58 protein-coding genes and 1 riboswitch (1 of these 59 cut by a window edge) are annotated in these 56,713 nt (G+C 53.0%); of the genes, 24 read left to right on the forward strand and 34 right to left on the reverse strand.

Annotated features, from left to right (window positions below):
• Both KZZ06_RS18880 and KZZ06_RS18885 read right to left on the reverse strand, forming a co-directional pair.
• The coding region (locus KZZ06_RS18880; RefSeq protein WP_368858724.1) for an adenine-specific methyltransferase EcoRI family protein at positions 1-174 on the reverse strand (174 nt) is incomplete at its 3' end.
• A gap of 140 nt (positions 175-314) precedes the next feature.
• A complete protein-coding gene (locus KZZ06_RS18885; protein WP_219581568.1) occupies positions 315-2,408 on the reverse strand; it encodes an AAA family ATPase in 2,094 nt (697 codons plus the stop codon).
• A 350-nt stretch (positions 2,409-2,758) separates the two neighbouring features.
• Between KZZ06_RS18885 and KZZ06_RS18890 the strand changes: the two genes are divergently transcribed.
• Both KZZ06_RS18890 and repC read left to right on the forward strand, forming a co-directional pair.
• Entirely contained in the window at positions 2,759-3,517 is a 759-nt protein-coding gene (locus KZZ06_RS18890; protein ID WP_219581569.1) for a hypothetical protein, read from the forward strand.
• Positions 3,518-4,123: 606 nt separating this feature from the next.
• Positions 4,124-5,362: a replication initiation protein RepC gene (gene repC, locus KZZ06_RS18895; RefSeq protein WP_219581570.1), complete on the forward strand. Its 1,239-nt coding sequence runs from the start codon at positions 4,124-4,126 to the stop codon at positions 5,360-5,362.
• 680 nt (positions 5,363-6,042) lie between these two features.
• Here repC and KZZ06_RS18900 read toward each other — a convergent pair.
• The gene (locus tag KZZ06_RS18900; RefSeq protein ID WP_219581571.1) at positions 6,043-6,474 is read right to left on the reverse strand and encodes a hypothetical protein; all 432 of its coding nucleotides are present in this window, start codon (positions 6,472-6,474) and stop codon (positions 6,043-6,045) included.
• Positions 6,475-6,908: 434 nt separating this feature from the next.
• On the opposite strand from KZZ06_RS18900, the gene KZZ06_RS18905 reads away from it, so the two are divergent.
• The 7 genes from KZZ06_RS18905 to KZZ06_RS18935 all read left to right on the forward strand — a co-directional run bounded on the left by KZZ06_RS18905 (position 6,909) and on the right by KZZ06_RS18935 (position 11,520).
• The gene (locus tag KZZ06_RS18905) at positions 6,909-7,307 is read left to right on the forward strand and encodes a DUF3768 domain-containing protein (protein ID WP_257884479.1); all 399 of its coding nucleotides are present in this window, start codon (positions 6,909-6,911) and stop codon (positions 7,305-7,307) included.
• A gap of 61 nt (positions 7,308-7,368) precedes the next feature.
• Positions 7,369-9,207 (forward strand): ParB/RepB/Spo0J family partition protein, encoded by a 1,839-nt coding sequence (locus tag KZZ06_RS18910; RefSeq protein WP_219581572.1) that lies wholly within the window; start codon positions 7,369-7,371, stop codon positions 9,205-9,207.
• A 119-nt stretch (positions 9,208-9,326) separates the two neighbouring features.
• Complete coding sequence (locus KZZ06_RS18915) at positions 9,327-9,911, forward strand: DUF882 domain-containing protein (protein WP_219581573.1); 585 nt, start codon at positions 9,327-9,329, stop codon at positions 9,909-9,911.
• Between the two features lie 11 nt (positions 9,912-9,922).
• Entirely contained in the window at positions 9,923-10,198 is a 276-nt protein-coding gene (locus KZZ06_RS18920) for a hypothetical protein (protein ID WP_219581574.1), read from the forward strand.
• 135 nt (positions 10,199-10,333) lie between these two features.
• Positions 10,334-10,723, forward strand: coding sequence for a type II toxin-antitoxin system RelE/ParE family toxin (locus KZZ06_RS18925; RefSeq protein WP_121028175.1), 390 nt, complete (start codon positions 10,334-10,336; stop codon positions 10,721-10,723).
• A complete protein-coding gene (nadS, locus tag KZZ06_RS18930) occupies positions 10,720-11,007 on the forward strand; it encodes a NadS family protein (protein WP_219581575.1) in 288 nt (95 codons plus the stop codon). Before KZZ06_RS18925 ends, nadS begins: the two co-directional genes overlap by 4 nt.
• A gap of 141 nt (positions 11,008-11,148) precedes the next feature.
• Positions 11,149-11,520, forward strand: coding sequence for a hypothetical protein (locus KZZ06_RS18935; RefSeq protein ID WP_219581576.1), 372 nt, complete (start codon positions 11,149-11,151; stop codon positions 11,518-11,520).
• A gap of 261 nt (positions 11,521-11,781) precedes the next feature.
• Here KZZ06_RS18935 and KZZ06_RS18940 read toward each other — a convergent pair whose 3' ends face one another.
• Positions 11,782-12,432 carry a thermonuclease family protein gene (locus tag KZZ06_RS18940; RefSeq protein WP_219581577.1) on the reverse strand — a complete coding sequence of 217 codons (651 nt, stop codon included), beginning with the start codon at positions 12,430-12,432 and terminating at the stop codon, positions 11,782-11,784.
• 289 nt (positions 12,433-12,721) lie between these two features.
• Here KZZ06_RS18940 and KZZ06_RS18945 point away from each other — a divergent pair, with 289 nt between their 5' ends.
• Positions 12,722-13,075, forward strand: coding sequence for a single-stranded DNA-binding protein (locus KZZ06_RS18945; protein ID WP_121028165.1), 354 nt, complete (start codon positions 12,722-12,724; stop codon positions 13,073-13,075).
• 231 nt (positions 13,076-13,306) lie between these two features.
• Here the strand turns inward: KZZ06_RS18945 and KZZ06_RS18950 are convergent, their stop codons facing one another.
• The 5 genes from KZZ06_RS18950 to KZZ06_RS18970 form a co-directional block, all read right to left on the reverse strand.
• Positions 13,307-14,767, reverse strand: coding sequence for a hypothetical protein (locus KZZ06_RS18950; RefSeq protein ID WP_121028163.1), 1,461 nt, complete (start codon positions 14,765-14,767; stop codon positions 13,307-13,309).
• Complete coding sequence (locus tag KZZ06_RS18955; RefSeq protein WP_219581578.1) at positions 14,764-16,104, reverse strand: DUF4365 domain-containing protein; 1,341 nt, start codon at positions 16,102-16,104, stop codon at positions 14,764-14,766. Before KZZ06_RS18955 ends, KZZ06_RS18950 begins: the two co-directional genes overlap by 4 nt.
• 20 nt (positions 16,105-16,124) lie before the next feature.
• Entirely contained in the window at positions 16,125-17,180 is a 1,056-nt protein-coding gene (locus KZZ06_RS18960) for a replication initiator protein A (protein ID WP_257884480.1), read from the reverse strand.
• Between the two features lie 546 nt (positions 17,181-17,726).
• Entirely contained in the window at positions 17,727-18,998 is a 1,272-nt protein-coding gene (locus KZZ06_RS18965) for a Y-family DNA polymerase (RefSeq protein WP_219581579.1), read from the reverse strand.
• Positions 18,995-19,429, reverse strand: coding sequence for a LexA family transcriptional regulator (locus KZZ06_RS18970; protein WP_219581580.1), 435 nt, complete (start codon positions 19,427-19,429; stop codon positions 18,995-18,997). Before KZZ06_RS18970 ends, KZZ06_RS18965 begins: the two co-directional genes overlap by 4 nt.
• A 270-nt stretch (positions 19,430-19,699) precedes the next feature.
• Between KZZ06_RS18970 and KZZ06_RS18975 the strand changes: the two genes are divergently transcribed.
• Positions 19,700-20,032: a hypothetical protein gene (locus KZZ06_RS18975; RefSeq protein WP_219581641.1), complete on the forward strand. Its 333-nt coding sequence runs from the start codon at positions 19,700-19,702 to the stop codon at positions 20,030-20,032.
• Positions 20,033-20,672: 640 nt separating this feature from the next.
• Here KZZ06_RS18975 and KZZ06_RS18980 read toward each other — a convergent pair.
• The gene (locus KZZ06_RS18980; RefSeq protein WP_219581581.1) at positions 20,673-22,268 is read right to left on the reverse strand and encodes a hypothetical protein; all 1,596 of its coding nucleotides are present in this window, start codon (positions 22,266-22,268) and stop codon (positions 20,673-20,675) included.
• 566 nt (positions 22,269-22,834) lie between these two features.
• Between KZZ06_RS18980 and KZZ06_RS18985 the strand changes: the two genes are divergently transcribed.
• On the forward strand, positions 22,835-23,743 hold the full coding sequence (locus KZZ06_RS18985; protein WP_219581582.1) for an ArdC family protein: 909 nt from the start codon (positions 22,835-22,837) through the stop codon (positions 23,741-23,743).
• Positions 23,744-23,911: 168 nt separating this feature from the next.
• Here KZZ06_RS18985 and KZZ06_RS18990 read toward each other — a convergent pair whose 3' ends face one another.
• The 4 genes from KZZ06_RS18990 to KZZ06_RS19005 all read right to left on the reverse strand — a co-directional run bounded on the left by KZZ06_RS18990 (position 23,912) and on the right by KZZ06_RS19005 (position 26,317).
• Positions 23,912-24,328: a hypothetical protein gene (locus tag KZZ06_RS18990; RefSeq protein WP_219581583.1), complete on the reverse strand. Its 417-nt coding sequence runs from the start codon at positions 24,326-24,328 to the stop codon at positions 23,912-23,914.
• 53 nt (positions 24,329-24,381) lie between these two features.
• The gene (locus KZZ06_RS18995) at positions 24,382-24,591 is read right to left on the reverse strand and encodes a hypothetical protein (protein WP_219581584.1); all 210 of its coding nucleotides are present in this window, start codon (positions 24,589-24,591) and stop codon (positions 24,382-24,384) included.
• 410 nt (positions 24,592-25,001) lie between these two features.
• Positions 25,002-25,604, reverse strand: coding sequence for a hypothetical protein (locus KZZ06_RS19000; RefSeq protein ID WP_219581585.1), 603 nt, complete (start codon positions 25,602-25,604; stop codon positions 25,002-25,004).
• Positions 25,604-26,317 carry a ParA family protein gene (locus tag KZZ06_RS19005; protein ID WP_219581586.1) on the reverse strand — a complete coding sequence of 238 codons (714 nt, stop codon included), beginning with the start codon at positions 26,315-26,317 and terminating at the stop codon, positions 25,604-25,606. Before KZZ06_RS19005 ends, KZZ06_RS19000 begins: the two co-directional genes overlap by 1 nt.
• A 717-nt stretch (positions 26,318-27,034) precedes the next feature.
• Here KZZ06_RS19005 and KZZ06_RS19010 point away from each other — a divergent pair.
• The 3 genes from KZZ06_RS19010 to KZZ06_RS19020 are packed head-to-tail and all read left to right on the forward strand — an operon-like array spanning position 27,035 to position 32,457.
• The gene (locus tag KZZ06_RS19010) at positions 27,035-27,610 is read left to right on the forward strand and encodes a helix-turn-helix domain-containing protein (protein ID WP_219581587.1); all 576 of its coding nucleotides are present in this window, start codon (positions 27,035-27,037) and stop codon (positions 27,608-27,610) included.
• On the forward strand, positions 27,597-30,326 hold the full coding sequence (locus KZZ06_RS19015) for a relaxase/mobilization nuclease domain-containing protein (protein ID WP_219581588.1): 2,730 nt from the start codon (positions 27,597-27,599) through the stop codon (positions 30,324-30,326). Before KZZ06_RS19010 ends, KZZ06_RS19015 begins: the two co-directional genes overlap by 14 nt.
• Complete coding sequence (locus KZZ06_RS19020) at positions 30,319-32,457, forward strand: type IV secretory system conjugative DNA transfer family protein (protein ID WP_219581589.1); 2,139 nt, start codon at positions 30,319-30,321, stop codon at positions 32,455-32,457. The genes KZZ06_RS19015 and KZZ06_RS19020 overlap by 8 nt, the downstream gene beginning before the upstream one ends.
• Positions 32,458-32,513: 56 nt before the next feature.
• Here the strand turns inward: KZZ06_RS19020 and KZZ06_RS19025 are convergent, their stop codons facing one another.
• The 15 genes from KZZ06_RS19025 to KZZ06_RS19095 are packed head-to-tail and all read right to left on the reverse strand — an operon-like array spanning position 32,514 to position 44,153.
• Positions 32,514-33,590, reverse strand: a complete 1,077-nt coding sequence (locus tag KZZ06_RS19025) for a type IV secretion system protein (protein ID WP_219581590.1) — start codon at positions 33,588-33,590, stop codon at positions 32,514-32,516.
• Positions 33,591-33,600: 10 nt separating this feature from the next.
• Positions 33,601-34,002, reverse strand: coding sequence for a hypothetical protein (locus KZZ06_RS19030; protein ID WP_219581591.1), 402 nt, complete (start codon positions 34,000-34,002; stop codon positions 33,601-33,603).
• Between the two features lies 1 nt (position 34,003).
• Positions 34,004-34,204 (reverse strand): hypothetical protein, encoded by a 201-nt coding sequence (locus KZZ06_RS19035; protein WP_219581592.1) that lies wholly within the window; start codon positions 34,202-34,204, stop codon positions 34,004-34,006.
• Positions 34,201-35,187: an ATPase, T2SS/T4P/T4SS family gene (locus KZZ06_RS19040; protein WP_219581593.1), complete on the reverse strand. Its 987-nt coding sequence runs from the start codon at positions 35,185-35,187 to the stop codon at positions 34,201-34,203. The genes KZZ06_RS19035 and KZZ06_RS19040 overlap by 4 nt, the downstream gene beginning before the upstream one ends.
• Positions 35,188-36,573, reverse strand: a complete 1,386-nt coding sequence (locus tag KZZ06_RS19045; RefSeq protein WP_219581594.1) for a TrbI/VirB10 family protein — start codon at positions 36,571-36,573, stop codon at positions 35,188-35,190. It lies immediately after the preceding gene.
• Entirely contained in the window at positions 36,570-37,271 is a 702-nt protein-coding gene (locus KZZ06_RS19050; protein ID WP_219581595.1) for a TrbG/VirB9 family P-type conjugative transfer protein, read from the reverse strand. Before KZZ06_RS19050 ends, KZZ06_RS19045 begins: the two co-directional genes overlap by 4 nt.
• Before the next feature lies 1 nt (position 37,272).
• Entirely contained in the window at positions 37,273-37,926 is a 654-nt protein-coding gene (locus KZZ06_RS19055; RefSeq protein ID WP_219581596.1) for a virB8 family protein, read from the reverse strand.
• Positions 37,927-37,939: 13 nt separating this feature from the next.
• Positions 37,940-38,728 (reverse strand): type IV secretion system protein, encoded by a 789-nt coding sequence (locus KZZ06_RS19060; protein WP_219581632.1) that lies wholly within the window; start codon positions 38,726-38,728, stop codon positions 37,940-37,942.
• A gap of 53 nt (positions 38,729-38,781) precedes the next feature.
• Positions 38,782-39,927, reverse strand: coding sequence for a lytic transglycosylase domain-containing protein (locus KZZ06_RS19065; RefSeq protein ID WP_219581597.1), 1,146 nt, complete (start codon positions 39,925-39,927; stop codon positions 38,782-38,784).
• Positions 39,927-40,178, reverse strand: coding sequence for a hypothetical protein (locus tag KZZ06_RS19070; RefSeq protein ID WP_219581598.1), 252 nt, complete (start codon positions 40,176-40,178; stop codon positions 39,927-39,929). Before KZZ06_RS19070 ends, KZZ06_RS19065 begins: the two co-directional genes overlap by 1 nt.
• Positions 40,175-42,538 (reverse strand): type IV secretion system protein B4, encoded by a 2,364-nt coding sequence (locus KZZ06_RS19075; protein ID WP_219581599.1) that lies wholly within the window; start codon positions 42,536-42,538, stop codon positions 40,175-40,177. Before KZZ06_RS19075 ends, KZZ06_RS19070 begins: the two co-directional genes overlap by 4 nt.
• Positions 42,528-42,806: a type IV secretion system protein VirB3 gene (locus tag KZZ06_RS19080; protein WP_219581600.1), complete on the reverse strand. Its 279-nt coding sequence runs from the start codon at positions 42,804-42,806 to the stop codon at positions 42,528-42,530. Before KZZ06_RS19080 ends, KZZ06_RS19075 begins: the two co-directional genes overlap by 11 nt.
• 12 nt (positions 42,807-42,818) lie before the next feature.
• Positions 42,819-43,109 (reverse strand): TrbC/VirB2 family protein, encoded by a 291-nt coding sequence (locus KZZ06_RS19085; RefSeq protein ID WP_121028229.1) that lies wholly within the window; start codon positions 43,107-43,109, stop codon positions 42,819-42,821.
• Positions 43,106-43,738, reverse strand: a complete 633-nt coding sequence (locus KZZ06_RS19090; protein WP_219581601.1) for a lytic transglycosylase domain-containing protein — start codon at positions 43,736-43,738, stop codon at positions 43,106-43,108. The genes KZZ06_RS19085 and KZZ06_RS19090 overlap by 4 nt, the downstream gene beginning before the upstream one ends.
• Before the next feature lie 46 nt (positions 43,739-43,784).
• The gene (locus tag KZZ06_RS19095; RefSeq protein ID WP_121028225.1) at positions 43,785-44,153 is read right to left on the reverse strand and encodes a hypothetical protein; all 369 of its coding nucleotides are present in this window, start codon (positions 44,151-44,153) and stop codon (positions 43,785-43,787) included.
• A gap of 172 nt (positions 44,154-44,325) precedes the next feature.
• On the opposite strand from KZZ06_RS19095, the gene KZZ06_RS19100 reads away from it, so the two are divergent.
• Both KZZ06_RS19100 and KZZ06_RS19105 read left to right on the forward strand, forming a co-directional pair.
• Positions 44,326-44,610, forward strand: a complete 285-nt coding sequence (locus KZZ06_RS19100; RefSeq protein ID WP_257884481.1) for a hypothetical protein — start codon at positions 44,326-44,328, stop codon at positions 44,608-44,610.
• A 226-nt stretch (positions 44,611-44,836) separates the two neighbouring features.
• Positions 44,837-45,142 carry a hypothetical protein gene (locus tag KZZ06_RS19105; protein WP_219581602.1) on the forward strand — a complete coding sequence of 102 codons (306 nt, stop codon included), beginning with the start codon at positions 44,837-44,839 and terminating at the stop codon, positions 45,140-45,142.
• A 32-nt stretch (positions 45,143-45,174) separates the two neighbouring features.
• Here the strand turns inward: KZZ06_RS19105 and mntR are convergent, their stop codons facing one another.
• Positions 45,175-45,639 (reverse strand): manganese-binding transcriptional regulator MntR, encoded by a 465-nt coding sequence (mntR, locus tag KZZ06_RS19110; protein WP_219581634.1) that lies wholly within the window; start codon positions 45,637-45,639, stop codon positions 45,175-45,177.
• A 101-nt stretch (positions 45,640-45,740) separates the two neighbouring features.
• Between mntR and KZZ06_RS19115 the strand changes: the two genes are divergently transcribed.
• The 4 genes from KZZ06_RS19115 to phnE are packed head-to-tail and all read left to right on the forward strand — an operon-like array spanning position 45,741 to position 50,054.
• Complete coding sequence (locus tag KZZ06_RS19115; RefSeq protein ID WP_219581603.1) at positions 45,741-47,636, forward strand: cytochrome c peroxidase; 1,896 nt, start codon at positions 45,741-45,743, stop codon at positions 47,634-47,636.
• On the forward strand, positions 47,636-48,517 hold the full coding sequence (locus KZZ06_RS19120) for a phosphate/phosphite/phosphonate ABC transporter substrate-binding protein (protein WP_219581604.1): 882 nt from the start codon (positions 47,636-47,638) through the stop codon (positions 48,515-48,517). Before KZZ06_RS19115 ends, KZZ06_RS19120 begins: the two co-directional genes overlap by 1 nt.
• Positions 48,514-49,296, forward strand: coding sequence for a phosphonate ABC transporter ATP-binding protein (locus KZZ06_RS19125; RefSeq protein ID WP_219581605.1), 783 nt, complete (start codon positions 48,514-48,516; stop codon positions 49,294-49,296). Before KZZ06_RS19120 ends, KZZ06_RS19125 begins: the two co-directional genes overlap by 4 nt.
• Positions 49,296-50,054 carry a phosphonate ABC transporter, permease protein PhnE gene (gene phnE, locus KZZ06_RS19130; RefSeq protein ID WP_219581606.1) on the forward strand — a complete coding sequence of 253 codons (759 nt, stop codon included), beginning with the start codon at positions 49,296-49,298 and terminating at the stop codon, positions 50,052-50,054. Before KZZ06_RS19125 ends, phnE begins: the two co-directional genes overlap by 1 nt.
• Before the next feature lie 179 nt (positions 50,055-50,233).
• Here the strand turns inward: phnE and KZZ06_RS19135 are convergent, their stop codons facing one another.
• The 4 genes from KZZ06_RS19135 to KZZ06_RS19150 are packed head-to-tail and all read right to left on the reverse strand — an operon-like array spanning position 50,234 to position 53,429.
• Positions 50,234-51,286, reverse strand: coding sequence for an iron ABC transporter permease (locus tag KZZ06_RS19135; protein WP_219581607.1), 1,053 nt, complete (start codon positions 51,284-51,286; stop codon positions 50,234-50,236).
• 6 nt (positions 51,287-51,292) lie between these two features.
• Entirely contained in the window at positions 51,293-52,228 is a 936-nt protein-coding gene (locus KZZ06_RS19140; RefSeq protein ID WP_219581608.1) for an ABC transporter substrate-binding protein, read from the reverse strand.
• A 14-nt stretch (positions 52,229-52,242) separates the two neighbouring features.
• Complete coding sequence (locus KZZ06_RS19145; protein WP_219581609.1) at positions 52,243-53,025, reverse strand: ABC transporter ATP-binding protein; 783 nt, start codon at positions 53,023-53,025, stop codon at positions 52,243-52,245.
• Positions 53,022-53,429, reverse strand: a complete 408-nt coding sequence (locus KZZ06_RS19150; RefSeq protein ID WP_219581610.1) for a DUF1636 domain-containing protein — start codon at positions 53,427-53,429, stop codon at positions 53,022-53,024. Before KZZ06_RS19150 ends, KZZ06_RS19145 begins: the two co-directional genes overlap by 4 nt.
• 120 nt (positions 53,430-53,549) lie before the next feature.
• Positions 53,550-53,767, reverse strand: a riboswitch (cobalamin riboswitch).
• Between the two features lie 612 nt (positions 53,768-54,379).
• On the opposite strand from KZZ06_RS19150, the gene KZZ06_RS19155 reads away from it, so the two are divergent.
• The 3 genes from KZZ06_RS19155 to KZZ06_RS19165 all read left to right on the forward strand — a co-directional run.
• Positions 54,380-55,714 (forward strand): sensor histidine kinase, encoded by a 1,335-nt coding sequence (locus tag KZZ06_RS19155; protein WP_257884482.1) that lies wholly within the window; start codon positions 54,380-54,382, stop codon positions 55,712-55,714.
• The gene (locus KZZ06_RS19160) at positions 55,711-56,316 is read left to right on the forward strand and encodes a response regulator transcription factor (protein WP_219581612.1); all 606 of its coding nucleotides are present in this window, start codon (positions 55,711-55,713) and stop codon (positions 56,314-56,316) included. Before KZZ06_RS19155 ends, KZZ06_RS19160 begins: the two co-directional genes overlap by 4 nt.
• 106 nt (positions 56,317-56,422) lie before the next feature.
• Positions 56,423-56,713: the 5' portion of a heme-binding protein gene (locus tag KZZ06_RS19165; protein WP_219581613.1), read on the forward strand. Its footprint extends 192 nt past the window's final position; only the first 291 of its 483 coding nucleotides appear in the window; it begins with the start codon at positions 56,423-56,425; its stop codon lies beyond the right edge, outside the window.

Here is a 56,713-nt window from a genome sequence, read left to right on the forward strand (position 1 = left end):
GTCGTCGCAGTTGCAATATACGACCTTTCCCTTGAAGTGTTTTCGGTAGTGCTTCAGTTCCTGTTCTACGTCTTCGCGCTGCGTATAGAACTCGTCTTCCTTGGCACCTTTCGCCCGATGTAAGCTGGCGTTTTGCGTCTCTACAATCATTTTTCTGTTCCTTTTATCCGGCATTGTAGATCAGACAAATCCACTTCGTGATCCCATGATAATTTCTAGTGTCGCTACATTCGAGTTTAGAGGTGTCCCTGTTAGCTAGTTCGATCTTCAAATTGCTAGCACAGAAGCTGTGTTGGCTACTGATGCTCATGTAATTATGGGGCTTCAAAAAGCTTGGTACACTCAGCGATTACGTACTCAGGGACGCTTTCAAATTTATGGGGGTTGAGCTGCATAACGTATTCATTTTCGATGTGGTACGATTCATTGATGAATTTTGTAATCACATCATCATCGTGCTTACCTCTAACAATGCGAAATAGTTGGATTTTCTCGTAACCAATATTTGTGTCAAAAAACTTGCTTTTCATCAAGACATCATCACTCACCTGACCAACGAGTCCATCATAATCAAAGCCAGTTATCCGCTCTTTGATACTGGCCTCAGCAGAGAATTTCTCTTCTAGCGTCATCTCACGCTTTTCCGCAGATGATTGAATTGTAGGTACAGCCCTCTTTTTGAACAAGCTGGCAAGAAGATTGTATTCAAGCCCAAAGTTATCGAGGATTTCGTAATGACGCCTTAAATATATGGCTTTCACGATGTCATCGACACCCGTCGCAAGGATTTCGGTACATATTTTTGCAAAGGTCTGAATGTCTTCTCCAGCGATCTGTGCCTCCGCAACTTTACCTTCCCTTGAGGACAGAAACGTCGCTGATGGATGCGATCCTTTGAACACACTGGCGGTACTTTTGACTACATCAATTGCGGGTTCAATATCATGGGTAAGCATAAGTGTTGTGCGATCTCGGAGGCTGGCCTTACCTCGAAAAAGTTGATGTAAAATCGCAAATTTCTTATTCTTGTCAAACGAAGATATCGGGTCGTCCAAAATGATAATATCAGGATTTTCACTAAGCACTTGATGCATGAATAGGACAAGTGCGAAGGCGTTTTTCTCGCCATAACTGAGGTGATTAGCCGCTGAATCAACGTGCTCACTAAGATCTCGGTGCACCAGTTTCATTTTATAGGAATCTGGCTCCGGTATGATGACAACGGTGTACTTGTAGCCTGCCGACTTCAAGAAGCTGTTGATGTTCTCTTGGTTGGCTTCGATGGTCTTCTTTATCTTGGCTTTGTGCTGGTTTATGTGGCCCTTGAGCGTGCCAACCTGCTTAATCAGTTCTCCTAGCTGTACGTTTATCGGATCAGTTACCTTTCTGGTTTCTGGCGAGTCCAACTTGTCAATCATTCCAAGATCAATCTTGAGCCGCTCCATTTTCACGTCAATCTCGTCAACGTCTCGCAAAGAGAAGAACGAGATTGTTCGCAGTCCCTCCAGTTGCTCAATAAGCGCTTCAATCCCGGTTTTAAGGCTACTCAGAAAGCTCTTTTCTGGTGCTGTGAGCTCGATTTTTGCTTTTGTAATCTTAGCCAGATTTTCTTGGCACGCTTCACTGAAATATTTACCTAGACGCTCAATAACGGCCTGAAGTGTGTTGAGGTGGCCAATAGCTGTCGCGTCATATTCTTTAGCGACGGCCAATGCGGTCTCTTTCTGCTGTTCGGCGGGGAGCGCGGTTGAACAGTATGGGCAAGTATCACCAAGCTTTAGGAATTCGTTACCTTTGATCTGCCAGCCAATCCATTTTGAAGGATTTTGGCTCTTTATGAATGTTTCAAACGGCTTTAACGCATCTGGCATATTGTCGATCTTGTTGCCTGAACCAAACGCCTTGAGAACTTTGCTAGATTTGGAAATTGAGCCATCTTTATTGGCTGTACCGAAAGCGTCACGCAGGTCTTTAAGATCCTTTGTCGTTTGCTCAATCTCAGGACTGTCAGCAAACGCTTTCTTGATCCCAGCAAAGAGATCTTCAATTTTTTGCATTGCTGCATCATAATCAGGTGTCTTGATGAAGATATCGAAGCTGTTTTTGACAACTTCATCTTGTTGGAACGCAAACTGGTTAACGTATGCTTCATCAAATACTAAAGCGGACCCAATGCCTTGAATGCCATCAACGCTCGGCTGTGCTGCTCCAGCCTTACCACGGTTTTTAAACGGCATCAGAACGGACAGAGTCCCATCATCCCGGGCCTGGCTCACAATTGCTTTGGCAATGGTGCTCTTACCAATACCGTTCGGCCCATACTTTATATTCAGACTGCCTTCTTTGAGAAGTATTTCAGCGCTGTCGATACTATTGCAGTTTTTGATAGTTATTTGATAGTCTGCCATGCTGCCCTCAAGTTGCTTATGATCAGCCTTACATGGCTCGCGCCGTTGTCACATCATAGAATGTACGATCCAACCTCTTTTCTCACCAGTGAGTTGTTTTCGACTGATGTTTCAGAGGCTGAAAGCGCATAACAACCGTCAAGGGCTAAACCCCGTTCAAAACCAAAGCGGTTGTTAAAGGTTTTTGATGTTTGGGTCAGTTGTTGACGCAAAGGTCAAAGTCATCTGACGTTCAACAAAACAGGACATCTCTATTGAAGCCAACACTTGATTTAGCACCCTAACTTCGATTAAACAATATTATAACAGGTCCACGTAGTTATAATATCTCACAATCGAAGGAGTGTCGCATGACAAACATTCTCCACTCAAGCGTACTGGCTATGGTATCAGCCGCAGTCGGCATCACAGCGGCACCGGAACGCGTGCAAGCCCAGACGTATCAGATAGATTGCGCTATTCTGCTTTGCTTGTCAGGTGGTTGGCCTGCATCGGTGCCATGTGCCCGCGCCCGCGCAGAGTTCATCCGCAGGATCACACCTTGGCCTGTTGAGCCACCATTGCAAATTTGGCGTTGCCCGATGGGCGCAGCTTACACGGTCGATCCTGACACTCTAACAGCGGATCGCATCTATGAAATTCTCTTGGACATGAACGATGCACCTGTCCAGTCGTACCCAAGCGTCCCACTCACGGATACTTCGCTTATGGCGCAACCCGCCGTTGTCCGACGCAGCGGCGGGTCTGCCAACCCGCTTCCAGATGGCTTTGCCATGCAGCTCGTCCAAGATGGCGGTGCAGACATCGACATAAGCGGTGCAGAGTTCAATTTCGTCCGTTCGATCCGCGTTTACAACGTCACATACGCCAGACAGCATGAGAGCGGCCAAGATGGTGACTGCAACCACTCATTTTCGATGCGCGTTGGGACATATGGGACGCAAGGCGATTTCAGTTGGGCGGGATCAAGCGATTACCGCTCGCTGCCTGCGGCTCATACGGGTCTTGAGAACTATCCAAGTAACTGCCCGTCGATCTTTCATCGGTCGGTTTTTGTGGATTGGCGCGACTATGAGGGCAATTACGGGTTTGAGCAGGTCAACTACTAGGCGTGGTATGACGCCGAGTGCACGATACTATAATTGCGACAGGCACCCAGACGTTGTATGCCTGTCGTCATAAATAATAAGAATCAACAGGTAGAGGAGCAGTTCCCACCGTACAACGAGAAACCCCCGCAGAGGGGTTAACCTGTACGGGGGGTTTAGAACCAAGGGATTGGCGTCCCGAATGGCTACTCAATTTTTCAAGTCCGGTTCTAACACCCCACCAACATAGCAATCAAGCAAAAAACGCATCTGTGCGTCCGCTATATCTGCATCTTGGCCTAACCCTTTCATCAACCACAAGAGTTAGCCCAAGGCGCAGCATACAGTAGGTACTATGGCCGAAAGCCCAATACCCTGTATTCTGACAGCGCCTGAAACAAGAGAATCGGAAGGAGAAACCAGCCCTAAAAAGTAGAAACCCCCGCAAGGCGGAAACCTAACGGGGGGGTTCTGAAACCAAAGAACGCCAATTCTTTAGTAGATCACAAAAGCTGTTGATCTCGGTTTTATCACTCCCTCTCCAAGCTGGCAACAAAAAACGCATTTGTGCGAACGATGAAAATTTGCCCGCAGCCGTCTTGCTTAAAATCGAGCAAGGATAGAAAAATGAACAACATTTCCGCTCTAAGAGCGCACGACGATCTAGACACCCAAGGGTATCCGACCCTGCCCGAAGGCATGGAACGGGACGGCTTCATACGGCTGTTCGAGAACACCGCACCGACATTGTTCAATCTGACGGATGCAGAAATTTCCACTTTCGTTCGCATGGCGGAAGATCCCCGGCCTAGTGACTGGAAGAAGCCCGACCGTGAACCATGCTGTTGGCGTCGTCAGGGCGAGGTGGCAGCTCGTCGCAGCAAATCCCGCTATACAATCAACCGGCACGAAAAGCGGCTTGTGGCATTGGGTCTTATCGAGAAACGCACGATGGCGCACGGCGGCAGGTCCGGTTTTGCTGGCTGTGGCATCTTTTTCTCAAATGCCATTGCCTTGGTCCCTGCCATGTTGGGCCACAAGCATCAGCAAGAGGCTCTACAGGTAGAGCGCAACCTACTGTGCAACACGCGAAGCATTCACAAGGGTCATTTGAAGGCTGCGTTGAACGATCTTGCTGACATGCAGATCACCAATCAGAAGGTCGAAGACTACATGTTAGAGTATGAGGATTGGCCTGACGCGCGATTGCTTCGCCGCATGGATATGGACGAACTTCGCCAGCATGTTCTTGAGGCAGATAACTTGACCCAGAATGTGTTGATGATCTTGCAAGAGTCAGAGAATATGCAACACCAGAGCGGCACAGATGCTACCCCCTATATACAAGATACAACCCAAGAACTTAACTATGTCTGTAACGCAAGCGTTGATAAAAAGAGTGCGGGCAAGCCCACACACACTAAGGATTCATGTTCCGAGCCTACCGGCTCGAAAGATTGCGGAGAAAATGAGAATGAAGGGTCAGCCGAGTACCGCAAGGGCGAAATTCGCCTAAAGCTATCAGGACCGATCCTTTATGGCCTCTGCTCACCTGAAATGAAGTTCTACATCGATGCTCACGCTCAAGGGCGGCAACCGACCGAGCATGACGTATCATGTGCAGCGATTCAGATGTTGCGAGAATTGGGTATCAACCAATCAGCTTGGAACGATGCTTGCGATCTCATGGGGAAAGACGATGCGATCCTCGCCCTAATCATCACGGACGCAAACCGATACCATCCACAACTCCCCGTCAAATGCCCTGGTGGATACCTACGCGGCATGAACAACGCAGCTCGCGACGGAACACTGAATATCATCGCTAGTTTGAAAGGTTTGGATGCGCGTTTGCGGGAAGAATAGGACAGAATGTGCCAATCCTCCCAGCACTAACTACCGGCCGGGATCCGCGCTCTTGTAGACCACAAAGTCTTGGCCTGACGGCCACGACAATTTCATCTTGGACACCAACCTAATGCAACAGGCCGCTTTATGAATCTGATCAACCACGTCAGACATGGTTTCCTTTTTTCGCAACCGGAACCACTCAGTTCCGCGCCGATCACCGCGGTCAAAAAGCCGTCGCTGGAGTCTTCTCAAAACAAGTTGTTCAGTGAAATATGCGTTTGGTATCGACTAGGTGTGAAACACGTTCAATCCCCCGCCTACCTTGCCTTTCAGCTCAGACCGTCGATCCTTTGACCGCCGCTCGGTGAATTTGGAACCAGACTCAAGGTTGAACAGCACCAGTATCAATACGAATTTCGTTTGCTTCCTACATAAACACAAAAGGACCGAAACCTTGCGGTTCCGGCCCTTTCGGTAAATCCAACCGGAGTTTTTTTCACCTTCCACGAACCGTCGCATCCCTGCTAGGCCCGCAATAACAAACAATAATACAATATTGTTTTTAGAACAATAATATTATGCCTCGGTCTTTGGCTTTGGTGGACTAGAATAGACGCTCTTTTCATCATTCATCTTCCCTCAAAAATCCTCGGGGGAGCGCCATCGGCGCGGGGGCAGACAGCCCCATCTTGTTCTTAGTTTTTCTGGAAAGCGGTGGGACACATTCGACGCATTGCCTGAATGCCAGCAGCCATAACCTGCGTGTCGATACGTTCGGCCTCTTCGATGGTCACATCAGAACGCGCCAGTGGTTCAAGTTCTTCAGGGGTGGTGGCAGCTTTAAAGAGTGTCAAAAAAATGCGCTTATCGATGGAGATTTGTAGCAGGGTTTCTTGGGTGCTCAGGATTGTTTGTGCAAGATTTAGTATGGCGGCAACAGCTAGATCGCAGTCATTTTCCTCATCTGTCTGCGCAATGGCGCCAGTGGTTGAAGATCCAATGGCAGCGAAAATATTAAGAATTTGATCTGATTTGTTACCCTCATTATTTTCACTAAGTTCGAACGTCTGGTTTGATTTGCGGGTGTAGTGGTGTTGGGCCCCTGACCCGGCCTTTGGCCGTGTCACCGCGCACTAATTCAGCCGGCACGCGGCTTCACCAGAACATCACGTCCCGATACGAGCTGATCCAATAGTCAGTCGCCCGTCTCTCCGAGCCGTACCCCCTCCTTTGGTCATGCTCGCCCTGGGCAGCGCCGATCTGCCCTGCGGGTCACGATTGCATGGTGCATCCCTTGGGGTTCGGTCAAGCCGAACGCCGCTTCGGGCAGAAAGAATGGGGCCTGTTCCTGCCCCTTTTTCCACAGAAAATAGACAAGGCCGAGTTGTCGGCTACGCCTTCTGCCCGCACCTACCTTGTCGATTTTCCGTTCCAAATTCCCCGACCCTGTTCGGCCACATGGCAGGTTTTAGAGACGACGCCCTTTTAGGGCTTTGCTCAAAACCAGCACCATTAAGAGGCACAAAGTCTCAGACGATGGCACCACAAAGGAACCGATAAAATGGCTTTTGAACAGCTTTCAATTCCAGAAGAAGACTACACCGCAGCCGAGCGAGCAAAGACGATTGCGGAACATAATGACCGCTTTCGCCATACTTGGGGGGCGGATTTTACAATATCCGGCCAGATTGTCATGACGCAGGCCGTTGCAGCACTTAGCCCCGCGTGGATGGCGCGGATGATGCAGGCGATCCAGCACTTTGACGACTTCACCGAAGATAATGACCCATACGGCGATCACAGCTTTGGGGCAGTGGAAATCACCATTGCCGACGATACAAAAACCATCTGGTTCAAGATCGATCTTTACGATTTGAACCTCGAATATGGTGCAGAAGACCCGACAGACTTGGACCAAACCAAGCGGGTTATGACCATCCTTTTCCCCTCTGACTACTGAAAATCAGGAGCGCCCATGCAGGGCGTTCCCCTCAATTCATCACCACATCAAGGATAGAAAAATGACCGATCAAACAACAATCCCGCAGATCACAGAAACCGTTGCCTTTGCTGATCTATACGTTTCCCCCTTTAACCCCCGCACAGTGGTTTCAGATGATGAAATCGCATCCCTTGCCGAGAACATCAAAATTGCTGGCTTAATCCACAACCTTGCAGGGTTCCGTCACGATGGGACCGAGGGGGTTGGCGTTGTTGCTGGTGGGCGGCGTTACCGCGCCCTTGCGCTGTTGCAGGACGATCCACGCTTTCAGAACGTGCAGGTGCAGCTTGCAGCCGACGAAGACACCGCGAAATTATGGGCGACCAGTGAAAACGCGCAGCGCCAAGACTTGCACCCCGCCGATGAAATTCGTGACTATGGCACCTTGTCAAAAACAGGCATGAACGCATGTCAGATTGCAGTGGCCTACGGTGTGACGGAGAAAAAAGTGTATCGCCGTTTGGCTCTTGCTGGCCTTGACGACGCAGTTCTGGACGCATTGAAAGCCACCGAAATCAGCCTGTCCCAAGCTAAGGCGTTCACGATCAGCAATGATGCAAAGCTGACCCTTGAAGTGTTGGAGGTCGTTAAATCCCGTGGCACCAAAGGCTGGGGGGCTATGTCCGATCACCAAATCAAGGAAGCGTTGAAACCCGACCATGTAAAAGGCACTGACCGTCGCGCGGTTTTCGTGGGAGGTGAGGAATATAAAGCCGCAGGGGGTCGCATCGGTGGCGACCTGTTCGAAAATGAAACGATCTTTGATGATCCGACTATTTTGCAGGATTGTTTTGAAGCGAAACTAGCGGATACGGCGGTGCAGCTTGCAGAACACAACGGTTGGAAATGGGGCGAAGCGTTGATGGACGATGGCGTCTATTACGACACCATTGAGCGGATGAAGCTGGCGCGGCTCTACAAGGTCGAAGGCGTTTTGACCGAGGAAGAAAATGACCGCTTCAACGAATTGAGCGAATTGGTTGAGGGTGACGCTTGCGATGATGCTGGCATCGCTGAATATGCGGAGTTGAAGGCGAAGGTCAAAGGCGTGTTCACAGACGAGCAAATGACCCATGCAGGCATGATCATGTATGTGGACTTTAACGGACGGGTTGAATTAATCGAAGGACTTGTGCGCGTTGAGGATCAAGCCGCCGCGATTGAGGCGGGTGTGTTGAAAAAATCCGCCCACAAAGAGACAGCGAAGAAGTCACCGATTTCTGCCAAATTGCAAGAAGACCTTACCCGTGTGGTTGTAGGCGCACGTCAAAACGCCCTACTGGACGACCCGACGCTTGCCCTTGATCTATTGGCCTACCAATTGACGCAATCGCAGGGATACCGCCGCATTCACGCCTATGACCTGTCCCTGCCCTACCTGTCTAATGTGCCAGAGACGGAGACAGGATATGCCCAAGATAAGCGATTGACCCTGCCCGATCCGATTGAGAGCAAAGGCAACGAGGCCGAGGACTTCGCAGCGTTCCGCAAACGCGGGCATAAGAAGTGCATGGATATGTTGGTGCGGAAAATTATCGGACAGCTATCAATTTCGGACGCTGATCTTGCAGACATGATCGACCAGAAAACCAAGAAGGTCACACGGGATCACTTCACACCAACAGCAGAGAACTTTTTCATGCGGGTTGGTGGTCCCTACATGATCGAGTTGTGGAACGACCTATTGGACCTGTCCGAGAACCACGACGCAGCCAAATCGTTCGCGATTTTGAAAAAGGGCGAGAAGGCCGCAAAGTTGGAAAAGCTGTTTGGCGACGAGGCAACACGTAAGGCCCTTGGCGTTACAGAGACGCAAGATGCGCGCATCGCAGCTTGGTTGCCCGAAGGTATGGTTTGATGTGTTGGGCGGGGCGCACAAGCGCCCTGCCCTCCCCGTCACTTTCATTGATTAGAGTGGAAAACCATTTTAGCGCCTGTGAGACAATATTGTAATATTGTTGAGGGGGCGCTACACAGTTGAACCCGCCGATTTTTCCGCATGAGGATATGACAATGCAAACCAAGAGGCATTTTCTAAAGACCGTCAGCATGGCGACGATGTTGCTAGCAGCGCCAGCAATTTGCGCGGCGCAAGATACCCCTTGGTCTGATATTGGCTTTGATCGGCTCCTGGTCGCGAACACTGACGGCGACAGTTTGGCCGTCAGGCTCAGAAACGGTCAGCGATACGATGCAAGTAATCTTCAACGTCTGAATTGGCTGTGGCGTGACTGGCGCGATGCAGATGCCCAGAGACAAATTGATCCTCTGTTGTTTGTTGACTTGGCTCTGATCCAGACGCGCATGTCGCTGGATTTTGGTCAACCCAAGGCGATCTTGATCAACTCTGGTTTTCGCACGGCGAGACGGAATGCGACCATTCCGAACGCTGCCCGAAATTCTCAACACGTTGCAGGCAGGGCATGTGACTTCAATATTGTAGGTGTCAGCCCGCCGTTGGTTGTTGGCTACGCTGAATCTTACGGAATACACGGCTTGGGCCGGTACGCGGATTTTACACATATCGACGTTGGCCCAGCAGGGCGGCGTTGGACAGGATGAGAGGAAGGACAATGACTGAGAAATCTGAAACGTTGCTGTTGAGCGGAGGTGTGATCCTTTGCGCCGCAATGATCGTCGTGGTGACTTATTCTATTGCGGTGAAGCAGCACCGCGACCAATTCTTTGAACCCGTGATGACACTCGCCAAAGAACTTTGCATTGAGAGCGGCGGCGTCATCGTGATTGTTCCAATGTCCGAAGATGGTCCAGCCCAATGCCTAACGACCGCCCAAGCCGATGATCTTGGCCTTGATGTGGCAGCGCTAAGTAGTGGCGGCGGCGAATGAAAGATTTTGGGCCGCGAGGCCCGCGAGTTTCCTTGTGGTGAGGATTCAACTGGTCCCGCTTCGGCGGGGCCTTTTTCATACGGCAATGCCGTATTTCCCACTTGACCCAATTACGGCATTGCCGTATGTTGTGGTATGCACACTGTAATCTGGACAGCCACTTTTCTAACTCAAGCCAAGCGCCACGGACTGTCCGAGGCGGACATGGATGCAATTGTGAATACTTTGGCTGATAATCCGGTTGCTGGTGATCTTATGGCCCGAACTGGCGGGGCGCGTAAACTACGCCATGCTGGTCGTGGTGGTGGCAAGAGCGGTGGGTATCGGACGATACATTATTTTGGCGGTGATGATGTGCCTATATTCCTGCTTGCCGTGTACGGGAAGGGAGCGAAAGCAAACCTTACCGACGCCGAGAAGAATGAACTGGCGAAGATACTGCCCTCGCTTGCGGACGCATACCGAGCGAACGTGAAGAAAGTAACGGCCCAACTGGGCCAGAGCAAGAAGTGGAAAAACAAATGAATTTTGGAGAAGAACTGATCCAAAGCGCAAACGAAGCGCTGGCAATTGCCAAAGGCGAAGCTGAACCCGCTGGCGTGTTTGTGCCGGAAACTGTTGATGTGGCTGCGATCCGCAAACGTCTAAAGCTGTCACAGGTCGCATTCGCCGAGCGCTTTTGTTTGCCTGTCGGCACCGTCAGAGATTGGGAGCAAGAACGGCGCTCACCAGATCGTGCAGCGGTTGTCCTTCTTTCGATTATTGACCGTAATCCCGAAGGTGTTGCCAAAACTCTTGCGGCTGGATGAGGTTTGGGAAGGCCGCTAAATGTGGCTGCGCACAGTGCGCCCAGATGAATTTTGGTTGGCGACAGCCATTGATGGCGGGTTCGGTCTGGTCGGATTGCATACTGGCGGTTTCGTGGTCTTAAAACGTGGAGAGAGGTTCCAATGAAAGACGCCCCAAAAGATGATGATTTCGTATTTGTTGAAGTCACCAAGACTTTCATGATGTCGAAGGCACAAGCGCGTAAAATGGTCAGTGTTTCGAGATTGATCCACTCCGATAGGACGTTTTTTTCACGGGATGATGATGGAACGGAGATTAGAACGACTGGCGAGGATTTCCTAACAGAGGATATGGATCACGATTATGCCGAAGCCGCTGGTGAGCTGACCGATCCTGAAGGTTTGTTGGGCCTTGAACTGGTATCGACATCGAGCAAAAACCTTGACGCAAATGCGGTTGACGAACTCGTGCGGTTTTGGCCTGATAACTGGCGTTCGGATGCACTCAAGCGGCTCGATAATCTTGATGACTAGGGGCAAGCGCAATGCTTGAACAGGTTCAGTATCACATGGCCCAAGTGATTTTTCGACTTTGATGCCGAACCTAGCCTGATAGGGAACACGGGGCTGTTCTTTGTTTTGATCTGGCTGATGTTTACGTTCTACGCTGGCCTAATGGCTGTTGTTAGTGGCCTCATAGGCACCGTGCGCAGCTAATCCCCTATTCTGCCCGCCGCCCCAGGGCGATGCCCTGTGACAACGGGCCCGCGCTCTTCGCGCAGAAACGCTATCGCGTCACCCACACCAGCTTTGTCGTCGGCTTCCATCGTATCGTCGTGCCAAACCTTCGCTGGTCAAAATATCTGCAATATTTTCCCCACCTATGAAAAGCCTCGCTAAACCTCTGTTGTACCGATCGCGCCCGGGCAGCGCGACCAGATCAACGCCGCGTCCCGACATGACCAGCTCGCGAAGTCTTGCCGTCGCAGCTTGTCCAAGGGCTAGTTCGTAATCGCACTGCGGTCTGTAGGTCTCTGGCGTGTCCAGCCCAACCAAACGCCAACTATCGCCTGCGAACCGGATAGTATCGCCATCGACAACGTAGATTGATGACGGCTGCACTCTTTCTGCTTTGACCGGCCCAGCCAGAAGGACAACAACGGCCATCAAACCCGTAAGAAACCACATCGAGGCACGGGCGGGCCGCGAGATTGACCGCGTGTTGCCTTGTGCGTGAATCCCCGTAGGTTCGTGTGCCGTTGCCACTGTCAGTCGTCCCATCATGCCCACGGACCACCCGTGTTTTCCCTTTGGCAAATCATGCCATAATCGAGAACCAATCGTGAAGCGTTCTTTCACCAATTTCTGTTCTGCAGGAAGATCCTCACTACGGTCCGCGTTTGCGCGCACCTCAGTCGTATTTGCTATCCACGGCAGCTTGAGCATGACCCTGCTTGCCAACAGTCTTGATCCTATCCGGCCCTCTAAAAACTGAGCGCGTCAGTTCTCGCGTGTCCCCTTGGCGTTGTTTCTCAAACGGACCATCACTTAGTCTTCTCTTAGCGACCGGCTCAGGCTAACGCCCTCCCCTTCAATCAAAAAAACGGTTTCCACCCGAATTAGAATATTATACAATATTATAATATCGTTCGGACCCTCCGCTTTTTGGTTTGATCGCATCGAATACACGCTTGACCGTTTTTTATCGAAACAACTTCACCAAGGAGACACCACAATGAGAACCTTTGCAGAATTTCAGATCATGGGCCGCGTAGGCAAAATCAAGACAGTCGGCAGCACACTTCGCGTCAGCATCGCAGCCGAGTATGGCCGCAAAGACGACCGAGGCGACTTTCAAGCAAACGCCTACTGGAACGAAGTGACGATCTTCAACGAGAACGTCATTAAGTGGGTGAAAGACAATACGCTCCCCGGCGATTTGGTTCACGCTCGCGGCACGCTTCGCCAAACAAGCTGGGAAAACAGCTCAGGAGGCACCGAGTACGGCATGACGCTGGCAGCAGACGATTTCGACAACGCCAGCCAAGACGAACGCCGCCGCGTCGCGAAACAGCAAGAAGGCTCCTAAGCCTTCGGCGGGCCTCACGGCCCGCAAAGGTTCCTTTCCGGTCATAAAAACCCAAGAGGTTTTTCCAATCGGACAGGCGACACGTGTCACATTTGGTTTTCAGTAATAACATCAGTTTTTGACGTGACCTTCAACGCTTTGGTGTGGAACGTCGCGCACCTTTGACTCGATGCAGCGGGTTTTCTGAATCCTATCAATGGGCCCGGAGAAGGTTATCACTTCATCTTGCCATCAAATATATTTTCTGTAGTCACTGCTGACCGTTTGGCCTTCGGGAAGGTACTTCAACACCTCACCAACCTTACGAGACGCGCGTATCGGAATCGGTAGTTTTTGGTTCATCTGCGTAGAATTCCAGTTGATCTTGGTGAGAGAGAACACTTCACGCGCAATTTCGGCAATTGTGCTCTCGCTACTTTTGTGGGGGCACAGGAAGAGCGGGTTTGGGACATACAACCCTGGATACGTCCCGTAGTAAGGAATGCTCCCGTTTGTATAGAGCAATCCTTTGCCATCCAGGTCAATGAATGTGCCTCGCAAAACGGGGTAGTCTCCATCGCGAAGAATTTTTGCCGCGTAATGCTCTTGGACCCAAACGAGGTCGCGAAGCTCCGTGCCCTGTTCATCCAGCGCCTCCAAGAACCCATCAGCTTCCTCATCTCGGAATCGAGAAGTCTTCATGATGATGACCCTCGCCGGATAGTGCTTGTGGTGCGCTCGATAGGCTTCGAGGACGTTCTTGACCAATTCGTATGCGTCTTCTTGGGTCATATAAGGATGGCGACCGCGCGTTTCTGTCTGCGCACGTCCACCCTTCAAAATGAACCCTTTTCCACGCTCATCAAACATCTGAGCAGCACTGGTCCAGAGCTGTTGGCCTTCAACGTCTCTGTAAAAACTGATCCCGATGAAACAAGCTTTATACTCCCCGTCTTGAGGCAGGCGACGCCACGGAACACGCCCACTGCCTTTGTAGTATAGCGTCGTCAACAGGTTCCAAGTTCGGCTTGCGACGTCTTGGATTTTGCGGTCGGAGGACTCTTTGATCTTTCGCGGAATTTTTGCTTTTTCATCCAAAACATCTTCCCAAACGATTTGGATAGCAAAACTCAGATCCATCGCTCGCGCTTTCAACAAGCCACGAAAATTTGGCGCATCCGAACCGCCGCTGTCATCTTTTTCTCTGGTTCCACGGGCTTCAACTTTTGCGCCCCAAACTCGTTCAATCAGTTGAACGGGTAATGCTATCATTGCCACATCCGGCCGGTTTCCGCTATCCTCAAGAACTTGAAGTCGTTCGCACACAGCATCGACCGCCATTTCCACAGCCCGTGCATGGTCTGGTTCTTTAGAAATCTTGTCCATGAGAGATTTTGGAAGGGTCTCCGTACCCCCCTCTTCAATCTCAAAGTTACAGCGAAACGGATTCTGGTTCTGCAATCCGGGGAAGTCTGGGTGGAGATTTGGGTGTTTTTCCGACGCGCCGTCAAAACCTTCTGTCGCGGCGGCCATGAAGGCTTTTGCATCTTCGACAGTTTTGGAACTTCCAACAACACCGACCTTGATCACTTCACCAAGATGCGTTTGAAGCGGCCCCGCCTCACGTAAACCAAGACGCGGGTCAGCATGACTGTGTTTGTCGCCAAACTCCAGCAGAGGCTCGTCGAAGATCTTTCCTTTGAAACCTGTCACAGGCCCAACCCTTCTTGTTTGCTCTCTTCTGCATCGTCGTCATCATCGACAACAATTGGCTTTGGTGAACTCCAAGCCTTTTCAGGCACCGTCGTAGGTAGTTCCACGCTCGGTGGAGGTCCAAATTTTAGCACTTTTGCGGTGCTTGGTTCGGGCGCGAAGAGGTCTCGATCCCCGGCTTCACTTCCAGACAAGAACCGGTGCCACATAATAACCTGCCCGCGTAGAGAGGCGTTGTTGTCGAGGCGTTTTTTCCCCGCCAGCAATGCGCTTGGGTAAGAGTGCGGCGAAAATCCATTGTTCGTGAAGTGGTATGTCGGACTAAGTATCAGATACCATTGGTCAAGCATCAGCTCAAAACGCGGCGTGAATGCGTGATGGCGAACAAATGAGATTTGACCAGGCTCTTTCTTATTCTCGGAAGCTTTCACAACATCGGTTTCTGTGCGGTTCTTCGTCGCCAGATACTTGAAGCTGCGTGACGTATTTTCCGCCTGAGCGAGGAAATAGAAGATCTTGGTCTCCTTAAACCATCCAAGGTCATCTCTAAACTGGTGCCGCATCAGTTGCTTTAACAAGAACGCGAAATTGTTCTGCTCGTCGCGGTCTTCATGCAGTGCAATGTCCGCGGTATCGATGACATCTACCTGATCTTCATCGATGATGTGGCGCGTGCATTCCTTTCGTGGGTCGTGGAATGACCAAAACGTGCGCCCCTTGATTGACCAATCAAATCGAGGCTCCTCGTCCCGATCAAATAAGATCGCCATCGCTTGGCTTGCAGAATACGGGGTTGACGCCACATAGATTTCATCCGGTAGCTCGATAGGAAGCATGTTGACCAGTGCTTCTTCGCCTCCCCCCAGCGGGGGGACGTAATACCCATGCCCTGTCTTTGGGACGGTGAGCTGCGCGATCGCATCCGCAGCGTCTATGTTGAGCACATCATTCGCCTTGTTGAAGCGCAGTTTTCGTTGCTCAACGCTAAAATCGCGCGGGATTTCCTTCCAATAGAAGCTTTCGTCCGAGCGACGGTAGAGCACCAAGATTATCGGGATGTTTGATATGCGCCAGTATTCGAGGTCGACTGTTCTTAACAGATACGTAAAACCGTCCTCATCTTCATTGGCATACTTGCCAATGTCTGTGGCCTTAACCTGCACCCCGATCATCTGTGCAAGTGGAACACCATCCACCATGACCTCGGCGAGACCATCAATGCCTGCTTCTAGTCGCCCCCGCCCGTCAAACTGGAAACCCATGTTGAGGAATCGTCCCTTCGCCGCGACCTCCCCGATCTCGCCAATAAGCTGGCTATTCGTAATTTGCTTTGCCATCGTGGTCCAATCTTGCCTAGCTACGGCCTGCCGCGCTTTTCGAACCAGCTTTGGCAAAACTTGATAAAATGACGCGTCGGATGCTTGGGCTCGATTTCTTCCTTGCCGCACCATGCCCGCCATTCCTGCTCGAGCATTCGAATATCCCAGCCAGGGGCAGCAGTGCGCGCATCGTGATACGCCTCAGGATCGAGCCTACCCTCGTACATCTCGACGACGGGCATAGGGACGGTTCCCTTGCTGCGAAACACAACGATGTTGCCTTCAAGAGCGGGGTCATAATCGGGGAAATGGTCGTGCTGGTCACTGTCGGCGATGATGTTGCTGATCAGGCGCTTGAACTCCTTGGCCGAAGAGTGTGAGCCGCACTTCAACCGCAACTTTTCAAGCCCAATCCGCCACTCGGAAGACTTTCCGCAGTGTTTGCGCGCGATTTCATACATCCTGCGCTCAAGGGGTTTTTTCAGTCGGAAATAGTCCCGGCTGATAGTCAAAACCTCTTTGGCTTGAATCGCATTGAACACCCAATCCGACAGCGTCACCTGTACTTCTTGAAGCACGCCGTCATTGTCGCGCCGTATCGTCTTTGCGCTTTCTACAAGACCAAAGACCTGCCACTGTCGCTCTTCACCAGTATGGATGTTTGTTTTGATGGACGTTCCACGCAACCGTTCCAAAGCATCTTCAGCCCGACCATATGCGCTACCACCCGCAGGCTTACCCGTTGCAACAATATAGTCGCTGACTTTGAAGCTGACGGTTTTTGAAATTTCTTTTTTATCATTCAAAGCTGCGATCAATTGCGAGATGCAGAAGATCAGTATGTCGCGATCAAAGACTGTCGCCAGTCCCTTTGTTGAGGGTGAAATTTCGATGTAATTGTTGCCATTTTCATAGCGACGGGTTTGATGATCCGGCTTCTTGGAAATCGAAAATACAGGGTGTTCCATACCAGCCATGTCGCTCTTAGGCGCGGCATCGAAGATGTCACAAATAAACAGATCCGGTTGTTGGAACCGGTCTGGGAGTAGCGGGTTTGCTAACCGCTTCACTGGCTTATCACCCACCGTCATCATTGCACTGGCCTATCACCCACCGATTCTATACTTCACTGGCTTATCACACACTAGTGGCTTATCGCCCACCAAGTCAATCCATTGGCTTATCACCCACCTTTTTGTCAATTTTTGCTGGCTTATCACCCACCTCAAGGCATGAGAGAACCAGTTTCTCTTTAGAAGCAAGGCACTGGCTTGTGACACACCAAATGCTGGCCTATCACCCACCATTTAGTGGCTTATCACCCACCACCTATTTTGCAAGGGTTTGATAATAAAAGCTGAATCCCAATTTTTTAGAACGTAACCCATATATTAACACATATATAACACACACCGTTTTCAGAATGCCCGAAGAACATAGCAGTCCATTGGGCCAACAAAGGCTACCGTGTCCACGAAGATAACCTTAGGCAATACCTCACCACATTCACCCGCAATGATCACACGATTGGTCTTGAGGATAGTTTTTCGCCGTTGTTGCCACTGGCGCAAAAACACAATGCACGCATTGTCCTGTTGCTGCTATTTCATCCTTCCAACCCACGATGGGCTTTGCCTTTGTCACCGGACAATCGGTAGGTCTGACAGCCGCGTTGTGTAGCGCGGGCTTCGATGATCCGCCCTGAGCTGCCAAGGCCGCTTCATACCCTCACTCGCCAACACCATCGTCTTTTTCCCAAACCGATCATTGATCAGATCGAGCGCCCGCATCGCGTCGCTGTCTTTGCTGCGTGGCGCATCAAAGAGCGTTCGCGGGCGGTCCTCGATGGGCAGTAGATCATCGAGCATTACACCTGCTTTGGTGAACCCGTATTTTGCCGCCTGCCCTTTCGGCCAGGCGGCGTCTGCACATCGCCGCGCCGCCCGCACCAGCTCGAATGTATCGGAGGACATTGGCATGATCCGCGTTGACCGACTGCCCGAATATTGGGGCCGGTCCTGGCGATGCCGATTGGTGTGGAAAAATACGGTCAGCGTTCCCGCGACGAGCCCATGCTGGCGCAGTTTTTCCGCTGCGCGGGTCACATGCGCCGACACTGCCTGAAACACCGTGTCGAAATCCGTCATAGGCTGACCCGCCGAGCGGGTGACAGCCATGCCTTTGCGCTGCGGTTCTACATCATCGAAAGCAAGACAAGGCTCGCCTTGCAGTTCCAGAACCGTGCGCTCCAACACCACTGTCCCGACCGCCCGCGCCTGCCTTAACGGCATGGCGCGAAGGTCTGACGCTGTTCGGATACCGAGCTGACGCAGTTTTGCGTCAGTTTTGCGCCCAATCCCCCAAATGTCGCCAACAGGCACCATTGGCAGAAGCCAATCGGCCAATGTGTCGTCCATCATATCCAGAACCCCAGCGAATATCGGATTCTTCTTTGCAATGTCATTCGCGCACTTCGCCAACGTCTTTGTCGGCGCGATCCCGACGCGCACTGGCACGCCGATGCGCTTCAATACCTCGCGCCGCATCGCGCGGGCATGTTCGGTGCGATCCTTGAACCCGCCAAAGTCCAAGAAACATTCATCTATTGAGTAAATTTCCACATTGGGCGTGAAGTCTTCGTAAACCTCGACCACGCGACGGCTAATGTCGCCATAGAGCGTATAGTTCGAGCTAAAGACCTTCACGCCATGCGCTTTGATCTTGTCGCGCAACAGATGCAGCGGTTCGCCCATCTTGATCCCTAGCGCCTTCGCTTCATCGGATCGAGCGACCGCACACCCGTCATTGTTAGACAAGACTATCACCGGCACGTTTTTCAACGCCGGGTCAAAGATCCTTTCGGCAGAGACGTAGAAATTGGCGCTATCGGAAATTGCGATAGGTCGCTTCATTCCAGATCATACCGCCGCACCACACCTGCAATGACACCCCAAATCTCGCTATCCTCGGTCAGCTCAATATCAGGGAATTTTTCGCGGCCATTTGCCGGGGCCAGAAAATACCGTCCATCCCGTTTACGCAGGATTTTGGCAGTCACTGCCCCTTCAACAACGGCAAGGACCGCCCGTCCGATCCTGCGCTTTCCAGCGCGATCAACGGCGATCAGATCACCGTCACGGATTCCAGCGTCCCAAAGGCAATCACCCTCGACACGCCACCAAAACGTCGATGACGGGTGCCGAACGACCCATGAAATGGGGTCTATTTCGTCTTCCAAATCATCCCCAGCAGGGGATGGAAACCCTGCACTCGCTGGTGTTGTGACCAAACGAAGGGGCATACCATTTGCAACGACAGGTGTTTCCACCGGAAAAACAGGCATCCAACATCCCCTATGTTCTTGTATTGTTCTTTTCTTCTTTCCGCTGAATTGTACCAGCCTGTCAAGGTTGCTTACACTTGACGTTGCAGCTTGATTGCGTTGATCACATAGGATTTTCGGTCAGTCATTTGATTTTTCCCGTTCATCTTCCCCCGAAAATCCTCGGGGGAGCGCCATCGGCGCGGGGGCAGATAGCCCCTTTGCATCTTGTCGATGGGATGAGATTTGATACAATAACGTATTACTGTCTGCTTTATAATGGATTGCATCTTGCCCGAAACATCAATCACGACGCCCAACGTGTTAACGGAAGTCGCATTAAAACAACGCCTTGAAACAGGTTCGACTCTGATGATCAAATGTTGTCAGTCGCCAACACGTAAGGCGTCAGTTTGGTACGGGCTTTGGACGATGGAGGCTCATCATCCAGACGGGTCTTCACAAATGCTGGTGACTGCCCGGTCACGGCTTGTAGGACAAATTTCCGTCCGCGAGTTCAAGACGGTGACGGGCATCGTTTCGTTCTTGAAAGATTGTGGTTTTACGAAAGTCACATTTCCAATGATTGAAGGTGATTTCGTAAGCCTTCCAATGAATACCTAAAGCAGAACAGACTCAGGATTGATCTTGATGGCCCATGCCCCGCCCTCTGGGCAGGGCACCGCGCCCCAGTTCCAGCCGCAAGTGGCTTCCACCAGAACACCGCGCCCCGATGCGAGCTGATCCAATAGTCGTCGGGCAGTCTCTCCGAGCCGCCCCACTTCCTTTGTCTCATGCTCGTCCTGGGCCACGGCGATCTGCCCTGCGGGTGACGGTCGTTCGCTTCGCCTTGTGCAGGCCGCGTTACCGACAATCCCGACACTTCGATGTGTGGTGTCTTCGTTTTCGGGAATGCTGGGGTTTGGGATTCAGGCGGTCGTAGCCGCCCTAACCGGCACTCGATAACCCCCTGCCCAACGAGCCCTTGGCCCTATGTGAAACGTCGCGCACCTTTGACTCGATGGCTCGGGCTTTCTAAATCCCATCAATGATCCGCGTCAGGCAATATTGACCCAATCGTCAAGCTTTTCTAACCCAATCCGGACACACATCGTAGTCCGAGCCAAAGTGTGAAGTGCGGAACATAGCGCCATTTTGCTGCGGCTGCCCCACTGACCGCAAGCAGGGCATCGCGGCATCACTGATCAACAGCGAGGGCGGAAAGTTCCTATTGCATCGTAAATACAGTAGAGCAATTTTTCTGCTAGATAATAAGCTGCACCATTCCAGCAACGCTTGCAGCGACCACTCCGTCCTGAATGATTTTTTGTTTCGCTTCTGTTGAAAGAGCGTCACCCTTCAACATGGACTTGGCATTGACCGCAAGTGTCACCATCGCAGCGACGCCCATACTGTTTACAATGTCCGCGTCGGCCCCTTGCCCGAGCTTGTGTAACGCCGAGGACGTATCAGCTGTAAGGTCAGCATTGCTGAACTCAGAGGAAGACAAATCTGGCGAAGAGTCAGCGACCTCACTGGTCACGAGCACTTCGATGTTTTCGTATTTTTCGTTGTGTTCACGCACATAAGACGCGTAATTCGTCGCCTTGAGTTGAACCTCGGAAACCTCGCCGGTCTCAACATTGATAATCCGGACATCTGCGCCAGCATGGTTCGTGTCGTCGAAAAGCTCGACGATGTACGCGTCGCCATCCAGGTTCTCTTGCCGCTGAAACGCGAGTTCGTGGTAGATTCCCTTTATGTTGTTTTTGAGACCAGAAATTTGCTCAACGGATAGGGCTTGCACGTATTCAGACAGCTCAATTTCACTGGCATCAGCAAGGCTGTTGTTCGATCGACGTAGTGCCTGAAGGACCAACTCCTCATCTTCCGTAAATGAAGGCAAGGTGTCCGACATCAATTTCAATATCGTGGCGGATACGACACCTGTAACGACAGGAGCAGCGGCTGTGGATTTTCTTCCCACTGACGGCTTTTGAATTTGAGCCGTTGGTAAGGCGTCGAATAATTCGACCAGATCTACCTTGCGATCTTCAAGGCGCATCAGCGGAAGGTCTGGCCAGTCTCTGACTTTGGCGATGCAGACATCCAACTGTTCGAGGAGGTCATGTTTTAAGTTCTGCTGCAGGGTTTCAGCAGTGAGAGGAACCAAAACGGCGTTTTGATTGGCCCGTTCCCGAAAGGCCGTTGCCAACATCAAACACGTTTCGACAAAGCGCATTTCTTGCGCATCCAAAGACTTTTTCTTGCGCCTTACTCCGGTCCATTTTCCAACAAGCTTGCGAGACCCAAAATATGCGACTGCTCCTCCAGCGGCGGCTACGCCCAAGACAATCCAACCGCCAGTTACAACACCTCCACCAATCCAAGCCAATGCGGCACTGTTGAAAGCCGCCCCTGAAAGTGAAGAGATGGCCGTTTCCGTACTGGCCGTTCCAAGAATAGATGCGATGGAAAATAGACCTGCTGTCGTCCCTGCCGCAGCTAATTTCCCAGAAAGCGCTGTAACAATCCTTGCCGACGTGCCGCGTTTTTCAATCAACAGCGCATCAACGAGATCTTCTAGCGAGATCGCTCCTTTTTCAAAGAAGTTCTCCGGCGTATATTTGGTATGTCTCAGTTCAAATTCCGCGAATTTAACAGCCGCGTGATCTTTGACTGCTTTACCCCCTTTTGCGGCGAGCTTGCCTGTCTGCCGCCCCACAGGCTTGGCGATTGCCCAACCAGCTTTCCCAGCGACCTTAGCCAAAAATAGCGCTGAACGTCCGGTCGCGCTTGCCGCCCGTGCTGATAACGGAGGCTTTTTCTGGTTTCCATGATCCAATTTTACGCGCTCCAAGTAGTCTTTTCAGTCGGGTACGGGATAACCTATCGCAGATGGTTAGTCTGGTGAAGCCGCATCGCAGCGCCCGACTCTGTCGCAGGGGTTCGCAAAAGGTCGCCCCTTCAATGATTATAGGCAGCAAGGCGCGCTTGTTACCTGTTTAGCCGGACCGCAGCATCGGGAACTCTCGACTTTTTTGCGACCTGTGCCGCGATCTGCGCGACGGTTGGCTTTACCAGTTTTCTGAATTTGAGTCAGTTTATGACGTGAAGGTCAAACATATCTGACGTTCAACACCCTGAGTTTTCATTGGCTACTTGGGGTTCGGGCAAGCCGAACGCCACTGCGTCGCGTCAGGGTGGAGGCGCGGCCTCCCCCCTCGGACAAGACAAACAGACAGGGCCGTGTCCTCGCTACGCTGCGGGCCGCACCAACCCTATCAGTTTATCTTGTCTCGCCCCCCACCGCGTTCGCCACGTGGCAAGTTTTAGAGCCGACGCCCTTTTAGGGCTTTGGTCAAAAACCCGCACAATTAAGGGGCGCGAAGCCTCAAATGTGCCACCACAAAGGAAATTCAGATCATGGCTAAGATTGATATTCACCAGCACGTCACAGACACAATCATCGCGCAGATTGAAGCAGGCACCCCGCCTTGGCGTAAGCCGTGGACAGGTGGCGCAGGTAGCGCAGCCCTGCCCTTGCGTCATAACGGCGAACCATATCGCGGCGTTAATATCTTGATGCTTTGGGCATCGGCACACATCAGCGATTTTTCATCAGAGCGGTGGATGACTTTCAAACAGGCGGTTGACCTTGGTGGTAGCGTCAAAAAGGGATCAAAATGCGCCCGTTCTGTCTTTTATGGCACGTTCGAGAAGGAAGGCGACCAGACCGAAAGCGCAGCCGAAACAGGCGAAGGCAAAACCCGCATCCCGTTTGCAAAATGCAACAACGTATTTAACGCCGACCAGATCGAAGGCTTGCCAGCCGAGTTTTACGTTTTGCCCGATCCGCCCCGCGATCTTGGAACTGAAACAGACCCAGAGCTTGAAGCGTTTTTCGCCAGTACCGGAGCCGATATTGTGACCAGCTGCGAACCCCGCGCATATTATCGCCCGTCAACAGATCAGATTCACATGCCGCCGATAGCCACCTTCTTTGATGCTGCCCGATATTTTGGTGTTTTAGGCCATGAATTGACCCACTGGACAGGCAGCATGAAGCGGCTGGACCGTCTTGGCAAATTCAACGACCGCAAAGCTTATGCGTTTGAAGAACTGGTTGCCGAAATCGGCGCTTGCATCCTTGGTGTCAAACTTGGGATCGAGCCAGATTTTGACCAAAGCGCGGCCTATGTTGAGGGATGGCTTGAAGCCCTGAAAAACGACAAAGGTTTGATTTTCAAAGCAGCGTCAGAGGCGCAAAAAGCGGTTGATTTTATCATGGATGCCGCCGAGGTCACAAAATCCCAAGAGCAGGCGGCAGCGTAAGGAAGCCCCCTACCCCGCAATTCAGCCAAAGAATTTTTCTATGTCTAGTGCCCCTGCCTGATTAGGTGGGGGTTTTTTGCTATGGGGGTATTGGTGACGCGGCAGTGGACGAGCTGCGCCCGCCCCCTGCCCCGCCTTGCGCTACGCGCCCTGGCCCTTTGGGCCAGATCAGATGCAGCTAAACGGCATCGGATCACCGAGGCGGACAGTATGCGAGACATCATCAACGGAAATTTCTACGGTGCTATGCGACCTAAATCCCGCCAACAGTGGTTCCCACGCGCCACCTTCGTTTGTGGATTTTGAGATGCGACCATAATCAAGCCTTGCTTGGATTGTTATGAGATCGGGAAAACGGAAAGTCGCAACCGCGTTCATTTCCAAGTCAGAGCCAACGCCGACCATCACAGCGCTGACGGTTGTGCCGTAAACTGAATTGGGGTCACAAACGAGGGAAAGCACCATGACAGGATCAGCCGTTTGGTAGAGGTCCACACCCCGCTCCATTTCATGTTCCCATGCTAAAACTGAAAACGGAACTGCCGCGAGTGTAGCACTAAAGACTAGGGGTGTGATGATACGCATAGACTGCCTCCTTAGCGAAGACAGTCTAACACTTTCAGTTTGCAAACCCAAGATCACGCGTTGATCGCACCGGCCTCTTTCCACTCATTTGTCCAAACATCATAGGTGGCAATCACATCGCCAGTTGAGCGATAAAGTGTCAGTGATCCGATTGTTTTAGGATCATTCATGTAGGCCGATCCGAACGCCCGCAACGTCGCCTCATCATCAGAGTGAACGGTGCCAAGATTATGCACCGCGTCCTCTGCTTTGAGACGCAACATTCCATTCCTCATAGATCACGTCCGTTCGTTTGCCGTCTTTCCACATTGGCACCTCAGCGCCGGTGTTCCATCTGTAGAGCCAGCCTACAACCACCCGCGTTTTCCGGTCTAAAATTCGTTTGATAGGTTCTGCATGAAGTCTCTTTTTGCGTGGCATGGTTTTCCCTTTGCATTGACTGAAAACAGCACTTTCCCGGCGTGATCTGAAAACCATTGAGGAAGGGCAAGCGACTGCTTTCCCTGAGTATGCGCGGAGCTTGAGAGGATGGGGGTGAAGCCAAATCGACAGGGTTGGTGCGGCCCGCAGCGTAGCGAGGACACGGTCCTGTCTATTTTGCTTCAGGGGGAAGGAAGTCGAAACTCCTTCCCCCTCTTAACGATATTGCGGAGCGGCTTTGCCGATCCTTCTATCAATACTTGCTGTTTAGTTCTTCAATGACAGCATCGAGGCAGGACCAAAACAGAGGTTCAAACTGACCGCGCATCATTGCGCCGTCAGATGACAGGCCAAGGGGGTCATGCTCTTGGCGGAGTTGATCCAGCATCGCAGCCGGTATGCGTTTTGTGCTTTTGTAGCCTTGGCGCATTGGCATCCGTTCCGTGTCGGTTTTTTCTACGAAAGCTGCCTTCGGTTCAAATTGTTCTACGGCCCGTCTGCCTGCCAATGTTATGGCGTCCTTGGCTGAAATACCTTTGGCTTCCAAAGCGGTCAGCTTTTCGCTTTGCTCAATTTTTACCGCCGCAGACAACGCTATTTCGCGCTTTTCGCCTACGTCTGGTTTCGCCGCTGGTTGAGCGGCTTTGACGATAGGCTTGGGGGCAGGTTTTGGTGCAGGTTCAGCTTTTGCCTTTGGTTCTGATTTTTGCGGTTTGACTGGCTGGGTTGAAGGCACTGTTGGTGAAGGTATCGGTTCTGGTTTCTCTGCAACCTTGTGTGTCGGTAAAGGCTGCGAAAAATCCGATGTGTATGCCGGATCTGAGCCTTTGATGGCGGTTCTCTTTTTACGCGGCATTAGCTCCCCTCCGTCAGCGCATCCAAGATGGACGTTGCTTCTTCAAGGGCTTCATCAAAGTGTTTTGCATGGACACGCATCAACGGCTTTTCACTGTTGCGACGGTCTATTGCGATCTGATGGATAAATCCCTCAGCTGACGCGTCCTTGTGTTGTTTCCGTTGCATAAAATAATCTTCCATGACCGGAAATTGTGATACTGCTTGGCGTTCGACTTCTAGTTCGGCCTTGCTTTGTTTTGCTGGCACGTTCGACAGCACAACATGAAATGATGGTAGCGCATCGGGGTCTTCGGCTCGTTCCCGCAATCCAACATACCAGTTGAATGTGTCGGTAGTGATTTCAAGATCGTCATCACTGAGCATCATCGGGACTACGACAGCATCACTTTCAGCGGCCAGATCATCCGCCCAGGCGCCCGCCGCCCCGATTGTGTCGATGAAGATGTAATCGGCAGTATCGTTTTCATATGCGGCGTCCGTTTTTTCGGACAGGTCTTTTACAACAGTCAGAGGCTCGATCGAGAACAAAGGGTCACTGATCTCCAGCTTGTTCGCCCAACGTGCCAATGCTTGTTGCGGGTCGGCGTCAAACACAAGGCAGCGTTTTCCACGTGACATCGCGGCGCTGACCAATGCGCGGGTCAGGGTGGTTTTACCTGCCCCACCTTTCCGCGTCATGATCGCAATCACTTTCATATTTTCGTTTGGCATGTGCCCTGTTCCCTGTGTCTTGTCTGGTGTTCTTTGCATTTGGTTCGTTGTCGCTTGTCATAGGTATTGTGTCAAGTGTTCCCTGTATCGTGTACGGTGCTGTGTCTGGTGTTCCTTGTCTAGTGTGCGGTGTTGTGTCGTGTGTGGCGTGTATCGTGTGCGGTGTTTTGTATCTGGTATTGTGTCTCTTGTTTCTGGTTTTGTGGTTGTTGTTAGGTGTTCGGTGTCCTTGGTTTAGTGTCGCTTGTGACTTGCGCAGTGTTTCTTGTATTGTGTCGAGTGCGCCTTGTTGCTTGTGTCTTGAGAATTAGAATAATTACGTATCGTGTTGCTTGTTCTGTGTTTCGTGTGCTGTTGGAACGCAAAGCCCAAATAATGCCGACGAGGTTCAATCGAGGGCGCGCCATGTGCTGATATACGGCGTGAGGGGGCAGGAGCGCGGCCACAGCGGGCATTCTCGGTGATTTTGGTAGGGCAGGGGCCTAAAGTGCTTATGGGCCGCGAGGCGGCGCATTTTAGGCTTGGGCCGACACCTACGGTTCTGGGCCGGTCTCGCCTTTGGCTCGACACGACCTCACCCAAGGGTTCGGTCTGAAATTGAATACAATTCACTTTTAACGACTTCGACAATATTATGATAGCGGTGCAACTTTATAATTGTGTCGAAGCCTAAGTGATTGTATGGAAGGTGGCAGGAAATAGGGAGTGTATGTTCGCATGGCTGGCCGCCGACGCTTATCTGATTTGGAGCGATTGGAAATCGTCCGTGAAACGCGCAAAGGCGTTTCGGCTCAGGTCCTTGGGAAGCGTTTCGGCGTTACGCCGAGAACGATCCAGTACACCGTCCGCCGCGAAAAGTTGCGAAAACGCGATAGCGGCATACGAACCGCTCAGATTGGAACAACAGTCACACCGGAGGAATTGCGCGACTTTGAGGCGTTGCTTGGACGGCACGGCATCACCAGCCGATCTGACGGTATGCGGCGTTTGATCCAAGCTGCGAATGGCGTTTTTCAGCCTGACGAACATCTTGCCGATGAGCTCAAAGGCTTTCGCGCAGCCCTAAATCGCGTCGGCAACAACGTGACGCAGATCGCAAAGAGGATGAACGAGGCGAACAACAAGGGAATGAGGCCGTCATTTGGTCCATCAAGTTTGGGTCAGATGCGTAGCCTCGCTGGGTTCGTGTTGGACTTCGCAGACCAAGTTGATCTTTTGACCCGCCGCAGAACTGACGGGATCAGTATTTTGATCAATGAAGCCATGAAGGAGTTGGTCGATGGCGAGGAATGATGCAGTCAGCGCCGTTACTGGTGAGATTTTCCGCGAGGGATGGAGCAAAGTTCGTGGGTCGATGCAGGGCCTTGGTCAAAAGCGGCCACAAATGGTCCGCGCAGCCAAGGGCCACAGATCAGCGGTGTTCAAGCCAGTCCGGTCAGGGGGATGCCAGACAAAGAAAGAGCTGACCAATCAACTCGAATATCTAACAACGAAATCCTCTCATATCGTAGATAGCCGAGGTGTTCTTGACGGTAAACAGCAGTTGAATGCTGATGAAATCAAGAGCGTTGTTGATCGTTTTTCGGGTCGCTGGAGTGAGGGTTTCCGCCCAAAGATGGGCCATACGACCCATATGCTCATGTCTTATCCAAAAGGGACTAAAGGCGAAGATGTGCGGGACATATCGGCAGCAGTTAGCGAGCGTTTTTTTGCCAATGACGACCGCAATTTTGACTACATCATCGCGATCCACGAAGACCGGGATCATCCACACGCCCACATAGTCATTAACCGCAAGTCCCAAGAGGGCGAGTTTTTCTATCTGGGGCGGGACCACCACTTTAACTACGACGACTTCCGTACAGCGATGGTCGAGGAAGCTGAAAAGGTTGGTGTCAGGCTTGAAGCTACCAAGCGCATTGATCGTGGCGACACAACTTATGCCCCGCGCACAAAAGAAATTTACGAAGCGAAAAAAGAGGACCGTGAGCCGGTTCAGCGTGAAAGGGTCGGTCGCGACCTGGACCGCGCGTTAGCCGAAATTGCGACCACAGCGAAAGCATATCGTTCATTGGCGGCTGAGGCCAATGACGAGAACCGCGAAGACATTGCAAACGCCTTGTTTCGTGCGGGCGAAATACTCGCAGCAGGCGGCAAACTTGAACAAGATGGAGAGATTTACATGGCGAACCAAGAGTCCTTTGACGATCTTCGTGGCCGTTTCGCAGAACGGGCAGAGCGGGTTGAGCAGTTTGTGCGCGATGCACCAGACAGCATGAAAGCGCGATATGAGAAGCAGTTGGATCAGATTTACCGGAATGTAGCCCACATGCAGCCCATGGGCGTGCGATCACAGACGTTGAACGATGCGCCGTCTGATACTGGCATCTACTCGGAAACTAACATCAATAAAGACGGTCTTGGTGCAATGAAGGAACCGGAAACACGCGCACAGATCGAGACAGCATTGCGCGGCACCGGAATTTCGTCATCTGCGATCATTGCGAGGGTAGAGCAGGGGGCCAGCAATGCGTCACTTGAGCAGCGTTGGATTGCAGACGATTTATCCAAGATTGCCAAGGAAGACGGGTTGAATCTTGAACGGCAGGAGGACTTGGCTGTTGCCGCACAAAAACTGGACGCAGCACATGTTCGGTTGGGTGAGACACTTGAGAGGGCCGAAGTGCTTAAAGATGATGGGATTGTCTACAGCGATGATCAAGAGCGCCCATCTGACGAAGAATTTGCAAGCATGATGGAAAATGCAGCAGACGAAGACTATCGCAATGACATTGCCGACCAACTTAGGGCCGAAGCTGGGGCCGAGCGGGCCGAAATTGAAGGTATTGCGAAGGCTGGGCGTGAAGAAGTCGTATCGGACGCCTTCCAACAAAATATGAAGTCTATGGAACGCGCCGGTATGCCTGCCTCTGTCATTGGCGGCTACACCGTTGAAATGACGGATCGGGCCGAGCAGCGCATTGATGAAAACCCCGAATTGATCGGAATGAGCCGTCAGGATCGCCGAGAATTTGAAGCGTTGGAGAATGATCTTACCCAAACTGGCGAATTTCTGGATGGATCAGAGAACGACGCAAAATTGCAGCAAGACCGAGAGGTGCAGTTTGAAGCCTTCGCCGCAAAGTCATCAGCGCATGCGCAACTTGCGTCAAGGGCATGGGATAAACTTGGCACCGATTTGGACAAGCCGAACGGATTTGTTGAAGGACAACGCGATACTGTTGCAGTTCGAAACGACAATGAAACTACCGCCCAGCAAATCGACCGTGGTGTCATTGAGCAGTACGAAAACCCGACGAGCGACTACGCACGATTTGAACGGCTTGGTATCGAGCGCAATCAAGCAGGTGGAAAGATTGACGGCGTGGCAATGGGAGAGGCATTCACGACACTCGCCAAAGACCGAAACGATGGAACAATGTCACTCGAAGAACGGCAGCGCACCGACGAATATCTAAAAGACACGGCGGATCAGTATGGCGACATGATGCGTTCTGCGCTTTTGCGTCAAGATACGCGCGAGTTCCGAGAACATGAGCATGAAGACCATGAAGCGTATAGCGAAGCCAGTCAGAAATTCGAGCTGGAGCGGCTTCGTGAGTTCGACAACGCAGTTAGGCCGTATCGTACCGATCAAGTCGAAAGCGCCGAAATGCGCCGCGTTATTGAACATGAGAAAGTCGAAAAGATCGACGGACCATTCGACCAATTTGGTGGCGAACATACCTTCCGTGACGATGTTGAACGCGAGTTGAATGATGAACAACTAGAAGCGCTCAAGAAAGGTGATGCAGACGCGCTTTCAGAGGTCATTGATAACCGTCTTGACCGTCTGTACGCCGCGAAAGCCTACCTGCAATCTGACGAGGCAACCGCCAATAGCGAAGCCACACGCGAGGTCATTTCTGAAATCAACGACGAGGAATATGACGCCGTAAGGTTGAAGCAGGTTCACGCCAACACAGAGAAGGGTCAGACTCATGGATAAGGGCAAAATCGCGACAGGCATCGTCCTGCTGACCCTGCTGTTTCTCGCCATCGGCTACGTAATCGCTACAGCGTTTTTGACGTTCCGAGACTTTGGCATGAATGCCGATTTGGACTTCATGTGGTTGGCTCAAAACTACCTTGGCTTACAGCAATATCGACCAGATGATGTCCGCTTAGTGAACCTCATTGTCGGCGGTTTCGGACTTGCTGGTCTGCTATTGAGTGCCGTCTTGTCAGGGAACGCCTTGACCAAGTTTGGTAAGACTGTGTGGCAGACATCGACGCATATGAAGAAGAACGGGTTTTTCAATAAACCCGGCCAAGGCTTCATTATTGGCAAGCTGGGGAAGGCGAAGGGCAACGGTAAACTCATCAGCTCGAAAGTTTTTCCACATGCTTTGATCGTCGCCCCAACGGGTCGGGGTAAAACAACCGGCTTTGTAATCCCCAATCTACTGACTTTCAAAGGGTCAGCCGTTGTGCTGGACGTTAAAGGCGAAAACTTTGAAGCAACTGCGCGGCATCGAGCGGACCAGGGTGACGAGGTTTACCGTTTCGCACCGACAGACTGGCATGACCGACGCAGCCACAGATATAATCCCTTGCTGCGCATCGCGGAATTGGAAGATCCCGACCGTCAACAGATGGAGCTACAGTTACTTGCTACTCTTTTCTTGCAGGCTGATAGCGACCGCGTTCAAGGTCTGTTGAAGGGCGGTATTGATCTGTTCGTCGCAGCCGGCCTTTTGGCCTTCCAACGGGGCAATCCCACTTTGGGCGAGATTTACAGGATCACGGCCAGCGGCGGTAACAAGCAAAAAGAGTTCATGGACCGCAGGGATGAAGTCACGAACCGTGCAGCTAAATTGATCATGGAGCGGCTGGCCTCAACGAACAACGACACACTGACGTCCTACGTATCGCTGCTTATGACGTCTGGTTTGGATCAGTGGAGCAACCCAGCGATCGACAAGGCAACACAGGTTTCAGATTTCGATTTTCGCACTATCCGAAAGAAGCCGTTTTCTGTTTTTCTGGTTGTTTCGCCCAACATGGTGAAGCCTCTGGCGCCATTGATCCGGTTGTTCTTTTCAGACCTGATTTCATCCATGCAAGACAAAGAACCGGGCGCTGATGAACCGTGGCCGGTTATGATTATGCTCGATGAGTTCAATCGGCTTGGCAAAATGCCTATTGTCACTGACAGCATTGAGACGTTGCGGTCGTATCGAGGACACTTGGCTATCGTTACGCAGACGATCCCAGCTTTGGACGAGATATACGGCGAAAACACCAGGCGCGCCTTGCAGGGCAACGCAGGTGTGAAATTGTATCTGACCCCATCGGATGAAAAGACCGTCGAGGAATTGAGCAAAGCGGTAGGTAAAACAACGAAGCGGGTTGTCACACGGTCGCGTTCAATCGGGAAAAACCCGTTTGAAGGGCGCAGCATGTCCGAACGTACTGAAGAAACTTCATTGTTGCCGGAGGACGAAGCTCGACGCCTCCCGCTTGATGAAGTCATTATTGTTGTTGATGCTCAAATGCCAATCAGAGCCAAGCGCATCCAGTATTTCGATGATCCATTTTTCAAAGCGATCCACGGTGCACAGAAGGGCGACTTACCGTTTCCAGAAAAGGAGATTGCTTCAACGCCTTTGTCTGAGCAGGCGGCGGCGGGACCGGCTGCACCTGTTGCAACATCTGAAAGCCCAATGGATCGGCCTGTTGCAGGGCAAGAGCCAATGCCGGAAGGTGGATCCGCGGTTGGGCAACAGGACGAGCCACAAGAGAGCAACGAAGGTAAAAGTCCCAATGAAACTGACAGTGTTGGGGCCAGCTTGGATACGGATGCTGCGTCTATTGGATTGGCTAACAACTTGCCAGAAAGGGTGCAGGTCAAGACTTCAAGTCGCAAAGCGAAGACGATTGCAAAAGCGACTAAAGACTTTGAGGATCGACAAGGCCAGCTTGATCTTGCGGAACAACAGAAGTTGCAGTTCCCCGATCAAGTCGAAGCTACAGAGGAAAACAGGATTGCCATGCAAGACGCTGACGATGCTTTGTCGTTGATGGAATCTGAAATGGGTGGAGAAGGGCAGGGGGGTGTATCGGTTTCCGCCGCTTAGTGATCGCGGCATACGAACAGAAAAGGCCAGCTCGATTGAGCGGGCCTTTTGTTTTTCTACTTACCTGCAAGTCTATCTGACCTGTCCTTGAGGCGCTGTTGTTGCGCGCCGGTACCGGTTGGCTGCGGGGCTCGCTGAGAATTGTTGGCGGGCTGTGGCGACGAGGTGTTAGGGTTTTTGAAGCCCATTGCTTCTCGTGCCCGCAGGCCTGCAATTTCAGCGCCAGTGGCAGTACCAACCCGCTCACGTGCGTATGCCTGTTTGCTGCCACCCATCGCACGGCTAAACGCATATGACCCGCCTAAGCCACTTGTCATAGCAGGCATAACAATGTTGCCAGATATTGACCGGACAATGAAAGGCGTTGCGATGATGAATCCCTTAGCCATGAGGATCAGCATGAAGAACGGGATAAGCGCACCAATGTTGACGGCAAGCGTCGGATCACCAAGATCGTTGAGGATTCCCCCGGCAACACCAGTTATGGTAGCGAAGACACCCGCTACAACGATTGGATAAATCGCAAATGAGATTAAGGCCGACAACCAACGCGCAAAGTAATCCTTGGTGACATCGAAAAGCGTAAGGAAGATCATAATCGGAGCTATCCCAATCAGCAGCGTGATCATCAAGCGTGAGGCCACAAGGATAAATGCTGCTAGCCCTCCTAGAACGGACAGCATCAAGACACCCAGAATGTCCAACATGGCCCCTGCCATCCAGTTCAATTCTGATCCAGCCGCGTTTAAGTAGTCACCTAAAGACGCGATCAAGCCGTCGAACTCTTCTGAGAATGTTCCAGACGGGCCAGGTGCACCGCCTCCTACAGAAGCAACGAGAGAGCCAGCTATACTATCAATTCCGTTCAATATTCCTGACGATAGGGAGTTAAATTGTATCCAGTTAGTTGCAAACAACCCCACTAAAGTAATTTTCACTACTAACCAAAATGCGGTCCTCCCGTCCATAGATCGCACCTGAAGGACCATGTTGATAAATACAAAAGCCAGCATGACAGTTGCAGCCAGAACGATAAGTGTCCCAACGGTTGAAGCGACGAAGCCAAACTGAGTTTCAGCAGCGGCGTCTAGGTAATTCTCCGATGTTTCTACAAGATATGTTACGACCGTCATTCAGTGTGCCTCACCAGTTGCCTTGTTGCTCACAGATAGGTCTTGCGACTTTCATGCTGTCATTTGCAGCGCGCAAATAATTTCGATTTCTGTCCAGAATTTCCCAGCGTTCCATCGCTGAATAATTTTCGAAGTACTGTTCTTGAGCGGCATCCCACGATGGGAACCTATTGTCGCAAGTGCATTCGCCGGTTTCCGCCACTGTCTGCATCCCTTGGGCGCGATACATTGTTTGAACGAGAACCCCTTTATGAGCTTCCCGAACATCTATATTTTCGATCCACTCAGGCCGTGCTGGCCGGTCGTGACAAGTTCGGCCCTCTTGTCCGATTGCGGTTGTGCTTTGAGCCATTGCGCTCATGGGAGCGGCAACGGCAACGGATAATGCAACAGCGACAGCAAAGACTCTCATTTTACGCGGCCTCCGATTTTTCATTTTCGGTTTCTGCACGCTTAAAAAAGACTTTGATTTGGAGACTGAATTCTCCACATGCCACGACCGCAACGAGCTCAAAGCCCGCAGCGCCCCATTCGGTGAGTGCTTTCGCCATAGCTTCATGTTGGCCTTTTTTAGTCAGGTCGAAGTCCAAGACTTCATTCGCAAACTTTTTCATTTTCCATCTCCTTCGTCTTTCACTGCACCGGGTAAGTAAAACTGCGTGATGCCCCGATTGCCTTCATGGCGACCGGCTTGAATTATAACATCAATCGAGCTTTCAATATATTGTATCATATCTTGGTAAGTCATTGGCACATCAGTTTTTAGAGCGGCGATTGCTAGCCGTTGAACCGCCAACTGCGGCGTTTCCGCATGAAGCGTCGTCATTGACCCGCCGTGACCGGTATTGATTGCTTCAAGGAACGTCATAGCTTCCTTGCCCCGAACCTCACCCAAAACGATGCGATCTGGACGCATCCGCAAGGTTGAAGTCAAAAGCACATCAGCCGATTGTACCTCTACGTCACGGTTTGAAATCAGCGTCACCACGTTTGGTTGCGTTGGAACCAGCTCTGCGGCTTCTTCAATAGTGATCAAACGTTCTTCGTCGGCGATGTAACTGATTACCTTTCGGCATAGGACAGTTTTACCCGTCGATGTGCCGCCCGAAATGATAGTGTTCAGACGATTTTCGACACAGTATTTGATAGCTGCCTCAATATCGCCAGTCGCAACGATTTTCCGTAGTTCTTGGTTTCGCGACTTGCGATTGCCTTCGAGACTGACTTCCTCACCAAAGAGGAATTTCAGCTTAATGTCATCCAGAGACATAGTTGAAAAAAAGCGAAGCGCGATTGAATATCCGCCCCGTACAACGGGGTCTTGGATCACCTGCGCACGTACAGGCCGATCATGATAATCGACGCTAACGGAGGCGATAGGCTTGGCACGACTGATTTGTGTTTCCGCCGCAGCCGCAATTTGTGTCGCTAGATCACCAACCTGCTTTTTACTCCACTGGGTTTCTAGCCGCCGCATGAAGTGGTCGCCCTGAAATTCGCCCCAGATCGAGCCGTCGGGGTTGATGCAAATTTCAATCACATCATCCCTTTTGGCGTCTACGAGTTGATCCAGAGTGTATTCAAAATGCGTTGCCATCTAGAAAATCTCCACGTCGCGATCAACCATCACAGTGATACGTGATCCCTGATCAACGTAGATCACAGGGCCGATTGCAAGGTATTCGCTGAGGACGGAATCTGTGCTGTCTGACAGATCGTCGCCAACGTCTTCAAGAACCTCTGCTGTCGTTTCGTTTTCCACTTGCGCAGCAGCAGCACCGGGCAGGGCAGTGATCAACGAAATCAGTGCCGCCGAACCAAAGCGTTCGCCGAAACGGGTATCAACAACTCCGGTAACACCGGAGCGGCCGAGTTCGTCGCCACCGAAGGAGCTGATAACTACGGTTTGGTTGTTCGGGAGGATAATCCGGTCCCATGCCACGGTCACACGTTGCTGCGCAATTTCGACGCCTGACTGATACCGTCCGATTAAACGGGAACCACGCGGGATAAGCACACGAGAACCGTCAAAGGAATGAACGTCCTCTGATATGATGGCGCGGATCGGGCCAGGCAGGGAGCTATCCAATGCAGTTTCAGTGACGGCGTGGATCATGGTGCCTTGAACGACAGTGTTGCCCGGATTTGCGATAATTTCAGCCTGCGTGACCTGTGTCGGTGCAGCACCATTGGTCACAAAGTCTTGGACAGCCCCAAATGTGCGTTCGCTTAAGCCGCTTTCATCGCCCGCACCAGCACCGCCACCAAAGGCGATTGTAGGAGATTCAATGCGTGCCTGTTGAAAGGCAAGCTCTTGGGCGCGACGGCGCTCTAGTTCCGCCAGACGACGCGCTTCTTCTTCGCGTTCCAAACGCAACTGTTCTTGCTTTAACAGATCATCTTGCGATGGTCCCAGATCAAGAGGCGCGGGTGTCGGCTGTTGAAGCTGCGCAAGTTCTAAGTCCATGCGCAATTGTTCCAACTCGCGATCACGTTGCTCAAGCTCGGTTTGGAAATTCTCTTGCGCAGTCAAGGACGACGCCTGCAATGCTGCAATTTGTTCGCCCAAAGCGTTGATTGCATCAGCCGCCGCCGTGTCGTCTTCGACAATCGGTTCGGGGGCGTTTTGCAATGCTTCAATTTGTGTTTGTAGAGCGGCGAGTTGTGCCAACAGTTCTGCGTTGGGTTCTGTTGGCGTTTCTACAATCTGAATTTCAGGAGCTGGGGTTGGAGGAGGAACAAAAGGTTCAATTTCTCCAAAGCTGTCGCCCTCGTTTTGAAATTCATCTGGCTGTGCCACTGGCATGGGAACATCGACGCTTGGCTGCAAACTGACATAAGCCAGTCCACCAAGTGCGGCGATACCCACGATCCCGACTACGGCTACCGCCGCTGATGGTTTTTTCCGCGCACCAGCATCAGGGGTGGGGTCAGTCCCGTCCAGTTCGGCTAGACGCTTTCTTAGATCATCCTGTTCGCTCATGACCCAACACCTCCATTTGATGTTACTTGGATGCAGACAACTTCGTCGCCGAGGCGAAGAACCCATTGCCCGCTGACGCCTGAAACACGCATCACTCCGTCTTCGATTTGCTGAGAATTGACGGTTCGCTCGCGACCATTGGTAGAGCGAAAGACCGCAGGAACCGGCGCGTTGCGAGCGAAACGGAAGTACGTGAATGTCCCATCGTCCCAAACAGCCGTTGGGGTAAATGCCGTCCTATCACTTGCTGCGTAATTATAGTTCGGTGCTTGTTGTGCAACGGCATTAACAGGGCGAGCGTTGTCCTCGGGATACCGAAACTGGACCACGTAGTACGTTGGGGATGATGCTTCCTGCACGTTGAAATAGTAACTGCGACGGTTGGTGTAGACCGTGATGTTTGTATGAACACCGCGAGCATTAGGTTTTACCGCAAACGCTTGACCACCGGGAACTCCATCAAGTTGGAAACCCTCGGTATCACCCGCGATGATTGAGCGGATAGTTTCACCCTGACCAAACTCGATAGACGTCACATGGGTTAAGCTGACGTTCAGCCGATACACTTGCCCTTCTTGATATGTAGCCAAACGAACACGGCTATCGTTTGGGCCGGATCGCGGGATGTATTCTGCCAAGGCCGGACCAGCAAAGAGCGAAAGGGCCAGTGACAGAGAGGTGAATTTCAATGCCTTCATTTTAGTTCTCCAATCTGTCTGAGCGAATTGCATATTCAGTGACGGTGAAGCCAAATGGGTTCGCCCAAACATCGTCAATTGAGCGCCGTTCTTCCGGCCTAAAGTCAAAGAGCAGGGTTGCGGTAAACAGACCGCCTTGAACCCCTTGGTTTGAGGTCAGACGCTTACGCATCCGAACTTGCGCTCTGTTGACGCCAATGCGGTTGATGCTGAGAATTTCCACTTCAAGACGAGCAGTGGGGCCATAAAGTGTTGGTGGGTAATTTGGGTTAGCACTGTCCCAGAGCGCCCTCATTGACGCTTCAGCAGCACGATCAGACTGTTCAAGGATGGCGCGGACGCGGACATCGTTATCAAGCTGATTGTACGTTTCCCGATCAGTCACATAACGGAAAACGACAGACTCAATGATTGCCTGATTTTCTGTAACAGCAACGGCACTAACCGTTGCGTTCGGTAGGGCCATCCCGGTTTCTGGATTGAAGGGTACGACTACAGGCGCGGGGTCCACATCGAGAACAGCGACCGCCGCAGCAGCCAAGCACCCAAAAACCCCAAATGCCATTCCAGCCAACCCGAGCTTTTGCCAGAGTTGCTCACGACGCCGTGCGCCGTAAATCAACTCTTCCTCGATGTATTCCTTGTCAGTAGCCACAGTATTTCCCCGTTCAATCAGCCGAAAGCGTTGGCAGTGTGAAGTCCATGAACTGTTGTTCTTCGGCCAACGTGGCGGCATCAATGACGCCAGCTTGACCAGCGCCAACCGTTTGAACCGCTTCCAACTGCCATTGGGCAACGAGAGCGATTGCAAGTTCCGCTGTAACCCGCGTGTTCAGATCAACACTGTCTTTGAGTTCTTCCATGTCGCCGATCAGACCAACGAGACGATCTACGCGCTCAAGCGACTGTCCGGCTTCTTCGTAGCTGTTTTGAGCAGCTGCCGACATGACAGCACTTGTTGTCGCTTGCTGGGCCGTGCGCTCGATACCCGGCGTTCCGCTGTTTGCCATTTCCGACAAGGTATCTTCATCAAAACCGGCGTCGGACAGAACACGGTCCATTTGAGTGCGAATACCGCCTGCGCCGTTTCCTGCAAGCTGGGACCAATCGCCGTTTTTGATCGCATCAATCGTGCCAAGAATGTCGCCAAATTCTTGATCCAAGACACCGTTGAGTTCGTCTTCAAACCGCGTTGTGATGATTTCCGGCAGTTCCATTAAACCAGTCAGGGCGGCATACGTTTCTTGAAGTTGGGCATACTGATCGCGCAAGGTATCCAACTGTGCCAATGCTTGCTGCAACTGTTCGTTTTGCAGCACTTCGTCTTCGATCATTTGACGAAGCTGGTTAATCTCTTGGGCGATGTTTTGAACGTCAACAGTCGGGACACCTTGAGCAAATGCAGCAGCACCACCGACTAGGGCAGGGGCCACAACCAAGGCGCTGGCACCAATCATTGTTGCTGTGATTGTACGGCCTAAGATTTTCCGTGTTTTAGTAAATTTTTCCATTAGTCGAGATCCTCCAATGTGAAGTCCATGAATTGATTTTCTTGTAGCTGCGCAGCGGCCATAGCCATTTGTGCGTCGCTCAAGGGGCGAGTTTGGGCAGCTTTGAGACGGGTAAGGACAGCCACGAGGCGCACCAGTTCGGCCCGCGCATACGTGTTCACAGCCATCGACTCTTGAATGTCCTGCGTTTGACCAATCCGTTGAACAATGTTGCGGATGCGGAGCGCCGCAGCTTCAACATTTTGCATTGAGCTATTGGCATAAAAGCTCGCACCACTGCCCGAAATTGAGAGGTTCGAGTTTGCCAATAATGCCGGATCAATCGTGCCTAGGGCATCAATGCCGCCAACACGGGTCAGGTATTCGTTATATTTTGTGGGAATAACCTGCACATAATGCTGGGTTTCCTTGAACGGAGGAACACCACCGTAGGTTTGCACATTCCCTGGCCCCGCATTGTAGGCAGCGAGAGCATGGATGATATTTCCATCAAACATGCGCAGCATTTGTGCGAGGTATCGTGCGCCACCCTCGACCTGCAAGTACGGACTATCGTAATATGCTGGATAGATACCCAGATCACCGGCAGTAGGTGGCATGATTTGTGTCAATCCGAACGCACCGACAGGCGAACGAGCGCCAATCGTGAACCGGCTTTCTTGCCAAATTAGAGCTTGAAGAAGGCAACGCCATTGAACAACCGAAAGACCCGCTTGGCTTACGCCATTCAATCCGTGGGTTTCTTGCGCCACACGGATGATTAGCTGTTCAATATTGAGGTTCGCATCCCCAAACATCTGATCGCCGCCGGGGTTACTGTCCGTTGGTGAATACAACACATCAGTCGATTGTTCAGGCAGTGCGCCATCTTCAAGACCTTGCACCATGCCCGGTATGTTCTGACCACCAAAACTGGATTGAGCATCCAGAATTTGTTGCAATACGTCGAGCTGTTCTACCTCAATCGCGGCGATAGCTTCCGCCGTCGATAGTCTTTGTGCCTGTTGCGCTAAGTCAGCTTCACGACGGAGGTTTGCGGCTTCATTCCTGATTATCAGGCCCCTATCAACCGTAGGCACACCTTGGCCGAGCGAGGACGTTGCCCAGATCAAGCCAATCGCCGTCAATGAAAGGGTTGAACGCATTATTCGACCTCCGCACCACCGGGACCGCCAAGGGCGGTGAACGTGCAGTCGGAGACAGGCGCAGTTGACGTTGAAACCCGATCACCGCTCTGCGGGAGGAAATTTAAGCTGTTGTTGGCCGAACGGGTAACAACAGCTGTGTTGCTTGCGGCGTTATTCCCACCGTCAAAACAATTCGCTTGCAGCCCTTGATAGTCGCCGCAGGCAGTAAGGCCGAGCACGGCCAAGATCATCAATGAAGTCAGTTTCATTCTACTCTCCAGAAATCTGGGCGTTGGCGGTAATCGGCACCCACCAACTGTTCACCTTTATCCATCCCACCGAGGATGGTTAGTAATGGCCCAAGGGCGCTTAGGTCGGCGTTGACGACAACGGACCCTTGATCGTCCCGCACAAGGCCCAGACGTGAAGTGCTGGCGGTATTCAGCAGAACGTCGAGTTCTTTATCTTGAAGGTTGAGCATGTCGAAATCAGATGCTTTGGCCTTGATGTTAGGCAGCAAAACTTGTGTCGGGACGGCTTCAACAATCGTCTTGCCTGTCCGTGTTTTCTCAAGCTGGCTAGCAAATTGCGTCATCATCACAACGACTGCATTTTGCTTACGGACTGAGAACAACCAACTTGCGAGTTTGGCCTCGAAATAGTGATTGTCTAAAGCTTTCCACGTCTCATCAACGATGATCAGTGTGGGCTTTCTGTCTTCGAGAACCCGCTCAATCCGGCGGAAAAGATACGACAGGACGGCCATCCGCTCTGTCTCGCCTGCGTTGTCCAAAATGCCCGTCAGATCAAAGCCAATGAAATCACCTTCAAGCGAGAAGGAGTCTTCGAGTGTTTGACCGAAAATCCACCCATAGCGGCCATCCGCCGCCCATTCGAGCGCACGTTGCTGCAAGTCGCCATCATCATCCGTAGAAGCAAAGAGGGATGCGACACTTTTCCAATTCCGCAAGGAAGGGTCAGCCGCTTCACTATTCTGGCGAATGACGTCTTGCAGTTTTGAGCGTTGAAGGGGTGTTAGCGGTTTGTCTGGACGAAGAAATAGCGATTCAATCCATTCATTGAGCCATGCTTGCCCTGAAACATCTGTCTCCGTCCACAGCGGGTTCAGACCCGTTGGTTCACCCGCTTTGATGGATGAATATGACCCACCGTTGGCTCGTACAGCCATTTCCATCCCAAGACGGTAATCAAGGCAAAACACCCGAACACCGGCGCGGCGGGCTTGGGTTGCGAAGAATGCCGAAAGAACCGATTTACCAGAACCTTGACGGCCCAAGAGCAAAGTGTGTCCGTTGGTCGGTTCCGCATCTGGCGACCCTTGTTCGTGATAGTTGAACAAAAAGCCGGAGCGTTCCGGTGTCGGCAACATAGTGATCGGCTTGCCCCACGGAACTTGATGCCCGCGCTTACCCATAGGTGTCCGATGGAATGCCGCGAAGTCAGCAAAGTTGATGTTGGTAACAGCGGCCTTTCGGCTTCGTTTTGGAGCATTGCCAGGGTGCTGTGCGAAGTAGTGAGTACGGGCAGCAAAGCCCTCGTTCACCAGCTTGACGCCCTGTGTAGCCGCGCTGTTACGAATTTCACCGGACAGATCATCTAAGTCAGCAGCGGTGTTTGCAAACACCGTTACGGTCATGTGGTGATCTCCAAAGCTAAGGCGTCGGCTTTCAAGATCATCACGAGCAAATGTGAGGTTTTCCAACAGTGAAATTGCGCCATCGTCAGCAGCACGCATCAGACGTTGTTGCTTTTTGATGCGCTCCGACATGATGTTGCTGTTAATCGGTGTGAACGAGTGCGTAATGACCATATCAACTGGCAAGTTGAGCTCATCGAACATCGTGCATGTCGTCTGCTCTGGGTAGTTCTTTACCGCAAAGGTCGTACCGAGACGCTTGCCCGCATTCCCATCAGAAAGTTCAAAATTCGCCCCTTTGAATGTGACGCGGGTATTGGCGACGTCCTGCGACAGATAACCATATTTTGAGCCTTGATAGAGCGGCAATTCTTGACCGGTATTAAGACCGCCGAGGAAGCCCAAGAGTTCGCCATTGGACGTTTCAAGCAATCGTGGCGACATATCCGCAAACGTCGATCTGATAAATCCAACGACTTCACCGAGAGCACGAAGGCGCTTTTCTGTTCGCTTTGCCAGTTGTTCGATAGATTTTTTCCGCTTGAATGGAATTTTGGAACCAGCAGGAGGACGGTTGATGACAGTCAAGGTGAGGGTTTTATCCCGCATCCCATATCCCTCAAGTGAAGCTCTCCATTTTGCATCGACAGCGGCGGCGAAGTCGTCCCCCTCCACTGGTGGCAAATTGTGGTCAATCGCCTTAGAAACCTTGTGGACATAGAACGCAAAGTCTTGTCCGATCTGAGCTACAATCGCAGCAAACAGACGGCGCACCTTGTCTAGTTCTTCATCATCCTTGGTAAAGCTGTTGATGCCACCAAGACGGATACACTGGAACAACTCATTGCCCCGTGTCCGTATCGTCTGGTCATTTACAAGACTGACATATGGCAGCATGTGTGCGAGGTCTTTTTCTTTCGCTACCCATGTTGGCAGCAGTGAAAGCGGATCAAGGCCATTCTCAAGAGGCATAGCTATCACCCCCATGAATTTTGCGGTTCGCTGTTGGCGGTGTCTCTTGGAGAGTGGTCGCTACAACGTCGAGAAAATTCGGGTCCCAATCGGCGGCTTTCCACAGCATTGGGTAGGCGATCACGCCAACCAGCGCGATCGCCCAATGTTGCACCCATAGGAACACCAGAACAGTGCCAAATAACCAGACCATCGCATACATGATGGGCAAGCCCAGCAGTTTGGGAGGTCGTATGAGGCCCAGAAAAAGTGGTGACTGTTCTGACATTCGCAGAGTTCCTTACGTGGTCCAAATTGCAGCTACGATTGTTGGTGCAGCAGCGATGCCCGCGATCCCGATAATGACCCAAAGGGCCTGACGGAAATCGAGGATGCCAAAGAGCCACGACAGAAACACGCCGATCAAAGCGAGTGTGCCGATCACGATGCCGAGCGGGCCGGTAATCGCGTCAACGATGCCTTGGAGGACGTTTTGTACTGGCGACAGGTCGATGGATTGTGCCAACGCCGGTTGTGCCAGCATCAGGAACACACCGCAGAGTGTCACCGTATTGGTCGTTGTTGGCTTCATGAGTTTTCTCCCTCTAGCCTGTTGAAAACAGCCAGCACACGGCTGACGTGGTTTTGGGTTTCCCTGTAGGGAGGAATACCCGCGTACTGCTCCACGGCACTGGGGCCAGCGTTGTAAGCTGCCAATGCAAGTTGAGCATCCCCGAACTGGACCAGCATCATCAGAAGATACCGAGCCGAGCCATCGAGATTTTGTTGCCAGTTGTGGGGATCAACATTCAGATCGCGCGCTGTTTCTGGCATAAGCTGCCCCAACCCAATCGCACCGACAGAACTGCGGACGTTGGTGTTGTAACCACTTTCAATTTCAATGTTTGAGCGGAACAACAGCCGCCATTCTGTAACCGAAAGACCAGCCCGCCGTAGGGCAGGGTGACTTGCATACCGCAGGGCGGTTGCGTCGATTGCTTGGAGAATTTCAGGGCGAGGAACGGCACCTCTTGGGGCAACAGTCGCTACACGAAAACCATCGGCGGTTGAGGCCTGATCCGGTTCATCTACCTGTTGGCCGAAGAGCTGCAACCCGTCGGCAGCAGAGCCTCGCCCCACGCCATCGTTGTAGTTTCGAGTGAAATTTTCTTGGGAAGACGATTCTGAAAGTGAACCGTCGCCATTCATTACCAGCACCATACTTTGCGAGAAGGCTGGGGTGCTGGCGAGGGTTAGAGCAGCAACACTAGCTGTTGCGACCCTCCAAAAGCTCGTCCGGTAAGACGTGTGTAGTTCGACCGCCTTCAACCATCGGAATGTTGATTTGCGGGAAGCCCATGCTCTCAAGGAAGGAGATAAGGCCGTTAGCTGTCTTGAAGGTACGAACGGCAATTTCGTCGTCGTCACCCAATTTCTTACGGGCGGGAACAAGCAACTTTTCGTAGGTTCGTTCTTTGTTAACGACGCGGATAATCCAAATGCCGTACCACACCGCTGCCTTCTTGGTTGCGGTTGTCCTGCAAACAACCTCCGCTTGATACCCACTGTGCATGAGGGTCTTGAAGTGAATTTCTGTGACCACATTCGGAGCTTCTTTGGTTATATCTTTCTCCACTTCTGCGGCCTTCCTTAGATAGCAGCAGCGGAACCCTTCTCAGGCTCCACTGCATTACAATATTATAAAGAGTGCATCAAGTTATAATATTGTAACTCGATGCACTTCTTTGTATAAGACATCCATACGCATTGAATTGGATTTTTCCAAGCTACTTAGGGATGCTAGCACCATGTCAACGTCACGGAACATCAGATACGTTCTTATAGTATGGTTTGTTTTGGTGGCGTCATCGGTGCAGGCAGAGACCTGTTTGGCACCATCCAGACCTTTTGTTCCAAGCGATCCAGCCGCTGCGAAAGAGTACGAAGACCTGATCCGCCAAGATTTTGAAACATACATTTCTGATGTTCAGGACTATTTCCGTTGCATGGAAGGTGAGCGCGCCCGAGCGTTCACCGAGGCCCAAGAGGTCAGTCAGGAGTACGGTCGTTTCGTTCAGCAAATGGCAAATTGAAGAAATAACCGCTTGTTGATACTGTGATTACTCAGGGTAGATTGATCTATTCACCGCATTGCGCCGATGGGGCGCTCGAAAAAACGCGCCACTCGCAGGTATCCGATGTACGAAAATTTTAAATGTCGGAGTCCTTCAATGATGAGACTGCGCCTGCAAAGAAAACAATCACTTAGCATTTTCTATTGATGATACTGGGGCAGGGGCCATAGCCGACCTTCGCTGCATGGCGCATGAACTCACGCACTGCGGGACACAGCCGACTTTTGCCGACGTCGTTATTGCTCACGCAGCATTTCCTCGCACCTGCGGCGGCATCTTCTCGGCGCTGCAGAAAATTTCACCGAACCGGACCTTCAACGGTGTCAATTCCGGCAAAATCCAAACCGCGCTTTCCTCCTTGTCGGATTTGTCGCCGCTGCAGCTCGCGCTGACAGCAGCCACAAACCTTAGACTTTGCTGCCTTTCCAAGTTATTGAGCCAATGTCTATTATTAGATGATCGGCGGCGGGAGGGGGTGGCCCTGGGTTGACAGCAATTCAACTCACGTTAGTTCGTCCGGAGTCATTCGGCCCGATCAGAAACGAAGCGCCCAAAGGCTTCCAGGGTCTCGTCGCTCACATGATGCTCGATACCTTCGGCGTCCCGTTCCGCAACCTCTGCCGGAATGCCGAGTGCCAGTAGGAATTTCACGACCAGTCGGTGCCGAGCGCGGCAGTGATCGGCGAGCTTTTGACCCGGTTTGGTCAAGAACACGGAGCGGTAGCGTTCCCGGCAGACCAAACCGTCGCGCTGCAGGCGGGTCAGGTTCTTTGATACTGTTGGTGGTTTGACGCCAAACCGCTCGGCAATGTCCACGGGCCGTGCCTCTCCCCGGAGGGCTATCAGTTCGGCAATGAGCTCGACGTAGTCTTCCGCCATCTCGCTTTCATGCGCATTGCGCACGGTTGCAAAGCCCTCGGCCTGCGACTCAATCGGGCGCTGCGTCTCGGCGGGCTTGTCCGTCAGGGGGTCAGGATGCGGCTTCATCATCATAACCATGTGCAACATATTTTTTCGATTGACAAGAGATTAGCTATGGCAACATATATTAGCCACGGGTAACTTTTAATAGGAGGCTCCGAAAGCAGATGCAGAATATTCTTAATTCCAGACTTGGAGCCGCGCTTCAGATATTCGTTTTTGCGCTGGCTATCTTTGCGCCGGGAAGCGCTGTGGCGACGCCTGCCAAGGAAGCGCCCTGGCTTCCCGAAGCTGCAGCCTATCGCTTGACATTGTTTCTGGGTAATCTCGCTCCGATCCCCTGGGATGAAGTCGAGAATGCCTGGCGCGTACCTTATCACGGCTCGGAATTCAGTGATGGAGCCGTTGCGCGACTGTCCCGCAACAGCGCACTCAGCACCGAGGCCGTGCTGTTGGCGATTGGGGCACGTGACAGGCAAGCAATTTTCGCTGAAGCCACGCGGCTCATCGCTAGTCGTATCGAGGAAGAACTTGACCGGGCAATGGCGGCGGGATCGGCCACCCCGGCCCAGGCATCGGTTTCAGAAGCCCGTGGTCTTTACCGCGCATTTGAAGATCATTTGAAGGCAGCAGACCCTGACGCCGCGCGCACGCTTGGCCGGGCCTGGTTGCAACTGTCCAGCAACGCCGGTTCGGCCGGAGTTCTTGGCGTCGGGGCGCAGCCTTCGGATCGCAGGTTGATGACCGAGGCACGCCAGACAATTTCGAACTACCTTGTGGCCAACTATCTAGTCGCGGAATTCGCCCCGCGCAATTCCCTCACGGCAGTGCCGGAAACGGTGCATCGCGCAGGCACACCCATTTCTATTCCGGCGGCGTTACCGCCGGGCGCAGACATCTTCGATCAGGATCCGTTGCCGCGGCTTGTTCTGAATTTTGAGGAGCAAGGCATCGACGAGACTGACCTGCCGCTGATTGCCTACGGTGACATGCTGTTTGATAGCGCACAGATATTCGGCGGTCCGGCGCAGGAACTTGGCATCACCTGCTCCACCTGCCACAATCGGTCGGACATCAACAACCGGCTGTTCATCCCCGGTGCCAGCCACCAGCCTGGCTCTGTTGATGTGGACGGGGCGTTCTTCAACCCGATGTTCAATGATCGCCGAGACGATCCAATTGACATACCCAGCTTGCGCGGACTGCGCTTCACTGGCCCCTACGGACGTGACGGCCGCTTTGCCAGCCTTCGCGACTTCACCCGGAACGTCATCGTCAATGAGTTCGCTGGGCCCGAGCCGACGCCATTCATGCTCGACGCGCTGCTGGCCTATATGATCGAGTTTGATTTCTTGCCCAATTCGCTGCTGAACAGTGACGGGACGCTGGCTGCGACCGCGCCCGAGGCCGCACGACGCGGCGAGGCAATTTTCAACCAGCCCTTCGCCGGGATGGGCGGCAACGCCTGTGCGTCCTGCCATGTGCCATCGGCCAATTTTATGGACCGCAACGCGTATGACATTGGCTCGGTCGCGTCGGCTTACGAGGGCGCGCGGTCAGGGGCGCTCGACACGCCGACGCTGCTGGGTAGCCTTTACACGGCACCCTATTTCCATGATGGCGCGCTGCCGACCATGGCAAGCGTCGTGGACTGGTTTGACGATGCCAAAGGGCTTGGCTTGAACGAGACCGATCGGATGGACCTGACATCCTATCTGGAAACAGTCGGTGCCGCTGACGAGCCTTACACGACTTTCGATGACCGAGCGACGCCGTTCCGGCTTGCCTTTGACGAACTGACTACTTTTGCCTCGACGCTGGACACCCTCTTACCCGCGCGCGACAAGAGCCATGTCCTGCTTCTGACCGACACAGTTGCCGCGGACCTGGCGGCGGACGCGAGCACGATGTCCAATCATGCAGCACGGCCGGAGATTTACGCATTGTCCAGATATCTCGCAGATGTCGGCGTGGCCGTACGTGCCGATGACTGGGGGGCCGCCGAAGCTGCCTGGTCCGAGTTTCAACGCTACGAAAGCGAAATCAAAGAGAGGGTTTATTGATGTGCGCGCTGATCTCACGCCGCGTCGTGCTTGGCCTTGCGGCATCCACTGCGCTTTGCGCCCCGGTTCCTTTGCTCGCGCAGGCGGCAACGGACACCCTGCGGCTGGCCTTCATCCCACAAGAGAATCCGGAGAAACTGCTTGGTGACATCGATGCAATCACCGGCTGGCTGTCGGATAAATTGGGATTACCAGTGCAGGGCTATGTCACGTTCGACCACGCCGCAGCGGTTGAAGCGCTGCGAAACGGCGATGCCGATATCTCGTTTATGGGTGCGCTGCCCTTCGTGCTGGCCGAGGCCGAGATCGGAGCGGAGCCGCTTTTGTCCGAGCTTTACCGCGGCGCGCCGTTCTATACCGGCCGGGTGTTCGTCCGGCGTGACAGCGGGATCGAAACGCTGGCGGATCTGAGGGATCGTGACATTGCTTTTGCCGATCCGATTTCGGAAAGCGGCTACCTCTATCCGCTGGACGAATTTGTCCGCGCCGGATTGGTAGATGGGCCCAAAACGGCCGAAGATTTCTTTGGCCAGGTCTATTTCGCGGGCGGCTACCAACAGGCGATGCAAGCCATGGCTGAGGGGCTGGTCGATGCCGCAGGAGCAAGCCAATATGCCGACCTCCTGCTTTCGCCAATACAGCAGGCCGAAGTGACGTGGATCGCCGAATCCCCGCAAATTCCCAGCCACGTCGTCATCAGCCGTCCGGGGCTCGAGGACGACCTCAAGCAACGCTTCACCGAAGCCATGCTGACGCTGAACGAACCAGAAAATCGTGACATGCTGGCCTATGTCTATGGCCCCGACGGCTATGTCGTGGCGGACCCCGCCGCGTTCGACGGCGTACGCCAGATAGCTGGCGAGTATGGATTGACGAAATGACCGTGGCACTTCGCCTGAGCGAGATCACGCATCGGCACGGCGCTGGCGACCGGGCATCGCTTGACGGCGTATCCCTGGAGGTCGCGCCAGGCGAAACGGTGGCGCTGCTCGGGTCCTCTGGCGCAGGCAAGACGACGCTTCTTGCCTTGATCGATGGGCGGTTGCACGGCTGGCGCGGCACCGCGAACGTGCTGGGCCGCGCGCTTTTGCCTGACCGCATCCAACCGGGGTCCGAGCGCGCCGAGGTTGGCTTCATCTTTCAGGAATTTGCCTTGGTCGACCGCGCCACTGTGCGCCAGAATGTGCTGAACGGGCGGCTTGGGCGTACGAATACGCTGCGCGCGTTTTTCGGGCAGTTTTCTGCGGCGGACATGGTGGCGGCAGAACGGGCGATGGCAGATACCGGCATTGCCGATCTGGCCTCTCGCCGCGCCGACAGCCTGAGCGGCGGCCAGCGCCAACGCGTCGCAATCGCCCGCTGTCTGGCGCAAGAGCCGCGGTTGATCCTCGCCGATGAGCCAGTGAGCAACCTCGACCCGACCCGCGCAAGTGACATCCTTGGCTTGATCACCGGCGCGGCGCAGGCGCGCGGTGCCACGGTTCTGTTCTCGTCGCACCAGCCCGATCTTGCCCGACGCTTTGCCAGTCGTATTCTTGGGATGCGCAACGGGTGCATCAAATTTGACAGTCCCGCCGACAGGCTGGACGCCAATATGATCGAAGATCTTTATCGCGAGGAACTGGCTGATCCCAGAACCGCGCTGCGGCTGGTGGTCTGATGCGCGCAGCACCGGGGGCGTCGTTCTGGGCCGGGCTGGCCGTTGTGGCGGCAGTGCTTTGGGCCAGTGTCTCTTCGGACATGGCACCCGGGCGGCTGTTGTCTTCTGGCGGACGTATCGCGGATTTTCTTGACCGGATGCTGCCACCGGACCTTTCAGTGATGCCCGAGATCTGGAAAGGCACCGCCGAGACGCTCCGCATCGCCATTCTTGGCACCGCTGGAGCGGTCATTGCCTCGATCCCGCTTGGGCTGATGGCCTCGGACACGCTTGCGCCAGGCTGGCTAAGCCGCCCGGTTCGGTTCATTCTCGCGCTGATCCGGGCAATCCCACTGATCCTTGTCGCCATGTTGATGGTAGGGGCCGTCGGCCTGGGCCCTTTGCCCGGCGTCATAGCGGTGGCTTTCCATGCCACAGGTATGCTGGCAAAGTTTTACGCGGAAGCCATCGACGGCGTTGCCCGCCCACCGGTCGAGGCGCTGGAAAGTGCGGGCGCCGGAACTCTGCTGCGTCTCCGCTACGCGATCTGGCCGCAGATGGCGCCGGTAGTAGCGCGCGACACGATCTTCCGGTTTGAATTGAACCTGCGCGAGTCATTGATACTCGGGATAGTCGGTGCGGGGGGCATCGGATTTTACATCCAAACCTACGTGCGTTCGTTCCAATACGACAAGGCCGCTACCGTCACCATTGCCGTCGCAGTCATGGTTGTGGCAATCGAGGGCCTGAACGCTTTCTTGCGTCGCCGCCTGTCTTAGGTGAAATCCTCCACGCACCCTTGGCCACACTTACAAATGACCGAAGAGGTGCCAGAACCGAATGCTGCCTTTCGCTGCGCCCAATATGAACTGTTCAAAAGCGGGACAAAAACAGACCTTGGGTGTTTGAGGTCGAATGTCTGCAATCGTTGTTCTCCATTCAAAGTATCACGACTTTCTTATCGTATCCGTCGCCGCAGCAACCATACAAAGAACACCCCGCCGACCAGACCCGTGACAATCCCAATGGGCATGTCGTCTGGGGCCATGATGGTCCGTGCGATGATATCGGCCCAAACGAGGAATACGGCCCCGCACAATGCAGAGATAGGGATAAGGCGGCGGTAGTCGCCTCCGACTAAGAGGCGCACGATGTGCGGAATCATGAGGCCGACGAACCCGATGATGCCAGAGAACGCGACCATGACCCCGGTGATCAACGCCCCGATGACAAAGACCGTCAGCCTGAAACGGGCGACGGGAATACCGAGCGTGGTGGCGGTTTCGTCCCCGACTGTCATGGCGTTCAGGGTTTCTGATTTAAGCCACAGATAGGTTCCGCAACCTAGTAGGACCACTGCTGGGTAAATGAGTTGATCCCATTGCGCCAAACCAAGGCCGCCCAACATCCAGAAAACCACGGTGTGTGTGGCGCGTGGGTCACCCAGAAAGATCAAAACGTTCGCCGCCGACATCACGATGAACGACACAGCCACGCCCGCCAACACCAGCCTATCCGCACTGGTTGCGGCTGCAAATTGCGAAACGGCCAGAACGATGAGTGTCGCTCCAAGCGAACCGATAAACGCCAACAATGGAACGGTCAAAAGCCCTATGAACAACCCTGTGTGCAACAGCGCCAATATTGCCCCGAATGCGCCACCTGCTGAAATCCCCAAAAGATGCGGGTCCGCCAGTGGATTGCGCGTCACCGCCTGAAGGCTGGCCCCGACGATTGCCAACCCCGCCCCGACAAAACAGGCGAGGATGGCGCGCGGGAACCGGATATCCCAAACGATAGCCTCGCGGCCCTTAGACCAATCAACGGCAATCGTGTCTGGGGCAATCTTGTTGATCAAAATGCCCCAGACGGTTTCCAAAGGGACCGCGATGGCCCCGACGCTTACAGCAATCGACAACGATCCCAAAAGTGCCAGAACGCCAAAGATGCCGGTGATCCAAAGATCGCGGGATGGTCTGGGAGAGTGTATCGATTGCTGTTTTTGGGTCATGTCAGATCACTCAGCCCGAAATGCAGCGGCAAGGGTCTTGACAGCCTCTATGTTGCGCGGCCCAGGCGTTGCTTCAACATACTCAAGCACTACGAACCGATCATTGAGCACCGCGTCGATATCGGCAAACGCAGGATTGGACATCATGAACTCACGCTTTTGATCGGCGGTGACTTCTCCATAGTTCACAATTACGATGACCTCTGGATTGCGCTCAACTACGGCTTCCCAGCCGACAGTCGCCCAGCTTTTTTCAAAGTCGTTCATGATGTTTGTGCCACCTGCGGCCTCGATCAAAGCGTTGGGCATCGCGTAAGCCCCTGCGGTAAAGGGCGCGTCCTCTCCGCTGTCATAGACGAACACCCGTGGGGTTGTGTTCAATGCGGGCTGGTCAGCCAGGAATGTCGCCAGCTCTGTTTGGTAGCCTTCGATCAAGGCCTCAGCACGGTCGGACACATCAAAAATCGCACCCAGATTACGCAGATCGTTGTACATATCGTCCATGGACGCCGCATCTTTCTCACCGATGTGAATGCAGCTTTCGGTGAGCTCATAGACCTGAATTCCGAATGGCTCCAATGTTTCTGGTGTCACTTCTCCGCCGACCTTCATTCCATAGTTCCAGCCTGCAAAGAAGAAATCAGCTTCGGCCCCGATCAGCACTTCCTTGGATGGATATTTCGACGACAGTTCAGGCAGCGCTTCGACGCCCATCGTCATGTCTTCGTCCAACGTCTTCCAACCGGATATTCCAGTGTAGCCAACCATGTTATCTGCAAGGCCAAGGACCAGCATCATTTCGGTCAGGTTCACATCGTTGGAAATAGCAGCCTGTGGTGGGGCGTCGAACGTAACCTCGCGGTTGCAGCTTTGCACTGTGGTTTGGGCCATAGCAGACCCTGCCATCAAAAGGGCTGCCAGTGTGGTGAGTGTAAGTTTCATATTAAGGTTCCTTTTCAATCTGGAAGGTTAAATGTGAAATGAGGGGCCCCGCTGAGGGCAAGGGTTTCACGCCGCGCATCAACGCGAAACGTGTTCGAAACGAGGGTGTCGGTCAGCAACGTTTGCGGCGTACCAAAGCCTTGTGGATGCCCGTCTTTGAGGACAAGCACATCATCACAAACGCTCACAGCCATGTTCAGGTCATGCAGCGACACCACGATGGTCATGCCCAAACTGCGAATCAGCGACACGACTTCAAGCTGGTGGCGCACATCAAGATGGTTCGTCGGTTCATCAAGGATCAAGACCTGAGGTTCCTGGGCCAAAGCCCGCGCCACCATTACGCGCTGGCGTTCACCGCCGGACAATGTGCCAAAGTCACGGTGCGCCAAGGGGTGCAAACCAAGGGTGTCCAAGACGTAATCAACAACTTTCTCGTCGCCCGCCCCCGATGCGGCAAAGCCTGACCGATGCGGTGTTCTACCCAGTTGCACGATCTCTTGAACGGTCAGTCCGAATGCCGAAGCCTGTTCCTGCAAGACTGCTGCGATCCGCCTGGCGGCGTTACGAGCCGACATGGACCAGATGTCCTGTCCGCCCACGCGAACCTGCCCTGTCTTGGGGTGTTGAAACCGATAGAGAAGCCGCAGCAAAGTAGATTTTCCCGCACCATTCGGCCCCACCACACCCAAAACCCTTCCCGCAGCAACGCTGAAGGTTGTGGGGTGCAGCACTGGTTGGCCCGAATTGGTCGGTGCCCAACTCACACCGTTCACCTCAAGATCAGCGGCGTTCATGATGCGCGCACGTAACTGGCTTCCATTGCGATCATCGCAGAGGGCACCCTTGCAAGTGTGGATTTACGTAGCTTGCCTGGACGATCTACCGAAGAACACGAACCGTCGTGTAAGTGGGCATACTGCCGTGCGAAGGTGACAAGATCGTTGATGTCCACTTTTGGGTCGACATCGCCGAACAAATAGGTCGCTTTGCGGCTGCCATGATAGGCGTCCGTGCAGGGCCGATCGCAGCCCGCCATGCAGGCCACACCCGATATTTCGAAATCTTCAGAGATCGCATCCCCGGCCGCTGCAATTGCGGCTCTTAGCTTCTCGATCAACTCGAATCCTGGGCGGCAGTCGGTGCCTTTATGTTTGCACGACGTGCAGACGGTTATCTTGTGGTTTTGGTTCGTGATCATATCGCCCTCCGCGAATATGCGGGGCGCAGGGCAGACATGTTTTAAAGCACGGGAATTTCCGTGTCGCCATCATGATCTCCTAACCAGACACCCCGTCTGGGTTGAGTTGCATTTACGGCACCTATTGGTGTCGTTGATGGCAGGTCTCCTGACTTGCGGGTCAGCGTTCGCCCGAACCTTCCCAAGCCTAAGGCTCAGTGGTGTTCATCGGGGTCACTCACCGCTCACAGTTGCGGGGGCAGTTACGGTTTCGGCGCTTAACAGCTCTTCCTTACCGTATTCCCTTTTCATCCCAGACGCATGTTCAGCGGCTGGAAACCATCTTCGATACCTTTGCGATATTCGTTGTCGAAGGTCAATTGAATCAACGTAGGCCGCGATAGTGATGCCGCCATTTGTCGGTATCGCAGCATTGATCAAAGTGGGCTCGCAGTCAGGCTTCGCTCCGCGGTGCCTCAACACCGGCTGTTGAAGCGGGGAGGTCGGCGCACCGGCAAAAACAGTTAAATTTCAGTAGCGTAGACCGTAGAGCGAACGGCTGGTTCGAGACCGCCTTCATCGTCGGTGATGCCGCACTGACATTGGGCCGTTCTGAGCCCAAAGTTCCAAATGCTGCACGCTGCACTTATGTCCGCTCCTTTGCGCTGATGAAAATGTGAAAGTGACGGGTCCTTTCGATACGGAAACTCAACCAAGTTGTAATCGCAACACCGCCCTGTAACCGTAGAAATACGGATTGGTGTTTGCGCCCACACCTGTAATGAATGCAAATGCCTGTTTCATACTCAAAAAATTTCTTGCGATACGCTTTGCTATGGGCATTTGCTATCATACTCGCGCTCAGCGGGTTAGCGCTTTTCGAACGGCAGAATTTGGTCCGTGAACTGACGGTCAAAAGTGCGACGCTGCATCGCTTGGCCTCTCAGCGGGCCGATCAGCATGATGCACATTTGACATCTTTGTCTGCAATTTTTGTGGCTGGTGGGGTGGAGCGGCAAGATTTATTGCTGGATGTCGCCGCAACGATCACGCGCTTTTACCCACGTATTACGTCGGTGAATGTCGTTCCATATGACCAGTTCCAACCGATGATAGAAACGCAACCCGGTCTGTCTTTACAGGCAAGGGAACGTGTCGTTGAATTGGCGCGCCGTTCGACCGGAGCGTTGGAGATAGGGCCAATGCCAGACCTGCCGGATCACTACCTGCTTGTGAAACGCACACCTAATTCCGACGTGGCGCAGCATGGTTTGGCGCTGGTGATCGACGCCCGCGCGCTGATTGCTACAGATGATCCGTTTTGGGACGCGCCATCGGCGTCTTTGCGTCTTTCCACACCGGACGGCCAAACGGCATTGGTGGGTCAGGTTTCACCGGCTGGGACCGGGTTTTCCAAACCTCTTGGCAGTGTGTCGCAACCTTTGGTGTTTGAAACCTCCTTAGCCATCGCGCTGTCTGATCTCTTCCCGGTTGGGAAAGCGGTCTCTGTCATAGCACTGGTCACGGCGCTGTTTTTGTTAGGGGCCTTCGGTTTCAAGCAACGCGCGCGCACCAAAGATGCAGAGAACCGCGCCAAGTTAAGCGCCCAGGAAACGCGGCTGGCCCATGCGTCGCGCGTCAACGCAATGGGTGAAATGGCCAGCGGCATGGCGCATGAATTGGCCCAACCGCTGACGGCGATCCTAAGCCAAGCACAGGCTGGCCGTCATTTGGCGCGGCGCGGTGATGTTGAACGTCTCGGCACAGTGTTGGACGACACGGTATCCCAAGCACAGCGCGCAGCGAATATCCTCGATCGCCTGCGACGCTGGAGCAAACCGAACCGTGCCCCATCTGAGACCTGTTCTGTCCATGAAGCCGCCCAAAGCGTTCAAAACCTGCTGGCACTGGAGGCAAAGACGAAGGGGGCTATGATAATACTGTCATTGCATGATGATCCCCTCTTTGTTGACGCTGATCCGGTCGAGCTGGAACAGGTTGTGTTTAACCTCGTGCGCAACGCGCTTGATGCCTCGGACGCGGCACAGGTCACGATCAGCACGCATATTGATGGGCCCCTGGTCATTTTAGATGTCAGCGATACCGGGCCGGGGGTGCCTGATGACATCAAAACCCGTATCTTTGAACCGTTCGTGACGGGCAAGCCGGATGGTACCGGACTTGGCCTCGCGCTGTGTCAAAGACTGGTTGAGGAAATGGGCGGTGACATCATACTGTTGGATAACACTGACCAGACCACTTTCCGTCTATCCCTGCCGCTCTCAAACAAGACGGGGGCAACATGAGCAATCACGTCTACCTCGTTGATGATGATGAGGCCGTCCGCAATGCTCTTAGTTTGCTGCTGGAAACCGTTGGACTGAAGGTGCGCAGCTTTGCATCGCCAGAAATATTCCTTAGCCAAGCGCCAGACCTGACGCCGGGCTGCCTGATCCTTGATATCAGGATGCCAGCGATTTCAGGCCTGAAACTGCAAGAAAGGCTGAACGACCAAGGCGTGTCATGGCCCACTGTTATTATCAGCGGACATGGCGATATCGAGGCGTGTAGGCGCGCGTTTCGAAATGGCGCAATTGATTTCCTCAGCAAGCCCGTGGACGAGCAAGACCTGATCGACGCGATACAAAAAGGCCATGCGGAGCTTGAAACCCGCAGGCAGGCATCAGCAGAACGCGCCGAGGCGGTGGCTTTGGTGCGCCATCTGTCCGCGCGTGAACAAGAAGTCCTTGGGATGATCGCAAAGGGTCTGACGACCAAGCAAATCGCTGACGCGTTGATCCTGTCACCCCGCACAGTTGAAAGCCACCGCGCGGCCATTGCGGCCAAGGTGGGGACGTCCTCGGCGGCGGAATTGACCCGTTATTGGTTGGATGCACAGGCAGACTAATACACTGATCAGTAGAACTACGGACACCTTTGCGGATGCTACGAATATCGCCGATCACAGCGGCGAATTAGAACTGGAGCATCAGTTCAACAAAAGGAAATATACAATGATCCGTTCCATCGCATTTGCCACAGCTCTGCTGACACCCGTAGCAGCCTTCGCCCAAGACCTGCCCACAGCTCCTTACTTGCCGCTCGATATGGCAACCACAGCCGCGCAGGCTGCCGTCGCTGCATGTTCTGCCGAAGGTCACAACGTCAGCGTCGCAATCGTTGCGCGTAGCGGTGAGACCAAAGTGCTTTTGCGTGCCGACAACGCGGGCCCGCACACAGTCGGGTCCAGCACCGGCAAAGCGTTCACATCTGCCAGTATGGGCCGTGACACAGCAGGTCTTGCG

This window comes from Sulfitobacter sp. CW3 (genome assembly GCF_019392245.1).
GTDB lineage: Bacteria > Pseudomonadota > Alphaproteobacteria > Rhodobacterales > Rhodobacteraceae > Sulfitobacter.

Bases quoted from the DNA above. Each gene is read 5' to 3' on its own strand.
- KZZ06_RS18885 (WP_219581568.1), bottom strand. From the start codon at position 2,408: ATGGCAGACTATCAAATAACTATCAAAAACTGCAATAGTATCGACAGC.
- KZZ06_RS18890 (WP_219581569.1), top strand. From the start codon at position 2,759: ATGACAAACATTCTCCACTCAAGCGTACTGGCTATGGTATCAGCCGCA.
- repC (WP_219581570.1), top strand. From the start codon at position 4,124: ATGAACAACATTTCCGCTCTAAGAGCGCACGACGATCTAGACACCCAA.
- KZZ06_RS18905 (WP_257884479.1), top strand. From the start codon at position 6,909: ATGGCTTTTGAACAGCTTTCAATTCCAGAAGAAGACTACACCGCAGCC.
- KZZ06_RS18910 (WP_219581572.1), top strand. From the start codon at position 7,369: ATGACCGATCAAACAACAATCCCGCAGATCACAGAAACCGTTGCCTTT.
- KZZ06_RS18920 (WP_219581574.1), top strand. From the start codon at position 9,923: ATGACTGAGAAATCTGAAACGTTGCTGTTGAGCGGAGGTGTGATCCTT.
- KZZ06_RS18925 (WP_121028175.1), top strand. From the start codon at position 10,334: ATGCACACTGTAATCTGGACAGCCACTTTTCTAACTCAAGCCAAGCGC.
- nadS (WP_219581575.1), top strand. From the start codon at position 10,720: ATGAATTTTGGAGAAGAACTGATCCAAAGCGCAAACGAAGCGCTGGCA.
- KZZ06_RS18935 (WP_219581576.1), top strand. From the start codon at position 11,149: ATGAAAGACGCCCCAAAAGATGATGATTTCGTATTTGTTGAAGTCACC.
- KZZ06_RS18940 (WP_219581577.1), bottom strand. From the start codon at position 12,432: ATGCTCAAGCTGCCGTGGATAGCAAATACGACTGAGGTGCGCGCAAAC.
- KZZ06_RS18945 (WP_121028165.1), top strand. From the start codon at position 12,722: ATGAGAACCTTTGCAGAATTTCAGATCATGGGCCGCGTAGGCAAAATC.
- KZZ06_RS18955 (WP_219581578.1), bottom strand. From the start codon at position 16,104: ATGGCAAAGCAAATTACGAATAGCCAGCTTATTGGCGAGATCGGGGAG.
- KZZ06_RS18960 (WP_257884480.1), bottom strand. From the start codon at position 17,180: ATGATGACGGTGGGTGATAAGCCAGTGAAGCGGTTAGCAAACCCGCTA.
- KZZ06_RS18965 (WP_219581579.1), bottom strand. From the start codon at position 18,998: ATGAAGCGACCTATCGCAATTTCCGATAGCGCCAATTTCTACGTCTCT.
- KZZ06_RS18970 (WP_219581580.1), bottom strand. From the start codon at position 19,429: ATGCCTGTTTTTCCGGTGGAAACACCTGTCGTTGCAAATGGTATGCCC.
- KZZ06_RS18985 (WP_219581582.1), top strand. From the start codon at position 22,835: ATGGCTAAGATTGATATTCACCAGCACGTCACAGACACAATCATCGCG.
- KZZ06_RS18990 (WP_219581583.1), bottom strand. From the start codon at position 24,328: ATGCGTATCATCACACCCCTAGTCTTTAGTGCTACACTCGCGGCAGTT.
- KZZ06_RS18995 (WP_219581584.1), bottom strand. From the start codon at position 24,591: ATGTTGCGTCTCAAAGCAGAGGACGCGGTGCATAATCTTGGCACCGTT.
- KZZ06_RS19000 (WP_219581585.1), bottom strand. From the start codon at position 25,604: ATGCCGCGTAAAAAGAGAACCGCCATCAAAGGCTCAGATCCGGCATAC.
- KZZ06_RS19005 (WP_219581586.1), bottom strand. From the start codon at position 26,317: ATGCCAAACGAAAATATGAAAGTGATTGCGATCATGACGCGGAAAGGT.
- KZZ06_RS19010 (WP_219581587.1), top strand. From the start codon at position 27,035: ATGGCTGGCCGCCGACGCTTATCTGATTTGGAGCGATTGGAAATCGTC.
- KZZ06_RS19015 (WP_219581588.1), top strand. From the start codon at position 27,597: ATGGCGAGGAATGATGCAGTCAGCGCCGTTACTGGTGAGATTTTCCGC.
- KZZ06_RS19020 (WP_219581589.1), top strand. From the start codon at position 30,319: ATGGATAAGGGCAAAATCGCGACAGGCATCGTCCTGCTGACCCTGCTG.
- KZZ06_RS19025 (WP_219581590.1), bottom strand. From the start codon at position 33,590: ATGACGGTCGTAACATATCTTGTAGAAACATCGGAGAATTACCTAGAC.
- KZZ06_RS19030 (WP_219581591.1), bottom strand. From the start codon at position 34,002: ATGAGAGTCTTTGCTGTCGCTGTTGCATTATCCGTTGCCGTTGCCGCT.
- KZZ06_RS19035 (WP_219581592.1), bottom strand. From the start codon at position 34,204: ATGAAAAAGTTTGCGAATGAAGTCTTGGACTTCGACCTGACTAAAAAA.
- KZZ06_RS19040 (WP_219581593.1), bottom strand. From the start codon at position 35,187: ATGGCAACGCATTTTGAATACACTCTGGATCAACTCGTAGACGCCAAA.
- KZZ06_RS19045 (WP_219581594.1), bottom strand. From the start codon at position 36,573: ATGAGCGAACAGGATGATCTAAGAAAGCGTCTAGCCGAACTGGACGGG.
- KZZ06_RS19050 (WP_219581595.1), bottom strand. From the start codon at position 37,271: ATGAAGGCATTGAAATTCACCTCTCTGTCACTGGCCCTTTCGCTCTTT.
- KZZ06_RS19060 (WP_219581632.1), bottom strand. From the start codon at position 38,728: ATGATTGGTGCCAGCGCCTTGGTTGTGGCCCCTGCCCTAGTCGGTGGT.
- KZZ06_RS19065 (WP_219581597.1), bottom strand. From the start codon at position 39,927: ATGCGTTCAACCCTTTCATTGACGGCGATTGGCTTGATCTGGGCAACG.
- KZZ06_RS19070 (WP_219581598.1), bottom strand. From the start codon at position 40,178: ATGAAACTGACTTCATTGATGATCTTGGCCGTGCTCGGCCTTACTGCC.
- KZZ06_RS19075 (WP_219581599.1), bottom strand. From the start codon at position 42,538: ATGCCTCTTGAGAATGGCCTTGATCCGCTTTCACTGCTGCCAACATGG.
- KZZ06_RS19080 (WP_219581600.1), bottom strand. From the start codon at position 42,806: ATGTCAGAACAGTCACCACTTTTTCTGGGCCTCATACGACCTCCCAAA.
- KZZ06_RS19085 (WP_121028229.1), bottom strand. From the start codon at position 43,109: ATGAAGCCAACAACGACCAATACGGTGACACTCTGCGGTGTGTTCCTG.
- KZZ06_RS19090 (WP_219581601.1), bottom strand. From the start codon at position 43,738: ATGGTGCTGGTAATGAATGGCGACGGTTCACTTTCAGAATCGTCTTCC.
- KZZ06_RS19100 (WP_257884481.1), top strand. From the start codon at position 44,326: ATGTCAACGTCACGGAACATCAGATACGTTCTTATAGTATGGTTTGTT.
- KZZ06_RS19105 (WP_219581602.1), top strand. From the start codon at position 44,837: ATGGCGCATGAACTCACGCACTGCGGGACACAGCCGACTTTTGCCGAC.
- mntR (WP_219581634.1), bottom strand. From the start codon at position 45,639: ATGAAGCCGCATCCTGACCCCCTGACGGACAAGCCCGCCGAGACGCAG.
- KZZ06_RS19115 (WP_219581603.1), top strand. From the start codon at position 45,741: ATGCAGAATATTCTTAATTCCAGACTTGGAGCCGCGCTTCAGATATTC.
- KZZ06_RS19120 (WP_219581604.1), top strand. From the start codon at position 47,636: ATGTGCGCGCTGATCTCACGCCGCGTCGTGCTTGGCCTTGCGGCATCC.
- KZZ06_RS19125 (WP_219581605.1), top strand. From the start codon at position 48,514: ATGACCGTGGCACTTCGCCTGAGCGAGATCACGCATCGGCACGGCGCT.
- phnE (WP_219581606.1), top strand. From the start codon at position 49,296: ATGCGCGCAGCACCGGGGGCGTCGTTCTGGGCCGGGCTGGCCGTTGTG.
- KZZ06_RS19135 (WP_219581607.1), bottom strand. From the start codon at position 51,286: ATGACCCAAAAACAGCAATCGATACACTCTCCCAGACCATCCCGCGAT.
- KZZ06_RS19140 (WP_219581608.1), bottom strand. From the start codon at position 52,228: ATGAAACTTACACTCACCACACTGGCAGCCCTTTTGATGGCAGGGTCT.
- KZZ06_RS19145 (WP_219581609.1), bottom strand. From the start codon at position 53,025: ATGAACGCCGCTGATCTTGAGGTGAACGGTGTGAGTTGGGCACCGACC.
- KZZ06_RS19150 (WP_219581610.1), bottom strand. From the start codon at position 53,429: ATGATCACGAACCAAAACCACAAGATAACCGTCTGCACGTCGTGCAAA.
- KZZ06_RS19160 (WP_219581612.1), top strand. From the start codon at position 55,711: ATGAGCAATCACGTCTACCTCGTTGATGATGATGAGGCCGTCCGCAAT.